Source organism: Ruegeria profundi (genome assembly GCF_001507545.1).
Classification (GTDB): domain Bacteria; phylum Pseudomonadota; class Alphaproteobacteria; order Rhodobacterales; family Rhodobacteraceae; genus Ruegeria; species Ruegeria profundi.
On the sequence record NZ_LQBP01000011.1, the window covers coordinates 1 to 57,671 of the forward strand.

Annotated in this window: 50 protein-coding genes, 1 tRNA gene, 1 pseudogene and 1 riboswitch (1 of these 53 running past the window's edge); of the genes and pseudogenes, 27 read left to right on the forward strand and 25 right to left on the reverse strand. The window is 55.8% G+C overall.

What is annotated here, in order from left to right; all coding sequences use genetic code 11:
* Positions 1 to 22: 22 nt before the first annotated feature.
* A tRNA-Met gene (locus AVO44_RS17725) sits at positions 23 to 99 on the forward strand.
* Here the strand turns inward: AVO44_RS17725 and AVO44_RS20780 are convergent.
* From AVO44_RS20780 to AVO44_RS17740, 3 genes are all read right to left on the reverse strand, one after another.
* The gene (locus AVO44_RS20780) at positions 56 to 1,684 is read right to left on the reverse strand and encodes a recombinase family protein (RefSeq protein ID WP_082677547.1); all 1,629 of its coding nucleotides are present in this window, start codon (positions 1,682 to 1,684) and stop codon (positions 56 to 58) included. The two genes, AVO44_RS17725 and AVO44_RS20780, sit on opposite strands and share 44 nt — an antisense overlap.
* Before the next feature lie 11 nt (positions 1,685 to 1,695).
* Positions 1,696 to 2,043, reverse strand: a complete 348-nt coding sequence (locus tag AVO44_RS21145; RefSeq protein WP_157770021.1) for a hypothetical protein — start codon at positions 2,041 to 2,043, stop codon at positions 1,696 to 1,698.
* 130 nt (positions 2,044 to 2,173) lie between these two features.
* A complete protein-coding gene (locus AVO44_RS17740; protein WP_157770022.1) occupies positions 2,174 to 2,788 on the reverse strand; it encodes a hypothetical protein in 615 nt (204 codons plus the stop codon).
* Between the two features lie 206 nt (positions 2,789 to 2,994).
* Between AVO44_RS17740 and AVO44_RS17745 the strand changes: the two genes are divergently transcribed.
* Positions 2,995 to 3,387: a hypothetical protein gene (locus AVO44_RS17745; RefSeq protein ID WP_068339985.1), complete on the forward strand. Its 393-nt coding sequence runs from the start codon at positions 2,995 to 2,997 to the stop codon at positions 3,385 to 3,387.
* Positions 3,388 to 3,515: 128 nt separating this feature from the next.
* On the opposite strand, the gene AVO44_RS17750 is transcribed toward AVO44_RS17745, so the two are convergent.
* The 4 genes from AVO44_RS17750 to AVO44_RS17765 form a co-directional block, all read right to left on the reverse strand.
* Positions 3,516 to 5,183, reverse strand: coding sequence for a type IV secretory system conjugative DNA transfer family protein (locus AVO44_RS17750; protein WP_157770023.1), 1,668 nt, complete (start codon positions 5,181 to 5,183; stop codon positions 3,516 to 3,518).
* A gap of 267 nt (positions 5,184 to 5,450) precedes the next feature.
* On the reverse strand, positions 5,451 to 6,629 hold the full coding sequence (locus AVO44_RS17755) for a vWA domain-containing protein (protein WP_082677536.1): 1,179 nt from the start codon (positions 6,627 to 6,629) through the stop codon (positions 5,451 to 5,453).
* Positions 6,630 to 6,632: 3 nt separating this feature from the next.
* A complete protein-coding gene (locus tag AVO44_RS17760) occupies positions 6,633 to 7,331 on the reverse strand; it encodes a hypothetical protein (protein WP_068339991.1) in 699 nt (232 codons plus the stop codon).
* 22 nt (positions 7,332 to 7,353) lie between these two features.
* Entirely contained in the window at positions 7,354 to 7,983 is a 630-nt protein-coding gene (locus AVO44_RS17765; RefSeq protein ID WP_068339996.1) for a hypothetical protein, read from the reverse strand.
* 370 nt (positions 7,984 to 8,353) lie between these two features.
* On the opposite strand from AVO44_RS17765, the gene AVO44_RS17770 reads away from it, so the two are divergent.
* The 9 genes from AVO44_RS17770 to AVO44_RS17815 all read left to right on the forward strand — a co-directional run bounded on the left by AVO44_RS17770 (position 8,354) and on the right by AVO44_RS17815 (position 24,860).
* Entirely contained in the window at positions 8,354 to 8,902 is a 549-nt protein-coding gene (locus AVO44_RS17770; protein ID WP_068339999.1) for a hypothetical protein, read from the forward strand.
* Positions 8,903 to 9,725: 823 nt separating this feature from the next.
* Entirely contained in the window at positions 9,726 to 10,466 is a 741-nt protein-coding gene (locus AVO44_RS17780) for a DUF1819 family protein (protein ID WP_205626554.1), read from the forward strand.
* The gene (locus AVO44_RS17785; RefSeq protein ID WP_068340005.1) at positions 10,463 to 11,035 is read left to right on the forward strand and encodes a DUF1788 domain-containing protein; all 573 of its coding nucleotides are present in this window, start codon (positions 10,463 to 10,465) and stop codon (positions 11,033 to 11,035) included. Before AVO44_RS17780 ends, AVO44_RS17785 begins: the two co-directional genes overlap by 4 nt.
* 12 nt (positions 11,036 to 11,047) lie before the next feature.
* Positions 11,048 to 14,659 carry a BREX system P-loop protein BrxC gene (gene brxC / locus AVO44_RS17790; RefSeq protein ID WP_068340009.1) on the forward strand — a complete coding sequence of 1,204 codons (3,612 nt, stop codon included), beginning with the start codon at positions 11,048 to 11,050 and terminating at the stop codon, positions 14,657 to 14,659.
* A 14-nt stretch (positions 14,660 to 14,673) separates the two neighbouring features.
* A complete protein-coding gene (gene pglX, locus AVO44_RS17795) occupies positions 14,674 to 18,240 on the forward strand; it encodes a BREX-1 system adenine-specific DNA-methyltransferase PglX (RefSeq protein WP_068340011.1) in 3,567 nt (1,188 codons plus the stop codon).
* Positions 18,240 to 20,840, forward strand: a complete 2,601-nt coding sequence (gene pglZ / locus AVO44_RS17800; protein ID WP_068340014.1) for a BREX-1 system phosphatase PglZ type A — start codon at positions 18,240 to 18,242, stop codon at positions 20,838 to 20,840. Before pglX ends, pglZ begins: the two co-directional genes overlap by 1 nt.
* Positions 20,830 to 22,878, forward strand: a complete 2,049-nt coding sequence (brxL, locus tag AVO44_RS17805; protein ID WP_205626555.1) for a protease Lon-related BREX system protein BrxL — start codon at positions 20,830 to 20,832, stop codon at positions 22,876 to 22,878. Before pglZ ends, brxL begins: the two co-directional genes overlap by 11 nt.
* A 99-nt stretch (positions 22,879 to 22,977) precedes the next feature.
* Positions 22,978 to 23,598: a hypothetical protein gene (locus AVO44_RS17810; protein ID WP_068340017.1), complete on the forward strand. Its 621-nt coding sequence runs from the start codon at positions 22,978 to 22,980 to the stop codon at positions 23,596 to 23,598.
* A 353-nt stretch (positions 23,599 to 23,951) separates the two neighbouring features.
* Positions 23,952 to 24,860, forward strand: coding sequence for an ArdC family protein (locus AVO44_RS17815; RefSeq protein ID WP_068340020.1), 909 nt, complete (start codon positions 23,952 to 23,954; stop codon positions 24,858 to 24,860).
* A gap of 995 nt (positions 24,861 to 25,855) precedes the next feature.
* Here AVO44_RS17815 and AVO44_RS17820 read toward each other — a convergent pair.
* A complete protein-coding gene (locus AVO44_RS17820) occupies positions 25,856 to 26,035 on the reverse strand; it encodes a hypothetical protein (protein ID WP_068340022.1) in 180 nt (59 codons plus the stop codon).
* 533 nt (positions 26,036 to 26,568) lie between these two features.
* Between AVO44_RS17820 and AVO44_RS17825 the strand changes: the two genes are divergently transcribed.
* Both AVO44_RS17825 and AVO44_RS17830 read left to right on the forward strand, forming a co-directional pair.
* Entirely contained in the window at positions 26,569 to 26,805 is a 237-nt protein-coding gene (locus AVO44_RS17825) for a hypothetical protein (protein WP_068340026.1), read from the forward strand.
* Positions 26,802 to 27,254: a hypothetical protein gene (locus AVO44_RS17830; protein WP_068340029.1), complete on the forward strand. Its 453-nt coding sequence runs from the start codon at positions 26,802 to 26,804 to the stop codon at positions 27,252 to 27,254. Before AVO44_RS17825 ends, AVO44_RS17830 begins: the two co-directional genes overlap by 4 nt.
* Before the next feature lie 38 nt (positions 27,255 to 27,292).
* On the opposite strand, the gene AVO44_RS17835 is transcribed toward AVO44_RS17830, so the two are convergent.
* The 5 genes from AVO44_RS17835 to AVO44_RS17855 all read right to left on the reverse strand — a co-directional run bounded on the left by AVO44_RS17835 (position 27,293) and on the right by AVO44_RS17855 (position 31,352).
* The gene (locus AVO44_RS17835; RefSeq protein ID WP_068340031.1) at positions 27,293 to 27,988 is read right to left on the reverse strand and encodes a hypothetical protein; all 696 of its coding nucleotides are present in this window, start codon (positions 27,986 to 27,988) and stop codon (positions 27,293 to 27,295) included.
* A gap of 153 nt (positions 27,989 to 28,141) precedes the next feature.
* Entirely contained in the window at positions 28,142 to 28,360 is a 219-nt protein-coding gene (locus AVO44_RS17840; protein WP_157770024.1) for a hypothetical protein, read from the reverse strand.
* 21 nt (positions 28,361 to 28,381) lie between these two features.
* A complete protein-coding gene (locus AVO44_RS17845; RefSeq protein WP_068340037.1) occupies positions 28,382 to 29,686 on the reverse strand; it encodes a relaxase/mobilization nuclease domain-containing protein in 1,305 nt (434 codons plus the stop codon).
* Entirely contained in the window at positions 29,683 to 30,087 is a 405-nt protein-coding gene (locus AVO44_RS17850) for a hypothetical protein (protein WP_068340040.1), read from the reverse strand. Before AVO44_RS17850 ends, AVO44_RS17845 begins: the two co-directional genes overlap by 4 nt.
* Positions 30,088 to 30,839: 752 nt before the next feature.
* The gene (locus AVO44_RS17855; protein ID WP_068340043.1) at positions 30,840 to 31,352 is read right to left on the reverse strand and encodes a hypothetical protein; all 513 of its coding nucleotides are present in this window, start codon (positions 31,350 to 31,352) and stop codon (positions 30,840 to 30,842) included.
* 75 nt (positions 31,353 to 31,427) lie between these two features.
* On the opposite strand from AVO44_RS17855, the gene AVO44_RS17860 reads away from it, so the two are divergent.
* A complete protein-coding gene (locus AVO44_RS17860; RefSeq protein WP_068340046.1) occupies positions 31,428 to 31,715 on the forward strand; it encodes a transposase in 288 nt (95 codons plus the stop codon).
* Between the two features lie 26 nt (positions 31,716 to 31,741).
* Positions 31,742 to 32,557: an IS3 family transposase gene (locus tag AVO44_RS17865; RefSeq protein WP_068340209.1), complete on the forward strand. Its 816-nt coding sequence runs from the start codon at positions 31,742 to 31,744 to the stop codon at positions 32,555 to 32,557.
* Between the two features lie 599 nt (positions 32,558 to 33,156).
* Here AVO44_RS17865 and AVO44_RS17870 read toward each other — a convergent pair.
* Positions 33,157 to 33,975, reverse strand: a complete 819-nt coding sequence (locus tag AVO44_RS17870) for a DUF2189 domain-containing protein (protein ID WP_068340049.1) — start codon at positions 33,973 to 33,975, stop codon at positions 33,157 to 33,159.
* 225 nt (positions 33,976 to 34,200) lie between these two features.
* Here AVO44_RS17870 and AVO44_RS21625 point away from each other — a divergent pair.
* Positions 34,201 to 34,433 (forward strand): annotated as a pseudogene (locus tag AVO44_RS21625) (IS5/IS1182 family transposase); the annotation flags it as partial.
* Between the two features lie 16 nt (positions 34,434 to 34,449).
* Here AVO44_RS21625 and AVO44_RS17875 read toward each other — a convergent pair.
* The 3 genes from AVO44_RS17875 to AVO44_RS17885 form a co-directional block, all read right to left on the reverse strand.
* Positions 34,450 to 35,310 (reverse strand): hypothetical protein, encoded by an 861-nt coding sequence (locus AVO44_RS17875; protein ID WP_157770027.1) that lies wholly within the window; start codon positions 35,308 to 35,310, stop codon positions 34,450 to 34,452.
* Positions 35,311 to 35,632: 322 nt separating this feature from the next.
* Positions 35,633 to 36,352 carry a glutathione S-transferase family protein gene (locus AVO44_RS17880; protein WP_068340056.1) on the reverse strand — a complete coding sequence of 240 codons (720 nt, stop codon included), beginning with the start codon at positions 36,350 to 36,352 and terminating at the stop codon, positions 35,633 to 35,635.
* Positions 36,339 to 36,947 (reverse strand): NAD(P)H-dependent oxidoreductase, encoded by a 609-nt coding sequence (locus AVO44_RS17885; RefSeq protein WP_068340058.1) that lies wholly within the window; start codon positions 36,945 to 36,947, stop codon positions 36,339 to 36,341. Before AVO44_RS17885 ends, AVO44_RS17880 begins: the two co-directional genes overlap by 14 nt.
* A gap of 132 nt (positions 36,948 to 37,079) precedes the next feature.
* Between AVO44_RS17885 and AVO44_RS17890 the strand changes: the two genes are divergently transcribed.
* The gene (locus AVO44_RS17890) at positions 37,080 to 37,451 is read left to right on the forward strand and encodes a winged helix-turn-helix transcriptional regulator (RefSeq protein ID WP_068340061.1); all 372 of its coding nucleotides are present in this window, start codon (positions 37,080 to 37,082) and stop codon (positions 37,449 to 37,451) included.
* A 165-nt stretch (positions 37,452 to 37,616) separates the two neighbouring features.
* On the opposite strand, the gene nrdF is transcribed toward AVO44_RS17890, so the two are convergent.
* The 8 genes from nrdF to pdxR form a co-directional block, all read right to left on the reverse strand.
* Positions 37,617 to 38,588: a class 1b ribonucleoside-diphosphate reductase subunit beta gene (gene nrdF / locus AVO44_RS17895; protein WP_068340063.1), complete on the reverse strand. Its 972-nt coding sequence runs from the start codon at positions 38,586 to 38,588 to the stop codon at positions 37,617 to 37,619.
* An 11-nt stretch (positions 38,589 to 38,599) separates the two neighbouring features.
* Positions 38,600 to 40,723 (reverse strand): class 1b ribonucleoside-diphosphate reductase subunit alpha, encoded by a 2,124-nt coding sequence (gene nrdE, locus AVO44_RS17900; RefSeq protein WP_068340066.1) that lies wholly within the window; start codon positions 40,721 to 40,723, stop codon positions 38,600 to 38,602.
* A complete protein-coding gene (nrdI, locus tag AVO44_RS17905; protein ID WP_068340213.1) occupies positions 40,705 to 41,109 on the reverse strand; it encodes a class Ib ribonucleoside-diphosphate reductase assembly flavoprotein NrdI in 405 nt (134 codons plus the stop codon). The genes nrdE and nrdI overlap by 19 nt, the downstream gene beginning before the upstream one ends.
* Positions 41,110 to 41,133: 24 nt before the next feature.
* Positions 41,134 to 41,355, reverse strand: coding sequence for a glutaredoxin-like protein NrdH (gene nrdH, locus AVO44_RS17910; protein WP_068340216.1), 222 nt, complete (start codon positions 41,353 to 41,355; stop codon positions 41,134 to 41,136).
* Positions 41,356 to 41,438: 83 nt separating this feature from the next.
* Positions 41,439 to 41,630: riboswitch (cobalamin riboswitch) on the reverse strand.
* A gap of 116 nt (positions 41,631 to 41,746) precedes the next feature.
* Positions 41,747 to 42,748 (reverse strand): HupE/UreJ family protein, encoded by a 1,002-nt coding sequence (locus tag AVO44_RS17915; protein WP_068340069.1) that lies wholly within the window; start codon positions 42,746 to 42,748, stop codon positions 41,747 to 41,749.
* A complete protein-coding gene (locus AVO44_RS17920) occupies positions 42,745 to 43,566 on the reverse strand; it encodes a peptidyl-prolyl cis-trans isomerase (protein WP_068340072.1) in 822 nt (273 codons plus the stop codon). Before AVO44_RS17920 ends, AVO44_RS17915 begins: the two co-directional genes overlap by 4 nt.
* A 161-nt stretch (positions 43,567 to 43,727) precedes the next feature.
* Positions 43,728 to 45,650 carry a DUF3604 domain-containing protein gene (locus AVO44_RS17925; RefSeq protein ID WP_068340075.1) on the reverse strand — a complete coding sequence of 641 codons (1,923 nt, stop codon included), beginning with the start codon at positions 45,648 to 45,650 and terminating at the stop codon, positions 43,728 to 43,730.
* 132 nt (positions 45,651 to 45,782) lie between these two features.
* Positions 45,783 to 47,159, reverse strand: a complete 1,377-nt coding sequence (pdxR, locus tag AVO44_RS17930; protein ID WP_233422018.1) for a MocR-like pyridoxine biosynthesis transcription factor PdxR — start codon at positions 47,157 to 47,159, stop codon at positions 45,783 to 45,785.
* Positions 47,160 to 47,279: 120 nt separating this feature from the next.
* Here pdxR and AVO44_RS17935 point away from each other — a divergent pair, with 120 nt between their 5' ends.
* The 10 genes from AVO44_RS17935 to AVO44_RS17980 form a co-directional block, all read left to right on the forward strand.
* Positions 47,280 to 47,930, forward strand: coding sequence for a pyridoxamine 5'-phosphate oxidase family protein (locus AVO44_RS17935; protein ID WP_068340080.1), 651 nt, complete (start codon positions 47,280 to 47,282; stop codon positions 47,928 to 47,930).
* Between the two features lie 98 nt (positions 47,931 to 48,028).
* Complete coding sequence (locus AVO44_RS17940; protein WP_068340083.1) at positions 48,029 to 49,030, forward strand: Gfo/Idh/MocA family protein; 1,002 nt, start codon at positions 48,029 to 48,031, stop codon at positions 49,028 to 49,030.
* On the forward strand, positions 49,030 to 50,601 hold the full coding sequence (locus AVO44_RS17945; protein WP_068340086.1) for an acyl CoA:acetate/3-ketoacid CoA transferase: 1,572 nt from the start codon (positions 49,030 to 49,032) through the stop codon (positions 50,599 to 50,601). The genes AVO44_RS17940 and AVO44_RS17945 overlap by 1 nt, the downstream gene beginning before the upstream one ends.
* Positions 50,598 to 51,365 carry an enoyl-CoA hydratase/isomerase family protein gene (locus AVO44_RS17950; RefSeq protein WP_068340089.1) on the forward strand — a complete coding sequence of 256 codons (768 nt, stop codon included), beginning with the start codon at positions 50,598 to 50,600 and terminating at the stop codon, positions 51,363 to 51,365. The genes AVO44_RS17945 and AVO44_RS17950 overlap by 4 nt, the downstream gene beginning before the upstream one ends.
* A 4-nt stretch (positions 51,366 to 51,369) precedes the next feature.
* A complete protein-coding gene (locus AVO44_RS17955; RefSeq protein ID WP_082677538.1) occupies positions 51,370 to 52,893 on the forward strand; it encodes an aldehyde dehydrogenase family protein in 1,524 nt (507 codons plus the stop codon).
* A 56-nt stretch (positions 52,894 to 52,949) separates the two neighbouring features.
* The gene (locus tag AVO44_RS17960; RefSeq protein WP_068340092.1) at positions 52,950 to 54,200 is read left to right on the forward strand and encodes an ABC transporter substrate-binding protein; all 1,251 of its coding nucleotides are present in this window, start codon (positions 52,950 to 52,952) and stop codon (positions 54,198 to 54,200) included.
* A 92-nt stretch (positions 54,201 to 54,292) separates the two neighbouring features.
* On the forward strand, positions 54,293 to 55,186 hold the full coding sequence (locus AVO44_RS17965) for a carbohydrate ABC transporter permease (protein ID WP_068340095.1): 894 nt from the start codon (positions 54,293 to 54,295) through the stop codon (positions 55,184 to 55,186).
* A complete protein-coding gene (locus tag AVO44_RS17970; protein ID WP_068340098.1) occupies positions 55,186 to 56,067 on the forward strand; it encodes a carbohydrate ABC transporter permease in 882 nt (293 codons plus the stop codon). Before AVO44_RS17965 ends, AVO44_RS17970 begins: the two co-directional genes overlap by 1 nt.
* A 6-nt stretch (positions 56,068 to 56,073) precedes the next feature.
* Complete coding sequence (locus AVO44_RS17975; RefSeq protein ID WP_068340101.1) at positions 56,074 to 57,186, forward strand: ABC transporter ATP-binding protein; 1,113 nt, start codon at positions 56,074 to 56,076, stop codon at positions 57,184 to 57,186.
* Positions 57,183 to 57,671, forward strand: partial view of a GMC oxidoreductase gene (locus AVO44_RS17980; RefSeq protein WP_068340104.1) — the 5' portion only. 1,002 nt of this gene lie beyond the right edge of the window; 489 of the gene's 1,491 nt are visible here — the first part of the coding sequence; it begins with the start codon at positions 57,183 to 57,185; its stop codon lies beyond the right edge, outside the window. Before AVO44_RS17975 ends, AVO44_RS17980 begins: the two co-directional genes overlap by 4 nt.

The following is a 57,671-nucleotide window of genomic DNA, read 5'->3' on the forward strand; positions in this document are numbered from 1 at the left end:
GCGGTAGACCAAACCAAAGTGTCGCGGGATGGAGCAGCCCGGTAGCTCGTCAGGCTCATAACCTGAAGGTCGCAGGTTCAAATCCTGCTCCCGCAACCAACGCCTCGCACTCGTCTGGGTTAAACTCAGACAAATCGCCCGAAAGGGTCGATTTGCCAACTCCAGCGGCAACAGACAGTATCCCTGCCAAGTCACCTTCGAGATCGATAATCGGCCTGTCCCTATCTTGGGAGGGCGTCAGAACGATTCGATCAACGAGCGATCTGATCAGCTCAGCAGCTTCTTCTCGATGCTCATTGCTGTTCAGTCTATCTATAAGCCTAGCAACCTCACGCTTGTACCGTGCGGCAATACCAGGCTCGAAAATTACCGGACGCTCAGTCTTGTCTTCGAGTAGCATCGTCAGCTGCTTCATACGCGAATCGATACGCTGAGCATCCTCCTTCAAAAACTCACCGGGCACGCCGTCGAATATCGATTGAACGATTTTCTTCTTCTCGCGCGTGAGCTTCTCTAGTTCTCTTTCGAATTGATGGAGCGAAGCGTTGTGGCGCTTCGTCAACTCGTTCATGTGCCGAGTGTACTCTTCGCAAAAAACCTTACAGAGCTCTTCGTCCATCAAATGCTCACGGAGGGAACCTAGTACAGCTTCTTCCACATATTCCCGCTTGACGGTCTGCCTGTTGTCGCACGTTCCTTTGTTTCGTGCGTTGGAGCAGCCGATCCTTCCAGTCGATACGGTCGAACAGCCGCCTCCGCACACTCCGCACTTGATAAGGTATGCGAAAAGGTTTCGCGGTCGGTTTGTCTGCCACAGTTCGTTCTTGCGGGTAAGACCCGCTTGCCGTTCCTTAACCTTCTCCCACAGCTGATCTTCAATGATCCGAAGTTCTGGAACCTCGTGTATGATCCAGTCCTCTTCCGGATTGAGCTTGGAGACACGTTTTCCGGTCTCGGGGTTCTTCATGTAGGTCAGGCGATTCCAGATCAGACGACCGATGTATAGCTCATTGTTCAAGATGCCGGTGCCGCGTTGGCGGTTGCCATTGATGGAACTCTGCCCCCACGCCTTTCCTGTCGGGCCGGCGATGCCTTCCTTGTTCAGCTGCGCAGCAATCGCCTTGGGAGATTTACCGGCTGCGTAGTCCTCGAATATGCGCCGGACGATGCTCGCTTGGTCCTCGTTAATTGTCCTATGTCCGCGTTCCTCGCCATGTACTACGTCGTAGCCAAAGCACTTGCCGCCGCCAGAGAGGCCTTTCTCGACTTTGCCGACAAGCCCGCGGTGCGTCTTCTTGCGAAGGTCGGAGAGGAAGAGCGCGTTCATCGTGCCCTTGAGACCGATGTGCAGTTCGTTGATCTCACCTTCTGCATGGGTAACAAGCTTTACGCCTGCAAAGGTAAGCCTCTTATAGACAGCGGCGATGTCTTCCTGATCACGGCTGATGCGATCAAGAGCCTCAGCGTAGACCTCATCAAAGCGACCTGCTGCAGCGTCTTGCATGAGCATCTGAATGCCTGGGCGCATGAGTGAAGCACCGGAGACTGCGTGGTCAGTGTAGCTTTGATAGACCTGCCCACCAGAAGCCTGCACGTGCTTCTCACAAACCCTGATCTGGTCCTCGATGGAGGCATCTCTCTGAAGGTCAGTAGAGTAACGTGCATATATGGCGGTTCTGGTCATGGTCGTCCTGTCTAGTTTTTGGTTGTGTCCTGTTGCAGCTCTCGAATCCTCTTTCGACGCTGCTTTGTAAGCAAGCTTTCCTTCTCCAATTCCTTCTTGAAGTCTTCTTCAGCCTTACGCCTCGCGGCAAACTTCGCGATCTTCTCTAAGGCCTGGCGTACGCGTTCCTCGCGCAGCACCGTTGGCCATCCGGCTGTTGGGCGCTTACGAGACATGATACAATTTCTTTCGACGTATTTCGAGGATAAATGGTCAGAGTGACCATTTTGATCCTCAACTTTAATAATACCATGATCGAAGCGATCCGCGCAAAAAACGCGGTTGCTCTTTTCCGATTGCCGTCCACCATTCTTGCCCATTTCGCACCCGCCTTCTCGTTTGGTGCGATTTAATTTATTCAATCAACCAGGTATTACCGGCGCCACTTCAGAGATTGCGAGGAAGCGAAGTCCGAAGTTTTTTGAAAGCAATCGGAAATTAAGTCGAAGCCTATCGCCAAAAACCTCCGCCAATGCTCATCGGTCTCTCCTCCAAGTCGATCAGAATCTGACCAAGCATGGCATGGACTATTTCGTCATCGCTGGCAGTACTCTCTAGAGCTTCGCGGGTACTCAGCCGGAAATGGGCGAGAGCCAGATCGCCCCGATATGGCGGCTTGATGCCGCGACGGAGCGTGCATATGCGCCTGATCTCGAAGGCGAGTTTTTCTTCCTTCTGGAGATAAGGAGCTGAGCCGCTCAGTTCTCGGTAGATGCGATACTCAAAACTGCTCAGTGCTTCCTCCAAGATAAACTGCGCCCTCGTTTCGATGGCGTAGAGGTATGACAGCGGATCACCGACTTTTTCGGTCCGGTAGCTAGGATTTTCGAACGCCCAATCCCTCTCGATGGTCATCTCCGAGAGCACAAAGCCGAAGCGCTGCATGTAGCGTGCGGCTACCTTTGGATCAGGAGCCCTGATGCCACCCTGTGCCTTCATCGAAGAGGATGCTTTGCGGGCGGACGTGCCCGCGAGCCAAAGCTGCAACAGACTTATAAAGCTCGCTTCATCGAGCCGCGCATTCCGACAGTATCGGTTCCTGAGTGTCCATTCTTTGCGCGGCAAGCCTTGCTCTTTCGAATCACTGGGTACGCCAAACGCCTACAGTACGAAGCTTACCCAAAATATCGTTCTTGAATAGCCGGGTGGCAGCACCGATCTCCAATCGGCGTCAACAACGGCGCTGGAGGAAAGGAGGCCAAGTGAGACAATGAAAACCTATGCAATCAAGGAGAACCCCTAATCTGAAATAGCAAAACAGAAAGTACTGAATGTTCGACTTCATCAATCAAAAGGACCCCAACCGGATCACCGTTCTGGCTGACCACCAAATCCAAAACCGCCGCATCTATCGAGAGCACATCTGGGCTCCTGCCCGCGCGATGCACGAAGACGTTGGATCGTATGCAGGCTGGCGACGTGTTCTGGTCGAGATCGAAGACTACGATGGGAGGCTCTATTTCCCTGACGGCCGTCCCTTCAAACATCTCGAAATCTACGAACTGTTCAAAGACGTCGGAAACCGGTGGATGGGTCTCTTTCTCGAAGATGACGGCACAGGCCTGGCTCCCAAGCGGTATGCAAGCACCAAAACCTTCGACCGCGTGCGCATCATCGGTGCCTATTGCGCCATTCATGCCATGAGACGGGAACTGGCCCACTAGCAACTGACAAACCGCGCTCCCCGATCACGGGGCGCAGAAAAGAGAGAAAGTGCAAACGCATGAGCTAAGCATCAGACACATAACACCATGAAGGCATCCGCTGATCGAGACGATGGGCGGGTGCCTTTTTATTTCTGCCAGATGATAAGCGGGCAGCTATCCCCCGACAGGGTCACAGGGTCGCTTAAGACTGGTATCCCCTGATACCTGCACCAGCTGTAGTTGCTGGTGTACTGAATTCGAAGCTGCGGCCATCCCTGGACAAGAACCAGTGCCACGAGCGCAGCCGGAAGAACGGCACTTCTGTCCGGCACAAAGGGTACCATAGCCGAAAGGATCGGGCGGATCAGAGGCCGCCGCTCTGCATCATTTTTCTTCCTGCCGCGGCGCGTGGCAATAGCGCGGCCACCCCGCAGGCGCATCTTCACTTTGCCAAGGAAGGGCTTGCCGCCATGCAAGGGGTTTCCCGCCACTTGGCCTCGCACCGGATCGATCTCATGGACGCCGATCTTGAGCATCTTTGCGGCCTTCCGGTTTTTGATGAAGGCAATCTGCTCGTCTGAGGGCATGCGCAGAAGCTGATCGATGCTCATCCGCGGCTTGCGACCCAGACCCAACCCCATGCTGATCGCCCCGAATGGATCATCAGCGAGGTTGTAGGACGGATTCACTTCGTCCACTTCACCCAGCATCTCGCTAACCATTCTGGCGGTCTGAAGCGAGGCAATCCCGAAGATTTGCTTCACATCGGTCTGGCTCAGGATCGTATTGAGAGCCTCACGCCCATACACGCGCGCAACTTCTTCGAGGTCTTGCACGATCATCGAGACCAGAACGCCATAACCTGCCAGCGCAGTGAGCGCATTGGGCAGACCCGGAAGCCTATAGTTCGTGAACTCATCGAGGATAAAACGCACCGGCACGTCATTGTCTTCACGGACCAGCTCGATCAAGGCCGCCCAGATCAGAACTGCCAGCCACTCTGCATACGCCTCCTGCCGGGTGTAGTCAGCGATCATGAAGAGCGTGATTTTTTCCTTCTTCAGGTCGGAAAAGCGAAAATCGCAGGCGACCATGGACGGAGCCAGATGCCCGCTTGGCTCAAAGGAAACCAATGCCTGCACCGCCGCCTCTCGAAACGACTCGAAGTGTTTGGGGTTCTCCCCGCGCGTGGACAGGATGTTGCGTGCACGTCTGGCCAAGTCTCCTGCAAGGATGTCGCTCTCCAGCGCATCGCGGATCAGCTTTTCGAACTCGTCATCATCAACCAGCACTTCATAGGCGTGGGGCAGATTGGCCTCGAACTCTTCTCGCAAGGCACACACACCGACAATTACAAAGACCAGGAGCTTTCTAGTTCCATTCGGCCAAAATTGATCGCTGACGTTCGGCTCCTTGGGATTCAAGCAGTACGCTAAGGACCGCGAGTCAGCCATTACATCCTGCGGCTTTTTTGAGATAGCTTCGCGGATGACCACCAGTGGATTTATCGAAGCATTGGGCAGCCCAAATTTATGTGCTGGATTGAGGATGATGACGCGATGGCCATGGAGCTTCGCGATCAGGACCGCGCACATCACGGCCAGCTCTCCCTTCAAATCTGCCACGATCCGGCTGCAACCAATGTCGTGCCAGAGCATGGCGAGCACGGCACAGATCGTTTTCCCAGTCCTTGCTGGTGCACATACGAGCGTATGCACGGCATCAGGTACGAAGATCGGCAGCCCATCCAAGATACCGATAAAGAGTCCCTTGGCTTTGCCCAGTCCGGCTTTGCGCGCCTCTTTTCGCGTCAACCAGCCGCCCGCGTTCCTTTTCCGCTTGGGTCGCAGTGCCCGAAACCGCCGTCCAGAGCTAATTGCCGCGGAGCTGAACGCAGTCATTGCGTCCAGCGCACCAATCACAAAAACAAGGGTGCCCGCACCAAAGGCATAGATTTTCCATTCTGGGGCGGGGAAATCTCCAATATGCGGCCAAGTCTTGAGAAGGGCATAGCCGAGCATGCCAGTAAAAATGGCGCGGGCTAACGCCCCTGATTTGGGTGAGCGCGGCTGCATGATCGCTCAATTTCCGTTCGCTTGGCATTGGCCGATACGCAGCACCGTCTGGCTTGTGTAGCTCTCACTCACGACTTCGAAGTACCGCGCGAGGCTGGCGTCGAGATCGCCTTCATGGGCGAGGTAGTGATCGGCAACCGTGTTCAGGAAGCGCACTTCCCGCCCGCCGATATGCATAACGAAGACCCTGATATCACCCTTAGCCGCAAGAACCTGGGCTTCGCGTTCCAGCTCCCGATTGGCCTGCCCATCGGTGAGCAGGATCACCAGCCGCTGATCATTGGCGCGCGCGCCGCTCGAAAGCCAGTCGAAGGTTTGCTCTAGCGGGCGGAAGAAGTTTGTACCGCCGCCTGCATCATCCAGGCCGCTTAAGGAGAACCAAGCTGACGAGCAGCGACGCTCCCGGCCAAAGCCCTCTGACCCAGAAAAGCTTGCACCGTTTTGCGAAAATGCGCCCACCGAGCAGGATGCATTTGCGGGAAGAGCATCGAGAAAGGCATGCGCGGCCTGGCGCACCTCATCCACATGGCTGGACATCGAACCAGAGCGATCCAGCAGGAGTACGAAGCTCATCGGCAAACTGGCTTGACCGGACGGGGCAATCACACTGGCGGCACCGGCACTCCGGGCGTTGATGATCTCTTCGGTGAAGCACAGCCGTTCGCCCCCCGTCCTATAAACAGCCAAGGAGCCTTCGGGCGGATCGATTACATTGCCCCGCGCGTCCCGCACGAGCGCCGTGATGACCAGCCCGTTCTCACCGTCATGGACATGGGTGATCTCAACACTGCCAACGGAACTGGCCACGACCAGATCATGCTCGACATTGATGTCGTAACCCGACCCAATCCGAATTCCGGCATTATCGACCATACCAATGGCTTCGACCATTTCGATGAGCCGTGCGGGCGGAATAAAGCGGGGGTCAGTACGAAGACCCAGCAGCACGGCTTCTTCCATCTCTGTGAAGCGCCGAAAATCAAGGGCGGCTTGTTCATCGCCGCTGATCCGCGGCTGAATGACGAGCTGAATACCATGCCCACTCGTTTGCTCGCGCAGTTCGGTCGAAACCGATTTGTCTTGCGTGCCGGGTTGCAAAGTAATGGTAGATTGTGCCTGGGCCGGTTCGGCCAGCGCCAAAGCGCTGACCGTTCCAAGCAGGCAAAGGATTGAGCGCATACACATGGATCAGTCCTCCCCCAGAATGTTACCCAGCGATGCACGCGTGCGCGCCGGATCGAGCAGATCAAAGCTCAATGCGCCGGCAGCCACGCGGTCCATCACGCCCGCGGCTTCCAAATGATCCAGAAGCACCTGGTCCTGATCGGGATGGACGTTCACCAGGCGCAACTGTCTTGCCTCCAGCGCAAGCACGCCAAGCTGGACATCGGGCGAGACCGCCTGCGGCAGCGTGATCAAGCCATCGCCTTGATCACATGGATACGGCGCGTTGATGAACGGCCCGATATTGATGATGGTCACGTCAGAAGGCCGTGTGATCCGCTGGGTGAGAGCGACTTGCTCATAGGCCAGTGTCAGATCGGAGCAGGTCGCCCGAAAATCTGTGACCAGCGCAAACACCTCATGACCTTGCTCTTCAAGCTGGGCGGGTGTGCCTGACCATGCAATCTCGGTCGGACTGGCGCTCAGGATCAGGTGGACTTGCGTTTCCCGTGTGGCCCGCCGCCGCCGAAGCTCGGTCAACTCACCAAGGGTGAAGCTGATCGCGGCACTGGCACTTTCCGTATCCTGCACCACGCCGCCGTTTTCGATGACGACGAAGATGGCAGGATCAGGCTTGAACGGGGCATTGGCCTCCGCGCCAATGGTGCTTGAGAACGCTAGGACTGCGGATAGCGCAGATGTTGTGAGTAAGCGGGTGAACATGTTTATATCCTTTTTTGCTTGGTCAGCTCTTCACGCCATGCGCGGCGCGCACGGTAATCAGAGCGAGGACGGTGTTGACGATGGCGACCAGCAGGGCGACGAAGATTCCCAAGGCCTGGTTCTCGGCCAGAAAAGCCGTGAGGGCGTCTGTAGGAGCCTGCGTGGCAAAGGGGCCGGACGAGGTCTCCCGCGCGATCAGCGTGTAGAGATTGACTACTTCCAGCAAGACGACCGCGGCATAAACAACGCCTGCCAAGATGGCCTTCACTCTGTTCATGGGATCGACGAGCCACTGACCAGGGTCCAGATGAACGCCTTCAGCCAGCACGACATTCCAAATCGCAAGTGGAACCGCTACAGAAAACACGGCCAGCAGGAATGCCAGAAGGTGGCTGACCGTTGCATCCTCATCGATGATCTCGAAGAGAGCACCGATGCCGGGCAACTCGCTCAGGAACTGGTTTGATGCCAGCCCCATCGTTTCGGTGAAAACACCGAAGAACAGAAGCAGCATCGCACCTTCAAGCAGGCCCGCAAATGCCAAGCCGAGCCAGCGCACGCGGGAAGCTCGGCTTTCATGGGCACTATAGATTTCGTCGCTCCGGAGCTGATCGCTCCCGTAATCGAGGTGGTTGGGGTTGCGTTTGAGCATTGGGTCTTTCCTTTCGCATTTGTTTGGCAGGCCTCTTTGGCCTGCTCGACACATGCGCATTGGGGGAAGGACGCTCAGGAAGCAGGGGGGCTACGAAGCCCGGCTCAATCGGAAATCGGTTGGAAATCATGGAAAGCAGACGTCAGACTCGCCCGCTCAAGGAACAGATATATAGATCGTGCGCGCGTTAGCGTGGTGCTGCCTTGAGGCTTGAAGAAAACTGGAAAGACCCTCGAAATCAGTCTTATCGCGGACGCTGAGACCGAGGACGACTACAGGCGGCTGACACTTGGTCGCCAAGTTTCAAGTGATGTCGGCTTAGTTTTGCCAATAGACTGTACGCGCATTCCGAGCAGCTAGGAGTCTCCTGATGACCAAATTCCGACCGATCCTGATTACCATGGCGGGTGTCACACTCGTGCTTGTGGTAATGGCCTATCTTGAAGGCCAGCGCGGTGCAGAGAACCTTGCGGCCTCAATCCCGCCTCCCCCAGAGGTTGAGGTGCCGGACTTTGTGCCACCGGAACTACCGCTCACCGGGATTGAAGTCACAGACCGCGCCGTTGAATTCGGACCGCGTAGTGATGCTGTGACCGCGCAGCTGCAACAGATATTCTATGAGGTGCTGGAAGGCAGCGATGGCGTTACGGATGCTGCCGTGTTCGCTGTCATCGATGCTGTACGGGCAGCTGAAGATGTCCGTGATGAATTCCGTATGGCTGAGATTGCGCAGCTACATGGCGCTGTCGAAAACATCCGAGATGACGTCGAGCGGTATCAAGACAGCGTGCAGGATCAAATTGCAGCAGCAGCGGGGCCGTCGCTGACAGAAATTCTTGCTCTAGCCTTTGCAGGATTGCAGTCGGTCGTAGCACTTGCAGCTCTAGGTCTCGACTGGCGAAGAAGACCTCTGGGCTAGGCTGGACGCTTGTAACAAAAACATGGCCTCCGGTGCCTGACGGCTGAGTTTGGAGCAAACGCAAGGTGTCCCTGGTAGTACCATGAAATTCAAAATTTCTGTTGGCACGACTCAGGGTGACCTTGGCAAGGTGGCCCGCTGCGCGCCCCCGTTGCATCCCCCCGGCCTTGGCTCTTTCATGGCATTAAGCCCATTCAAGAGCCACTAAACCGTATCGCCGGTTTCATCCACTCGCAGGGAGCCTTCGGCGCTCCCCCGCACCCCATCGATCCCTTCAGGAAGACCACAGGGCTATCGCGCCCCTTGGAACCCACTCACAACCGTTTGGCCGTTGCATCACCACTTGGGATGGAGCCTCCGAGCTCCCCCAAGACCCCCATGGCCATTTCATGGAGACCAGGAAGGAAGCACTTCGTAGCTGCCCTTGCCTTGGAACCATCCCATCGACCAAGGGGCGTTCCTGCCCCTGTGGAACCCTGACCAACCGTACGCCGTTTGGATGCCGCCATGTCATGGAGACGCTGTCCGCGAGACCAACCACACGCCGGTTGGATGGCGACGCCAAGAACAATGAATTGCGCCTTTGCTTACATAGCCGATGCGGATAGCACGTGTGGATAACTTCATGCTTTCGCTTCACCGATGTGTATCCATCGGCTACACTTCCCGCCAATGAAAGATGCAGGGCTTCGCATCCGGGTGCAGCGCGAGCTACGCCAGAGCTTCCTAGAGGCTTGTAAGGCAGAGGATAAGCCTGCCGCACAGGTCATTCGGGAATTTATGCGAGCCTATGTACGCCAGCACGAAGAGGCAGCAGGAGAGGATGCGGGCAGAACAGGCAATAGCGATAAATCATCAGAGCGGACTGAGTGAGGTGAGCGCGGGAGTGATGGTCGAGGATTTGGTTGCGCGGCGCTCTGATGCCGATGACTTGCCCCAAACTGTCCGAACAGGGAAGATCAATATGAGCAGGTCAAAATTCAAAGCGGACATCGCGGGCGGTTCTCTCAAGCTACCTGAGAGCCGCATCGTCGCCGGCCTGCTTCTTGACGATGTTTCCGCAGAGGACTGGCGCCGCGCCATAGAAGACGAGAACGTCCTGCAGAAGCGCTCGCCGGGCACGGCTGCGCGGCAGGCATCTTTGCTCCGGGCACGGCTGCAGACCATGACGCCCGAGCTCTGGCATCTTGTCCGCGACGGCTCCAAGGAAACGGCGACACACGCTTTGCTGGCTGCCGCGATCAAGCACAGTCCGCTCTTCGGCGAGTTTTTGAACCGTGTCGTGCGTGAACGCTTCCGTACTTTCCAGAGCGATCTGCCACGCAAGCTCTGGAACGAGTATGTCGAGCATCTTCAGAACGAAGACGCCGATATGCCGGTCTGGAATAACGCCACGACCAACAAGCTTGGCGATAGCGTCTTCCAGATACTGAAAGAATCCGGCTTCATTACCGACACGCGCACCTACAGGCTTCAGCCTGTGCAGATCGCACCTGCGGTCCTCTCCTATCTTCGCGATACTGCTCAACATGATGTCATCGAGCGCCTGCAGGTGACGCTATGACCGATCTCGACGAGCGCTTGAACAAAATCCTGGACCGGATCACCTCTGACGATTTCCTGTCAGGCCGAAAGCTTTCGGGCGAGATACCCTTCTACGCCTTCGACTACGATCCCAAAGCTGAGCCAGCCGTTCGCGCTCACATCGCTTTCGTCCTCTCTCAGCTGAAGAAGCGCAAGCCTGAGCTGCGGATTGCACACATTAACCTGTGGGAGCTTCTTGTCGGATACCTCAAGGATCGCGGCATCTTTGACAAAGCCGTCGCTATGCAACGCGACAAGGGAGATGATGCGGCGCTCAAGGCCCTGAGGGCGCCGTTGGACTCCGGTAAGATTGCCAAGGCGCTGATCGAGACGGCACCGCCATCAGAACATGATCTCATTCTCGTCTCAGGTGTTGGCGCTGCTTTCCCGCTGCTTCGGACCCATAATCTATTGAACAACCTGCACTCCGTGATGGGGAGCACGCCGCTCGTGCTGTTCTATCCGGGCAGGTACGACGGACAAACACTGCAACTCTTCGGAATGCTGAAGGACAACCCTTATTACAGGGCCTTCAGGCTGGTCGATTAACGGGAGTAAGGAATGAAGATCAAAGAGTTATTTGAGCGCCCCATAGACCGTTCCATCAACGGCGTCATCAAGGCTGAGCAGTTTGATGCCGAATCCGTATGGCAGGAGCTCGAAGAATACGTTGTTACCAAAGAGCTGGACGTTCACCTTCGGAAATTCTTCGAAGCCTATCTGAATGCCATTGATAATGCGCGTGATCCCGATGTCGCGAGCAAGGTCGGTGTTTGGGTCTCCGGCTTCTTCGGCTCGGGTAAATCGCACTTCATCAAGATTCTCTCCTACCTACTCGAAGACCGTGAAGTCATGAAGGGCGGCCAGACCAAGCGCGCCACCGAATTCTTTAAGGACAAGATTCAAGACCCAATGCTGGCCGCCGATATCAAGCGCGCCGTCGGAAGCAACGTCGATGTCATTTTGTTCAACATCGACAGCAAGGCGAGCAACGCAGACGGCCGTGATGTCATTCTTCGTGTCTTTTTGAAGGTCTTCAACGAACGGCTCGGCTATTGCGGCGACCATCCGCATATCGCGCACATGGAGCGTCATCTCGAAAAGCGCGGGAAGCTCGATACCTTCAAGGATGCGCTCAAGGCTGACCATGGCATCACGTGGGAAGATGAGCGCGATGCCTACCAGTTCCACAGCGAAGCACTGGCGGATGCGCTTTCAAAAGCGCTCGGCGAGGATATCAAGGATGCTGACGCTTGGATTTCGCGCTTCGAGAAAGACTTCTCCCTCTCGGTCGAGAGTTTCTCCAAGTGGGTGAAGGAGTATCTCGACATGAAGGGTTCCGACCACCGGATCATCTTCCTGGTCGATGAGATCGGTCAGTTCATCGGGCAGGACACGCACTTGATGCTGAACCTGCAGACCATCACCGAGAATCTCGGCACTGCCTGCAATGGTCGCGCCTGGGTGGTGGTCACGTCTCAAGAAGACATGGACACAGTGCTCGGCGACCTACGCAGCAACAGGTCCAACGATTTCTCAAAGATTCAGGGGCGCTTCAGAACGCGCCTGTCACTATCGAGTGCCAACTCGGATGAAGTGATCCAAAAGCGTCTTCTGGCCAAGGTCGACAAGGCTAAGCATGAGCTTGAGGCCGTCTATGACGACAAGGCCGATATCTTAAAGAACCAGCTCAGCTTCAAAAACGTCGGCATGACCTTCAAGCCATATGCTGACCGCGACGACTTTGTGGATGTCTATCCTTTTGCGCCCTACCAGTTTCAACTGGTTCAAAAGGTCTTCGAGAGCAGTCGGAAATACGGCGCTACGGGTTTGCACCTGGCGAAGGGCGAGCGCTCGATGCTCGATGCCTTCCAAACCGGCGCGATTGACATAGGCGGCGAAGAGATCGGCGCCCTTGTTCCGCTCTATAGGTTCTATCCGGCCATCGAGAGCTTCCTCGAAGGCGTTGTGCGCCGCGCCATCGAGGGTGTTGCCAGCAACCCGAGCCTTGAGGCGTTCGATCAGCAGGTTCTGAAGACGCTCTTTCTCATCCGCTATGTCGATGAAATCACCGGCAACATTGACAATCTCGTGACCTTGTTCATCGACCGGATCGATGCTGACCGGCTTGAGCTGCGCAAGAAGATCGAGGCGAGCCTTCAGCGTCTTGAGGGGCAGACCCTCGTAAACCGAAATGGCGAAGACTATTTCTTCCTGACTAACGAAGAGCGCGACATCAGCCGCGAGATCAAGACCGTCGATCTTGCCTCGGGTGAAGAGACCAAGCTCTTGGGCGAGCTCATCTTTGATGAGGTGCTCGGCAGCCTTCGCAAATACCGATATCCGGAAAACAACAAGGACTTTGGTATCTCGCGCCTTTGTGATTTTCACCCCTACGGAAACCGCAGCGAGGGCGATCTCGTCATCTCTGTCGTGACGCCGCTTTCCGATGAGTATGACGCTTTCGGTGAAGCCCGCTGCATAACGCAGAGCACGTCCGACGACGGTCAGGTTCTGATCCGTCTCGACGATGACAAGGCGCTTGCGCGTGAGCTCCGCACCTATCTGCAAACCGACAAGTACATCAAACGCAAGAATGATGGCACTGCGGCACACACAACGCAGAAGATTCTGAGAGAGCGCAGCGATGAAAACCGCGAGCGCAAAGAGCGCCTGAAGGCGATCATCGAGCGCCTTATGAAAGAAGCCAAATATTTCGCTGCTGGCCAGCCGCGTCCAGCGCCCTCAGGCTCTGTGGGGGCAGCAGCCGAAGAAGCGCTCGGCTATCTGGTCAAGAACAGCTTCCCCAAGCTTGGCTACCTCAAGAACCCCGTCACGAACCCGCAGGCTGAAATCAGGTCCGTCCTGGCCGCGCCGACCCAAGAAGGACTGGGTCTTGATGGCGGCTCGGTGCCCAATGAAGAGGCTCTCAAGGAGGTTCTGAACTTCGTTACGCTGAAGAACTCCCAGAACCATCGCGTCGTTCTCTACGATCTCGTCGAGGATCGCTTCGGCCGCCGGCCTTATGGCTGGAACGATTGGGAGACCGTGCTCCTCGTCGTGCGCCTCGTCATGATGGGTGAGCTCAGCCTTGTCAGCGACGGCGACAACACGCTGACCCCCGATGCGATCTACAGCGCCATCGATGGCCCGAACAAATGGCGCCGGATCACTGTCGTGAAGCGCCAAACCGTTGATCGCGGAAGCCTGCAAAAGGCACGCGGCATCTCCAAGGATGTGTTCGAAGCCATTGCGCCTGACGGCGAAGATGCGCTGACAGGCCACATTCGCGGCCAACTCGGTGGCTGGCAGTCTGACCTCAGCGGCTGGAAGCCTCTCGCGGAAACCGGAAACTATCCCGGCTCAGCAGCGATTGCCGACGCGCTGGGCGTGATCGCCAAGGCGCTCAATATCCAAGACAGTTACAAGTTCCTGAACCACTTCATCGAGCTCGAAGACGATTTCATCGACCTTGCGGATTCGGTCAACGAGCTCCGGAACTTCTATGAATCCCAAAGGCCGACTTGGGAGAAGCTTCGGAAGGCAAAGCAGCGCTTCGATCTCAACCGCTACGAGCTCTTGAAGGATGATGATGCGGCGAAGGCGCTGAAGACCATCGATGATATCCTTGAGGCTGAAAAACCTTACGGACGGATCAAGGATGCCGGGACGCTCATCGGCCGCGTAGAAGAGGTCAATAAGGCGCGCCTCAAGCAGCGCCGCGACCACGCCATCGAAAAGATCGATGAGCATATCGGCAAGGTGAAGGCAGAGCTCGACGAGGTTGGCGCAGCGCCCGAGCTTCGGAACAAGTGCCTGCATCCCATTCAGGCCCTAAAGTCCGGCATCGAAACCGAAGAGAGTATCGCTCACATTTACCAGCTGCAGGGCGCAGCGCGTGATGCCGCCGACGATGCTTTCGTGGCCATCGAGGAAGCAGCCAAGGTGCCACCGGTCCCGTCAGGAGGCGATGGGAAGGCTCCGTCGCCTGATCATGGCAACGAGCCCGCCGTGAAGAAGCCGCCGACCAAGACGCGCCGTGTCGTTGAGCCAAGCCATCTCGCAGGCACCACGTATCTTGAGACCAAAGAAGACGTAGAGGCCTTCCTGATCAAGCTTCGAAAAGAGCTCGAAGAGGCCATCGAAAACAATGAACGCGTGGAAATACGTTAAGGACAACGAGCAGAATGACAATCAATACCAACGCGCTCAAAACCTATGCCCCCAAGGCCCGCAAGGATTTCATTGCGGCGATGATCACGCGCGCCGCGAAATTCGGGATCACCGAGAAGGAGATCACCGAGCAGCGCGAGCAGGGCGACGTCGTCATTGTCGGTGCGGACGCGCTCCCGAAAAAAGTGGGGGAGCAACGCAAGAAACTCGTAGGCCGCATCAAGAAACACGGCTTCGAGCAGGCGATGGAGGCCGTAGCTTACACGTGGTTCAACCGTCTTGTGGCCATTCGCTACATGGAGCTCCACGGACTTCTCGACCACGGCTACCGCGTCCTGAGCCATCCGTCCGGCAAGGAGCTCCCCGAAATCCTGGAGCACGCCGAGCACCTTGATTTTCCGGGGCTCGACAAGAGCAAGGTCATCGATCTGAAGCTCGACGGCACCAAGGATGCCGAGCTCTACCGGATGCTGCTGATCGCGCAGTGCAACGCGCTGCACCGCGCGATGCCGTTCCTTTTCGAGCGCATCGATGACGAGACCGAGCTGCTCTTACCCGACAACCTCCTGCATTCGGATTCCCTGATCCGAAAGCTTGTCGCCGCCATCGATGAGGCCGACTGGCAGGACATCGAGGTCATCGGCTGGCTCTATCAGTTCTACATCTCTGAGAAGAAAGACGAGGTCTTCGCGGGGCTGAAGAAGAACCAGAAGATCACGGCTGAAAAGATTCCGGCTGCAACACAGCTGTTCACACCGCATTGGATCGTTCGCTACCTGGTCGAGAACTCACTCGGGCGTCTTTGGCTTCTGAACCGGCCGGATTCACGGCTCGCAGAGCAGATGGACTACTACATCGCGCCCGAGGAGCCTGAGATCGACTTCCTGAAGATCAGCAAGCCCGAAAACATCAAGGTCTGTGACCCGGCCTGCGGCTCGGGGCATATGCTGACCTATGCCTTCGATCTGCTCCACGCGATCTATGAGGAGGAGGGATACGACCCGAAGGAAATCCCGGCGCTCATTCTGAAGCATAATCTGACGGGCATCGAGATCGACGACCGTGCAGGCGCACTGGCAGCCTTCGCACTTTCAATGAAGGCCGCTGAGAAGTTGGGAAGGCGCCGGTTCCTGCGGATGGACGTGAAGCCGGACATCGTTGTACTGCAGGATGTCGCCTTCACGTCCGAAGAGATGACAGATGTGCAGGCTGTCGTTGGGCGCGACCTCTTCACAGACGAGTTGCGTGAAACTCTGTCGCAGTTTGAGCAAGCGAAGAACTTCGGCTCGCTGATCGTGCCGAAGCTGCGCGATCCGCTAGAAACACTTAGAGTCGTCGAGGCACGGGACTTCAGTTCTGATCTGTTGCTCAAGGAAGTGCAGGACCGCATAGTAGCGGTGCTGCGGATGGCTGAGGCTCTGTCGCCCAAGTACCATTCGGTAGTTGCCAACCCTCCCTATATGGGCGGGAAAGGGATGAACGGAGCCTTGGCAGCCTTCCTTGGTGATCAATTTTCTGACGGCAAGTCTGATTTGATGACCGCATTCATTTTACGTGGCTTGTCTCTAACGAAAGCCGACGGCGTCTTGTCCGCCGTAACGCTCGATAGTTGGATGTTTTTATCATCTTACTCCTCATTGCGGAGCAAGTTGCTTCTTAAGCATTCGATCTCGTCAATGGCACATATTGGATGGAACTGTTTTCCCGATGGCCACACCTACAATCGTGGTGTGGCATGCGTATTTCGAGTTGATCGAAAGAATCTGTCCGGCGTCTTTATGAATTTGGCGGATTATCCCGCTGTTAAAGACAAGCGGGAAGCTTTCTTGGAATCCTTATCAGCAAAAATAAACATCTATTCTCGCGGGGCGACTGCGTTTCGAAAACTTCCTGGTGCGCCGATTGCATATTGGCTTTCTGACGAAGTTCTCGAAAACTTTTCTAGTGGATATCCACTCAAGAAAATTGGTGATACTCGACAGGGGATGGCCACCAGTGACAACAACCGGTTTTTGAGGTTTTGGTATGAGGTCAGCCAGACAAGGACTAAGCGAGATGCAAAGAACCATGATGCCGCCAAGGCTTCAGATGCCATGTGGTTTCCGTACAACAAGGGTGGCGCATACCGAAAGTGGTACGGCAACTCAGAAAATGTCGTAAATTGGGAGAATGATGGTTCAGAGGTTCTTAGTTTTGCCGCAGAAAAGTACGGAAGCCCCACCCGAACGATCAAGAGCATATCAGAGTATTTCAAGCCTTCAATCAGCTGGTCTAAGGTAACAAGTAGTGGATTTTCGGTCCGATATTACGATGCTGGCCATATCTTCGACGTAGCAGGCTGTTCTATCTTTGCCACGAGTGTGGACGAGCTTACTGGGCTAATTGGCTTCACGAACTCGAAGGTTACGCATCACCTCCTCAAGAGCATTTCGCCAACTATCAATTACGAGGCTGGACAGATTGCTTCATTACCTATCTGCGCCGACATGTCTGATACGTCTTTGGTCACATTGCCGAGTAAATTGATTGCCGTGGCACGCTCCGACTGGGACGCCTATGAAACCTCCTGGGATTTCTGCACGCTTCCGCTGCTCTCGCCTGATCATCGCGGTGAGACGCTGGAGGAAAGCTATGCCACACTCCGCGCCCACTGGCAGGGCATGACGAACGAGATGCTGCGGTTGGAAATAGAGAACAATCGCATCTTCATAGACGCCTATGGTCTTAAGGACGAACTGACCCCCGAGGTGCCGATTGAAGAGATCACGCTGACCTGCAACCCAGCCTATCGCTATGGCGTGAAAGGTACGGAAGAGGAGCGGGAAGAGCGCCTACGCTCCGACACGATGAAGGAGCTGATCTCCTATGCCATCGGCTGCATGATGGGGCGCTACAGCCTCACCGAGTCTGGCCTGATCTATGCGAATGCTGGGAATGAAGGCTTTGATCCGTCGCGCTATCGCGACTTCCCGGCAGACGATGATGGCATCGTACCGATCACTGAAGTTGAGTGGTTTGACGATGATGCAGCGCTGCGGTTCGAAGAGTTCCTGAAGGTCGCCTGGTCGCCCGATACCTTACGCGACAATCTTCGTTTCGTGGCTGAGAGCCTGGCCGCTAATGGCGGCAATGATCCGCAGAAGACGATCCGAAATTACATCTCCAAGAGCTTCTTCAAGGATCATATGCAAACCTACAAGAAGCGCCCGATCTACTGGCTCTTCTCCAGCGGCAAGCTCAGAGCCTTTGAGTGCCTCGTCTATCTCCATCGCTACAATGAAAGCACGCTCTCGCGGATGCGTATGGAGTACGTGACGCCGCTCACGAGCCGTATGGCCGCACGCATTGATCAGCTGGAGGACGACATCACAAGCGCTTCCTCGTCTGCCGCCCGGAACAAGGCGCAGAAGGAAAAGGACCTCATGGTTAAGCAGCTCGACGAGCTGCGTGCCTTCGATGAGGAGCTCCGGCACTACGCCGACCAACGCATCGCGCTCGATCTCGATGACGGGGTGAAGGCCAACTACGGCAAGTTCGGCAACCTCCTAGCTGAGCGCAAAGCCATCACAGGGGAGAAGTGATGGATAGCGCGCAGATTAAATCGAACCTGGATCGTATCTTCGGCAACGGTGCGCGCATCGTCTTTTGGCGCGACGAAGATGGCGAGTTCGAGGAGATGCTGCCTGCTCTCGATCTGGACGGCGTTGCGCTTCGGAATCTCACCGAGGTCCCGGCGCTTGCGCTGAAGACGGAGATCGAGCTTGAGAAGCCAGATGGCACTTATCTTCTCTATGAGAAAGGGCCTGTTCCGGAAGCCGAGAGGGACTGGCTGCTCGATATCCGGCTCTATGCCGAGCCCTTCGCGGCTGACCGCTCGACAATGATCCTGCGCGAGCTTGGCCTCATGGAGCAAAGCCTGCGCGACCACATCGCGGCACGCGGAAAGTTCTTCGCCAGCAAGGAGCGGCTCTCACGCGCCAATCGGTTTATCGAGGTCGGAGATGGCGCAGAGGCCATCGACCGGGCGCTGATGGCAACCGTCCTGCGTGCCGAGCAGACAGACATCTTCACTATCGTTCGCTGTCTCCTTCACACGCTAGAGCCGCACGATCTCGAAGCATCACCGGCAGCCTGGCAGGAGTTCGAGAAGTACGATCTCACGGACAGCTTTTGGGCGCAGATGCGCGATGTTTTCGGCTTCGAGGACGAGGCGCCAAGCCTGAAGGGGCTTCTCATGCGCCTGCTTGTCACGGACTTCGCGCGCGGCATCGACGGCGCGTGCCCCAAAGCGCTTGCTCATCTCGTCTTGCCGAAGAAGGGTGCTTCGAACGCCGTCGTTTGTATCGGCCAATGGCGCGATAGCGCCCGCCTGCATACGAGCTACGATGTCCTCTCTGCCGCCATTGCCGACTTGGTCAAGCTCAGTGATCACTTGGGCGGCCTGGATATCGAAGAGCTACGCGATGCACGCACCTTTCTGGAAACTGAGAAGTATATTGCCAGCTCCCTGCGAGACCGGATTGTGGAGACCGCGGATACGCTGAATCTAGAAGCAGTGAGAGACATCGTTGTCCGCCGACAGAACGGGTATTGGGCCAACGTCAAGCTGTCCTCATCTGCCGAAGCGCCGCGCTCTGCTCTCTCTGAGGTCTATGATGCATTGATGGCAGCGGCGAGCTTCTTCGACCTGCGTAGCCATCATGGCAAGGGATTTGCCGCGGACAATCCGAAGGCGCTTTACGAGGCTTACACGTCCGATCTCTTCCGTTTCGATCAGCTCTACAGGCAGTTCTGCGAAGCCGCTGACACGGCTGAAGCCGAAGGCTGGGATGTCCTAAAAGACCTTCGTGCGAAGATCGAAGACGTGTACGGCAACTGGTATCTGGCCGGACTGGCCAAGCATTGGGGCGCTCAGCTCGAAGGCGGCGGCCTCATCAGTGGCTGGAAGATCGACGGCATTCGTCCTCAATACGAGTTCTTCAAACGCAACGTAAAGCCGCGCCTTGATGAAGGCGAAGACCGCCGCGCCTTTGTCATCATCAGTGACGCCTTCCGCTTCGAAGCCGCTCAGGAACTTACTGCCGAGCTCAATGGCAAATATCGTTTTACGGCCGAGCTCAAATCACAGCTTGGCGTTCTGCCGTCCTATACGGCGCTCGGCATGGCGAGCCTTCTGCCGCATGACGAGCTCGCATACAAAGATGACGGCTCGGTTCTGGTTGATGGCAAATCCTCAAGCGGTATCGCCAACCGGCAAAAGCTTCTTGAGAAGGTGGATGGCGCGGCGATCCCGGCCGACAAGTTCATGGCCATGAGCAAGCTCGAAGGTCGCGAGTTCATCAAGCCCTTCCGTGTGATCTACATCTACCACGACCAGATCGATCAGACCGCTGATAGGGGGAATGAAGAGAAGACTTTCCAGGCTGTCCGCACGTCTATCGAAGAGCTCGGAAATCTCGTCTCCCGCATCATCAACAATCTGAACGGCAACTATATCGTTCTGACCGCAGACCACGGTTTCCTTTATCAGGAGGGAGCGCCGAAGGAGACGGACAAGAATCCGATTGCGGATAAGCCCGCAGGGACTGTCATCTCGAAAAAGCGTTACTTGCTCGGAAAGAGCCTGCCGGACCATGCCGGTGCCTATCACGGCAAGACAGCGACGACGGCGGCCGCTACCAGCGATATGGAATTTTGGGTGCCGCGCGGCACCAACCGCTTCCACTTCATCGGCGGCTCCCGCTTCGTGCATGGCGGGGCCATGCCGCAAGAGATCGTGGTGCCTGTCATCCAAGTAACGCAGCTCAAGGGGAAGAGCGCTGTGAAGACCCGCACGCGCAACGTTGGGGTCAGCGTGCTGGGCAGCAGTCTCAAAATCACGACAAGCCGCTATCGCTTCCGCCTCATACAGACAGAGGCGGTCTCTGAACGGATTAAGCCTCTACAAGCAAAGATCGCCATTTACGATGGCGACGAGCCCGTGACCAATGTCGAGACGCTATCCTTCGAGAGCGAGTCCTCGGATATGAATGAATGGCGACAGGAGGTCTGGTTGACCTTAGCGAGCCGAACCTTCGACAAAAAGAAACCTTACAACCTTATCGTCCGCAATGCTGAGACCGGTGTCGAGGAAGCGCGGATGGAGATAACTATAGACCTGGCCTTTGATAATGACTTCTGAAACAACAAATATAACTGAAAATCTTGATGAGTCTCTCAACCGGCACTTTGCAGGAAAGGTCGTTCGAAAGGACCTAACTAAGCTCCTGAAAGAGGGTGCGAACGTCCCTGTCTATGTCCTTGAATATCTGCTCGGCCAGTATTGTGCATCTGATGATGAAGAGATCATTCAAGAAGGACTGAAGACGGTCAAAAAGGTTCTCGCAGAAAATTACGTCCGGCCAGATGAGGCCGAAAAGGTCAAGTCAAAGATTAAGGAGCGCGGAAGCTTCAAAGTCATAGACAAAGTCACCGTCCGGCTCAACGAACGGCGCGATACCTACGAGGCCCTGCTTTCGAACCTTGGCATTAAGGATGCCGAGGTTTCCGCAAACGATGTGAAACGCTATGAGAAGCTTCTTGTTGGCGGCATCTGGTCGATCATCACCGTTCATTACTATCACGAAGAAGGCCAAAAGGGCTCGCCCTTCACGATTGGTGATTTGAAGCCGATCCAGATGCCGAACATGGACATGGATGAGTTCTTCGAGGCAAGAAAAGCCTTTTCGGAAGATGAGTGGATTAATGTCCTCCTGCGCTCAACCGGGATGGAACCAACCGTTCTCGATGAGCGTGTCCGCTGGCATCTCTTGGCTAGGATGATCCCCTTCGTCGAAAACAACTACAATGTCTGTGAGCTTGGCCCGCGCGGCACAGGGAAGAGCCACATCTACAAGGAATGCAGCCCCAACAGCATCCTGATCTCAGGTGGTCAAACTACCGTTGCCAATCTTTTCTACAACATGAGCAGGCGGCAGGTCGGTTTGGTCGGCATGTGGGACATCGTCGCCTTCGACGAAGTTGCCGGTATATCCTTCAAGGACAAAGATGGCGTGCAGATCATGAAGGATTACATGGCGTCCGGATCGTTTGCGCGCGGCCGCGACTCTATCCAAGCATCAGCCAGCATGGTCTTCGTCGGCAATATCAATCAGCCTGTCGATACACTTGTTAAAACCAGCCATCTTCTTGCGCCTTTTCCGGAAGCCATGATCGACTCGGCATTCTTTGACCGCTTCCATGCATACATCCCTGGCTGGGAAGTACCGAAGATGCGGCCCGAGTTCTTCACCAACCGCTACGGACTCATCACCGACTATCTCGCTGAGTTTATGCGTGAGATGCGCAAGCGCACCTTCGCCGACGCCATCGACAAACACTTCAAGCTCGGCAACAACCTCAACCAGCGGGACACCATCGCTGTTCGGCGCACGGTGTCAGGGTTCCTGAAGTTGCTCTATCCGCATGGTGATTATGATAAGGAGGCTGTTCAGCGTTGCCTCGAATACGCCCTGGAGCTTCGCCGCCGGGTGAAGGAGCAGCTCAAAAAGATCGGCGGTATGGAATTCTATGACGTCCACTTCTCGTACATCGATATTGATAGTCGTGAAGAGCATTTTGTGGCCGTCCCGGAGCAAGGCGGCGGAAGCCTAATACCTGAAGGTCCGCTTAAGCCGGGCGTATTGCACACCATCGCCACCGGCAGCTCGGGACATCTCGGCCTGTATCGACTTGAGACGCAAACAACTGCTGGAAACGGCAAGCTCACGACTTCAGGTCTTGGCTCAAACGCTGCAGCCAAGGAGGCACTTCGCGTCGCATTCGACTATTTCAAGGCCAACATTTCGCGCGTCAGCGGGAGTACGAAGGCCGGTGAACATGACTTCCATGTTCACTCGGTCGAGCTTCAAAATACGGGGCCTACCAAAACGATGACGCTCAGCGGCTTCATCGCATTCTGCTCGGGCGTAATGCAAAAGCCACTTCAAGGACAGCTCGTTGTTCTTGGCGACATGAGCTTGGGAGGGAGCATCGTTCCTGTTGAAAATCTCGCTGAATGTCTGCAAGTCGCGTTCGATAGCGGTGCCAAGCGTATTTTGCTGCCCATGGCCAGTGTCGGAGACATCCCGACGATACCGGGGGAACTCTTCGCGAAGTTTCAGACGTCGTTCTACAGCGATCCAGTCGATGCAGCTTTCAAGGCCCTTGGAGTGGAATAAATGATCGCCACCTTGAGCAAAGTGCAAAGATTAGAACTACGCAGCCGAATTCACAGCCAGTGGCGTAGGCCAAACCCGCAAAGGAAGAGGTGAGAATAAGTGCAAGCCTTCAGCATCATTGTCTCGTTCTTGGGGATATTGCTTGCATTTATAAGCATAGCTCTGACCTACATAACTTTTTTTGCACCTGGAATAACTGCTCAAATTGCGCTCAAAGATCGGAAGAGGTGGTCCGAGGTTACTCGGCCTCAATCTGGTCGCAAACTCTTTCGACATCAAATTTTTTCAGGTTTCACTATTGAAATTGATATCGAAAATTCTGTGGTGGAAGATTTTTTTGAACCTTGGATGGGCGCTCTTTACAGACCGGACCCGTCGGCGACTTCATATTATGTAACTATGAATTTCAATGGATTGCCTATCATGAATGAGTTATTTGTTGCATACGATGGTGGGCGAAATTTCATCCCTGCGCCGAAATTTGCTACGCGCTCAAACAGGACTTACTTGCATTTTGACCACATTCAGAGGCTGTTGGCGCAAGTTGTAGGTTACGTCCATATTGAAGACTCCGTCGAACAAGTGATCGAAAAGATCCTGAAATCAAAATATAATCCGGTACTTAGTGATTTGGATATAACTGATGAATCTCTCAGCATAGAAGAGCTTGATAGAAAAATTGACGAATTCAAGAGCCGCTCCGAATTATTGAAACGGTAGTCTCTCTTGACAAGATGTTGTACGCGCTCCCTTGCGGGCCGGGCTGTCGTGAACCGAGCCTGTAGTCTCGGCCAGAGGCGTCCATCCCTTGCGCGATTATCGCCAGCCGTGACGGGCTGATACTTCTTTCTTTTGTTGGGGCCTTGCAGGCCCGTCCTCCGTCAAGACCAAGCCCTTCCGCATGTGCTCTCGGGCGAAAGCCATGGCCGTGGCTCGCACCCTTCGCTGCGCTTCAGAGGTTCTGCGCCCGCACCATCCCCATTGCTTTCGGTCTGGACGGCCGTCCCCCCGCTCATTGGCGCGGGCCTAGTCCGGTTGCATGCGCAACCGACTATCCAAGAAAGGAAAAGCCAATGAAAAAAGACATTTATAAGAACGTAACCGACAAGATCATTGCCGATCTGGAGCAAGGCGAGCTGACATGGCTAAAGCCGTGGAGTGCTGGCAACCTCGAAGGCAAGATCACCAAGCCGCTACGGCATAACGGCATGCCCTATAACGGCATCAATATTCTGATGCTGTGGGGTGCGAGTGTCGAAGCTGGCTATCTATCCCCGTACTGGATGACCTATCGCCAAGCAAAAGAACTTGGGGCGCACGTCAAAAAGGGCGAGCGCGGCAATCTGGTTGTCTATGCCAACACCATCACAAAAACCGAAGAGCAGGACGATGGATCAGAGGAAGAGCGGAAAATCCCTTTCATGAAGGGGTACAGCGTCTTCAATGTCGAGCAGATCGAAGGGCTGCCCGAGCACTACTATTCAAAACCGGAAGCCGTGATCGATCCCGCCCTGCGGATCGACCATGCAGAAGAGTTCTTCGGGAACACAAAAGCCGATATCCGCCATGGCGGAAACTCTGCCCACTACAGCGGTGGCAGCGATCATGTGCAGATGCCAGCCTTTGAAACCTTCCGAAGCCCCGAAAGCTACTATGCGACCTTGGCGCATGAACTCACCCACTGGACGAAGCACAAGAGCCGCCTTGATCGTGATTTTGGCCGCAAGAGATGGGGCGATGAAGGTTATGCCAAGGAAGAACTTGTTGCCGAACTTGGCGCGGCTTTCCTTTGCGCCGATCTGGAACTGACGCCCGAGGCCGGAACCGATCACGCCGCCTATATTCAAAGCTGGCTCAAAGTCTTGAAAGAAGACAAGCGGGCGATCTTCTCAGCTGCTGCTCATGCGCAGCGCGCCGCAGATTTTCTGCACGGACTTCAGCCGATGATCGAAGAAGACAACAAAGAAGGAGTCGCCGCGTAAGGCGGCTCCACCCCATTGAGAAATTTTGGCTGGCCTAGCGGCCAGCCGATAGACGCTTACGGGGCATTAGTTGGCTGGAATATATTCTTATTGAAAAACAATTGCTTAAATGATCTCTTAAGTCATGCGAAATAGTAAACAGAAGACAGTGTCACCTGACTTTCAGGATAATATAAGGGGTTTAGTCGCGGGCGCCCCGGCAGCTTCAGTTGTGTGCTATGGCTTTAACGCAGTTGCAAACAGTGTAATGTCTAACGACACTCTATCTATTTGTTTTGGCATTGCTGCGGGTGCAATATCAGGTCTCTGGGTTTTCCAGAACCACAGATTTGGCTCTGCCTACCTCAGACATGAAGAGCAGCAAACGTCCAATCCTAATCCACAATAAGAAGAAAGTGCTTAGATTTCTCTCTGGGCCGACCAAAGATAGGTATAGGGAGAAGCTTCTTGTTTGTTAAAGGCCAAAGCAAAGCATCCGGGCAGCGGAAAGACTTGGGATCGCATTAAGGATACAGCCGAGTGCTTATCCAAGAAAACTGGTATGAGCGTTGCTCAGATCAAAAAGGCTCTGAAAGAATGCCTTACCTTTGGCTTGATCCTTGGTGGTGGCTCGGGTCCATAGAATCCGGTTAGCCTTATGGCGCGTTTGGCGAATCCAATCGGTCTGCCAACCACTTCTGTCCGACGCCGACAGTTGCATATATGGCGGGTGCACTTAAGCACGCCACGGCAAGGGGTGCACTAAACGGCAGTGTGACAGCCGCTCCAACAAATGCTGTGGCAAGAAAGCTTTTCGATCCAGCCATCTCAAGGCAATGGTCTCCGGCTCTATTAAATCGTTCTGAAATACTCATTAAAAACTCCTTGTTCAAAAGCAAATTAGCAAGCGAAGGCATTTAGGTCAATAATGCTGACTTATATCTGTTTCCGCTTGGTTTGGGTTCTCTGACCTGCTTTGAAAACTGCGGCCAGCCTGATGGCTGACCGCTGCTCGGTTAGAGACTTGGCGACCGAGTTGCCAGTTCATCTTCGATATTGCGCATCGATTGGAATGCGTTGCGGCGTTGTTCAGAGCCGCGCGGGGCGGCTGCAAAGGCGTTGAATGCTGCCTTAAGTAGGCCGTGCAATTCTGCCGTGCTGCGGGATGCCGCTTCAAAACGTGAGACGAGTTTCATCTCATCCTCCTTTTTCTTCAAGGAGGCCCCGAACCGTTCAGGGCCTTTCGGCCCTCGCACACACCATCATTGGCCCAGTGAAGGCGCTGATGGTTCGGCGGTCGCTCTCGCTAAGAAATCGGGGATCAGAGGCGAAACGTTTCGTAGCGGTTTGATGTGTCTCTTTCGCTGATCGGCAGGATTAGGTGGCCTGGATCAGGCAGTTTGAAATCAGCCATTGCGTACCCGCCTGGCCTTAACAGTGCGGCGACGTGTTCTATCCAAAAGATGTCTCGAAGTTGGCTGGGGATGCGGTGTCCAGAAACATAACAATGTCGGTTGGCCTTGGCTGGCACAGTTTTCTAATCCGTGTCCATCGATCTTCTTTGCTTGGGATGGCTTGCAACCAGAGCCCATGAATCCCTGGCCGAAGGCGGCTCATCCATCAACATCCTGCCCGCTCCAAGTATCCGTGTTGGATATGACAGCTGTGCCTTTGCCTCCGGCGCGTCGGGAGGGCGTTAGCAAGCCAACCCAAACAAAGGAGAAAAGACATGGCACGCGAAAACACACACAACCAACCAAGCCTGAATGCGCCCGACTATCTGGCTTGGCACGTCACCCAGAAAGGCGAGAAATCGTTCTGGAACAAAGTCGGCGCGGCATGGACGCACAAAGACGGGCGGGGCTACACCCTTCAGCTGGAAACCTGCCCGATCAATGGCCGCATCGTCCTACGCCTTCCGCTGGAAGATGCCCCTGAAGTTGCAAACGAAGCGGGGCGCTCATGAGCGCCCCCAATTGCTCCAAGACCTTTCTCGTCGATCCGGCTCGACTTAGCTCTGGCCGGTGGTGTCATGAGCGGGATCGTCAGATTGGAGAAGGCGATATCGCCGCCTCCTACAGCGCAGACAAGATCGCTCTGGAAGGCCGTGTCCGATCACCCTTCAAGTGGCAGAAAGTCCTTTGGGTATCTGTTGGATCAGCATGGCCGCATGACAAGCAAGGTGTTCAGGCCTATCGCCTTCTGCCCACGCGCTTCTTCGATGGTACGCCCATTAGCTACCACGAGAATACGATGCTCGGCGACGAAGCTAGAACCAGACCCGAGGGATTCTACCACGGCATGTCCGTACACTACGGCAAGCAGCCTCACGTTCTGGTCGGTCCGAAGGCAATCTTTCTGCCATCCAAAGAAGCCGAAGAGCCGAAGCAAATCGATCTTCTGGACCTTCTTTAAAGATCAACGCCGCCCTTTCGGGGCGGCGCAAATCTCACTTAGAACTCAAACTCGATGCGAATGGGGATTGATGTCTCGGTCGGTTTTTCATTCTCGCCCTCCTGACAAAACATTTGACCGATGTCGCGAGCGGCCATGTCAAACTGTTTGCCTCGGAACGAACGGTAGGCCGATGCAAGCAGCTCGTAGCTTTCCGTCTCACCATCCACTTCGAAGTCGAAATAGTCAGTGATGGTGCATGTGCCAGAAGAGCAAGTCAGAGTGAATGTGCCAACGGAGCGTGCGAAATCGGTGGCGATTGCTTCTGTGGTCAGAGAGCGTCCCTTAAAATCTGGTCTGTCATCGTCAAGAGGTTCGTTGCCTGAGTTAAAGTTCAGGTAAATGTCGCGATCCAAAGTGTTCAGGATCAGCCTGCCGTTCTCTGCGTTTGCAATGCTTCGCGCTTCAGATGCTCTGGGTTCCAGCTCGCGGCGAATTTGATCGATCTTGTCTCTAAAGAACATGCGCGCTCTTCTCATCTCATCGTGTTGTTCGATGTCCGTTAGCCGCGTGACATCCGAACGTATCAACTCCGAGACGACTTCAAGATGTTGATCGGAAATCAGATCGAGATCGGTTTCATCAAAGACGCTGGTATCCTGAGTAATGCATCTCCGCATCAACTCCGTACTAAGGCGCGGGCCGTGGGCGTAATCCATCACGCCCAGATACGCCTGCAACGCCAGTCCTGTCATTGCCCGAACCGGGTCTTCATGCAGAACTGAGAAAGCGGCTACACCAAAACAACCAGACAAAACTACGTTCTTTACTCTCAAATTTCCTCATCAAAAAGGAAATGAGAATACATGAAAACGCGATATTATGCAAAGTTTTCATATTGTTAGATATTATTCCGGCTGATGGTCATCTTCATCGTACCAATCATCGCGTTTGGCTGATGGTTTGAACTCCGGCACCAAGATGTCCGGCTTTTGACGAAAGCGTGCGTGGGTGAGCCGGATGGCGAGGCGCACCGTATCCTCGGCCTTCAGCCGAAAATGCTGGCGCAAATCATCCAGTTGGCTGGCATGCACCTCGTCTAGGTTGAGCATTAACGTATGTCGCATGAGTTTACTCCTTTCACTGGGTTATCGATTGAAATCAGGGCCGCGATCACGGGATTTCTCGCGGTCTTTCTGACGCTTTTCGTCTCGCGCCTTGGATTTGAGGTCTTCTGGAACGCGTCCTAGGGCGATTGCTTTGGCGATATCGGCCGCCAGTCCGAACAAGGTTTTCCTCTGATGCTGGCGCACCAAAGCGACCCTTTTCTGTAGATTTTGACGCTCGACAATCTGCTGGCGGATCAGCGCTTGCTTCTCAGCCAGATCACGGGATCGAGCCTTCTTTATCTCGGCTTCGTTGATCTGACGAAGCTTGCGGTTCTTACCTGTAATCCAGCCCCATAGGCCGCGCATACCTTTGGGCATGCGTGCGGCTCGCGCTTTTTCTTCCGACAGCCAGCGTTTCTCTTGGCGACGACGCAGACTTTCACGTTCACTACGTTGCCGCTGGACAGCTTGTTCGCTTTGGAACGTGATCGACAGCCGCATCTTCCTGGCTTGTGATTCAGCTTCCTTCGCCCATTCCATGATTTTCGGTGTGAGCTGCGCACTGATGAGCGTCTTTGTTTCCTGGACGGTGAAAAGCTCCTGCCTATCGCCCAGACGTGCGGCCAGCTCTTTCTTCTTTTCACCGATGGCTCGAGACAGCGAATAGACTTCGCCGCGCCAATCCACTGCGACGTAGCCTCGCTTGTCTCCTTGCGCGAGCCAGAAACCCTTCTCTTGTAGAGCGGCTTCGAAACCTGAGCGTGAGTCGGATACGTTCCAACACTCTCTGAGCAGTGCCTTCGTCTCCTTTGGATCAAGGCCGGTGCGCTTAGCTTGTTGCCATTCCATGAATGAGAATTTCAGCGGATCGCGCTTGCGGCGATCCTGAAGGCCTTCTGGCAGAGGCCATCCATTTTCGAGGAAGAGCTGTTTGGAGATGTCGGTCAGGTGGCGTTTGTAGAAGGGAAACTTGATCGCCTTCATCTCGTCCGCGTCGATCCTCGACCAGACGGCATGCGCATGGCGACGGCCTTCCTTCTCATGGAAGACAATTGCTCTTGGTTGGCCTTCAAGACCTAAAGCGGCTTCAAGGCGGGCTATCGCTTTTTCGAAGGTTTGGACGGGCACGTCCGCGTAGTCGGGCGGATTCAAGCTCACTGAGAACAGATGATTGATGCACTTCGTTCCCATCGAGATCGCTTCTGCTTCTAGAAGTGCGCCGCGCAGATCATCTGCGACGAACCCCCGCAAATCGTGCAGTTCGACATGATCATTGTCCCTAGTGTTTAGCAGGTGACGGGCGAGTTCCTGTGCGCTGCCGCGTTGATTTGCGTTCAATATCATGGCGGGCCTCCGTCTTTTCCGAAGGCTTCAAGGAGAACCTGGCGCATGTCCTGAACGGCGGCGCAGGCTTTCCGAAGATCGCCTTCTGTTTCCGGATGTACTGGAAGGGTGCCCGTGTTTACGGCACGCGCCATCTGATTGAGGTTTGACGAAAGCCGTGACTGCCCGAGAGCTGCCAGGACTTGCGCTATCGCCCGATGGTCTTTGACAGGAGCTGCATGCCTGCGTCTGACCTTCGGCAGTTCGCGGTCGAATAGGACGCACTTGATGTACGTGCCGAGAGGCACGCCATTCGCGGCTGTTTCCAGCTTGGCGCGCTCGTCAAACGTAAGCCGAAGCGAGAAGGGCGCTTCGCGCTTGCTCTGCTTGCTTTTGGTGTTGAATTCGGTTCTCGCAGGCATATCGGGAACACTCCCCGACTTGCGCGGAAACGGCTGAAGTTTTATTTATTTCAGTCGGTTGATCCGTATCGCAGGTCGTATTCTGCGACGAGTGAGACGCGTCGGTTGCGAGCCCCCGCAACCAACGCTTCGCAGTCACTTTCGGTGACTGTTGAGAGGCGTTCAGATCGCTTCCCCGCAACCAACGCTTCGCAGTCATCGGCTGCACCGGATGAGGAGCGTTTAGATCGCCCTCCCGCAACCAAGAAAACAAGGCCTCTGAGCGCTACACGATCGAGGCCTTTTTCTTTGTGTCCGACACGTGTCGGTATTGCAATCCATCTTGAGAACTCCACTCATCAGGTGAATTTAGGGTATTCAGAACCCACACCACCCTTTTTGATGTAAGCGTTGCATCTGACCCCCAAATTGGCGTCTTCCGGCATAGGCATCTAAAGCCTATATTGGCGCCACGCGCCAATACGGAAACTCATATTTGTGTCCTTACGGCCCACAGCCGACACTGTTCGCTTGAGCGTGCCGCTCTGCAGCATTCCGCAAAGCGGCCCCACCCTCAATCACAGTTTCGTTGCTTTCAACTCTTCGGCCCGACAATAGGCCAATCTATTTTTGCTAAGCTGGAGCTCGCCGCGCTCTCAAATACGGCTAAGCAAGCACTGAAAGTATCACTACAACCTTGTAGGGTAGCAAAGATTTGATGCTCTTCTTAATCTGGACAGCCCTCCGATTGGGGTCTTCTGAATGTGTCGAGTTCACTTGCCGCGTTTCTTCTGCCACTCAATCAATTCGAGTATTGGTGCATTCTCCTGACCTTCTGGGATGATTGGATCTATGCTTGGGGAAACTGCCATGCCATCAGGATCATTGAGTCCGATGGTCCAAGCTTCCCTTATCACAACCTCGCGTTTCAGAATCGACAGATCAAAGTGGAAGTCAGGTGGCCTTCCTTCGTCGGATAGGGTCACTGGCACTAAGGCATACCTCTGAGATGCAGCAAATGCTTTGCCAAAATTCTCTAGGTTTCGTGGGTCAGGGTTCTCCATGGTCTTCATTTTTGAAGTCACGAAGATGCGATCAAGCACTTTGAATTGCGCTTTGTCGATATTTGAACTCACTGCCAACGTGTAGGCGTTGGGGTTCGACTTTTCGACTCTGGTTAATATCACAATGCGAATTTTCTCAGTTGCATCTTCTCGCCCGATATCGGAAATCCAGTTCTCAAAGATGCGCCGTCCGGCTTCGCCGTTCCTAAATAGCAGGCCCAAGAAGGGTGGTGCGTTCGGTATGTCTTTGCCCCCTAAAATTGGGCCACTACTTTGGCCGAGAAGGGGGAACAAGGGATGGCTCGGAAGCGATACTCGGACGAAGACATTCTAAAGCTGCTGCGTGAGATTGAACTGAAGCTGGCAGAGGGCGACGATGTTCGGACAGCCTGTCGTGGTGTCGGTGTCAGCGATGCGACCTACTACAATTGGCGGCGTCGGTTCGGTGGCATGGGCAAGTCGCAACTGTCGGAGTTGCGCAGCCTGGAGAAAGAAAATACCCGGCTGAAGAAGATCGTGGCCGAACTGGAACTGGACAAGCTGATCCTCAAAGAAAGTCTGAACTACCTAAAACCGAGGGCCTGACGACGAGCCAACTTCGTCAGGCCGTCATTCATGCTCGCCAGAAGCTCGGCACATCAGAGCGTCGCACCTGCAAGGTGGTCGACCTTGCACGCAGTTCCATGCAATACCAGGCCGTAGAGAAGAACGATGATGCTCTTCGACTGGCCATGATCCGTCTGGCCAAGAGCTATGGCCGGTATGGCTACCGTAAGGTGGCGCAGCTACTTCGGGTCGAGGGCTGGTGTGTCAATCACAAGAAGGTAGAACGGCTGTGGCGGGAGGAAGGTTTGCAACTCCCGCAGCGGCACAAGAAGAAGCGTCGCCTGTACCACAAGGACAGCTCGATCATTCGACTCCGACCGACGCATCCTAACCATGTCTGGAGCGTCGATTTCGTTCACGACAAGCTGAGCAATGGGCGGAGCTACAAGATGCTCACGGTTTTGGATGAATACACCCGCCAGGCGCTCGCAGTGGAAGTTCGGACCCGCATGGGTTCTGAAGATGTGCTGGAGGTTCTCTACGGGCTGTTCCTGCGCCACGGAAAGCCTGATTTCGTTCGAAGCGATAACGGCCCAGAGTTCTCTTCACGGGCAACCCAGAGTTGGCTCGAGAAGGTCGGTGTGAACCCGATCCGGATCTACCCGGGCTCTCCCTGGGAGAACGGATACAACGAGAGGTTCAATGGAACGCTCCGCCGCGAGGTTCTCAATTCCGAATGGTTCACAACGACCAAGCAGGCACAGATCGTGATCAATTGCTGGCTCAGGCAATACAACCACACCCGACCGCATCAGGCCCTCAACATGCGCCCACCAGTCCCCGAAACTCTAGTCCGAGATGGCCCAGAACACGGGGGCTAGACAGTTTCTCATCGGTGTATTTGACCGTCAACTCGCGGGGCGTCAGGCCCTCATGATCCAGCGCAAATTCAACGCAGTCTCTGCGGATGCCATTCTGGATACGTTTCCACACCGACCTCGGACGGGGAGAGTGATCAGCAAGCGCGTCGATACCACCGTCAGCCCAATGTGCATACCGATCGTAAGGTGCTTTCGGGAACTTCGATCATTGCCTGTCGGGCGGTGCCACCAGCCAGCCGGCTCTTTCCAGCCTCAAGGAATTCCTTCGACCAGGAATAATACAGGCTCTTGGCAATGACCTCCCGGCAGCAAAGTGCAGCGATGCTCTCCTCGCCAGAACAAGCCGCTATGGGTGATAAAAACTTATCTACTCCAAGCGTTTGCCGCTTACTGGTAGTTTATCGTGGGATTTCGGGAAGAAACGGCCAAGCTTATCTATCTTATCGTCGGTCAACGGATGTAAGTCACCCTTGCGGTCGCTCTACGTCACGCTGCGATGCCGCATGACGGGTCAGAGCTGCCTATTCAACCGATCGACGCGACTCGCTCATCGAAGTTTTCAGCGGGTGAGAAACAAGTCACGATCATGACTGGATCGATCACTCTTCCGCTTGTGACACGGCCTTCTGGTAGAGATGCCATGTGGTGTGGCCAAGGATCGGCAGGGTGAAGATCAGGCCCAGGAACGCAGGAACCAGCGACAACAGCATGGTGACCGAGATAATTGCTGCCCAAGTCAGCATCACGCCTGGGTTCTCCGTGACGGTGCGAATGGATGTAATCATAGCCGAAATGAAATCGATGTCCCGGTCAAGAAGCAGGGGCATCGCGATTACAGTCACCGTGAACAGGACAGCCGATAAAAACGCGCCTGAGCAGGTGCCAATTGCAAGAAAGGTCCAACCTTCTGGGGTGAAGAATACGGTGTTCAAAAACCCGCTGAAATCCGAGAAGGATGCATCCTGCAGTATGATCGCCAACCACAGCCGGATCTGGTACATCCACACCCAGAAAACGAACAGGGTGACAAAGGCCATCCAGCCCATTTCGCGCTTGCGTTGATTAATCATGACAGTCAGGATTTCGGACCATCCGAAGTTTTCATTCTTTTGCAATCGACGGGACATTTCATAAAGCCCGGCTGCAGCGAAAGGCGCGACCAGTGGAAAGCCTATTATGGCGGGAATGATCATCCAGATCTTGCCAAGCCATACCAAGCTCCAAACAAACAGGATCCCGAAAACGGCATAGAACAGGCCGAAGAAACCGCTCATAAACGGACGAGCCAAAAAGTCGGAGAACCCGGCCTTCAGCGACGCGGTGATATCACCCCTAGTCACCTTGTTGACCTTGGGAATGGCCTGTCGTTGCGGCATCGGATCGTCCGGTGGTGTGGAACCTGCGGTCTTGGATGTCATGGCATACTCCTCCCGAGGCAGGGCGCTCTGCTGGTCCGTTTGCGAGAAAGCCCGGCGGTGAAACAGACATCCCTCCTCTGAACTCAAGTTTGCCTCAGCTGAGGCATTTCGGCAACGAGGGAGTATCGCAGCCAAGCCCGCAACGCCGAAAGGGAACCCTGATTAGGCTTCGGCGCTCTACAATCGCTGAAAGCGATGAGGTGAGTAAGGTGCTTTTGCGGATGATGGCTGTTCCGAGGCCGTGGTCATGACGCGGATAGGTTTCGGGGCGCATGGAAAGACAAAAGGATGAAAGCCCGAACTGTCGGTCGAACGCAGCGCAAGCTGCCTGATAAACGTGGTAAGACCGAGATCATGTTAGGCACGCTCAATGATTGGAGACACGTCGCAACCCGCTTTGATAGATGTCCAAGGTCTTTCACTCAGCCGGCGCACTCGCTGCGACCGTCATCCAGTAGTTATAAGTCACTAGCTTTAAAAGCGAATTCCCCGCCGCTGAGATGGAACCAAGCTGTCCGGGCGCGCCGCAACGCTATTTCGAGCGATTTCTGCAAAACCCGGATCGTTCACAATCCAGTGGCGCAAAGTCTTTGCGATGGCTTCCCGTGTTTGGCGTGGCCCGTGCAAATAGTGAATCATCATTGCCTGGAAGATTGCGTCTTGGCTTTCGGCGCTTAGGTGGGACGCGGCCGAGACTGCTGCGCTTACTTTATTCACGCCGTCCAGTCCGTCCCTTTCAATGATTGCGGTTGCATAGGCGCCAAGCAATCTATCCTGCGCGTGGGTCAGAGAACGTTCAAACCCTTGAAGCAGAAACTGTCCAGCGGCCTCAGAGTCGCTAAAGCCAAGGGTGAGTATCTTAGCAGGTTTAAGGTACATCTCACGAGGATTGGAAAAGCTGCCCAACAGTGTTTGTGTGTCTGAACTGGTGTCCAGAGTTTGCAGAATACTATACGGAGCCTGGTCAAGCTCGGTCAGGGCCATGTTTCGTATTGAAGGCTCTTTGTGGCTGAGAAGCGATCCGAAGAACTGGTAGCGGCTGACGCGCTGAGTTGACCACGCCTCAAGATTCGAAAGGATATGCTGGAAAACCTGCCTGTTCGATGTGTCGATATAGGCCAAGCGCGCCCAATTTCCGGTCTCGGCGTTTTTTGCGAACAAGACCCTGCCGTCCAAATTGCTGCCAAGTTTTCTGCGTGTTGTACTGTCCACAAGAAACGGTATCTCTGCCTCGGTCAAATCTCCCTTGATCGCCTCGGAGGCTTTGTACTGAAAGGGCATGTCAGGGTCAGTTGTGGCCAGTACCACCACTGCTCCATCCATCAGAGAGCTCACCACGCTTTCACGTGCCGACACTGCATGAAAACCGCATGGCATCGCCGCCATAGGCAGGAATGTCAGGGTGCAGCTTAACAGCACGGTTGAAACACAAGGTCTTATCATCTGATCAAGCCTGAAAAACATGCGGAATATTCTAACATGCTTTCGTGGCCTAGCGTGATCAATTTGTTCGGCCGCCGTGCACCAGACAAGTGGTGCACGGGCGTGGTCGATCGCCAGACAGACGTGCATTGACGTTAGCCGCAGTCGGCCCACCAATGTAGTAAGGTCTGTCCGGCTATTCGTTTAAGTCGATGATTGAATTTGTGACTATCGGTCAATCCTTTCTGACATCACCGGCAAACCGCGCCGCGTTTTCCTTGGCAAAGGCGCTGGCATCGGCATTTGCGTCCCAAAAATGCGGGTTTGCCTTGGGAATGGTCAGTGCCTTTTGTATAGATGGGCGCGTGTCAATGCGTTCGAACCAGGCCTGAAGGTGAGGTAAGCCATCAACACTTGTGCGTGCCCAGACATAGGCGCGTGCCCACGGATAAACCATCATATCCGCGATCGTGTATTCCCCGGCGGCCAGCCATTCGCGACCTTCCAGATGCGTGTTCAGAACCTCAAGCAGGCGTCGCGATTCGTCGACATAGCGTTTGATTGAGAACGGTTCCTCATGTCCGTTGGGGGCCGCGATGTGCTGAAAATACATGGCCTGACCCATCATCGGACCGACATGGCCAACCTGAAAAAACATCCACTGCATCACCTCGGACCTTTTGACCGGGTCCGCGGGAAGGAACGCCCCGTATTTCTTAGCCAGGTGCCAAAGGATTGCGCCGCTTTCAAAAATTGCACGCCCCTCGGCCCGGTCCTCAATCACCGGGATTTTGCCGTTTGGGTTGAGTTTCAGATAGTCCGGCGTTTTCTGTTCCTGTTTCGAGAAATCGATAGAGGTCAGATCGTAGGGAATGCCAGCCTCTTCAAGGAAGATAACCGGCTTGTATCCGTTCATGGTGGCCGCGGTATATAGGTGGATATCAGGCCGGGACATAAGCGACCTCCGGGAAAACAGAGTTCAGGTGGGCATCGAACCGTTTGAAATCCGCTTCGATCTCGGGGTTTTTCATGACATCAAACGCGGCGAAGGTTGGTAACTGCTCCATGGCAAAGAATTTAGCGTTCAGATGAGCCGGGCGCAGCAGGTCATCGACGCTGCCGCCTTGAAAGAAGGGTTCTGACGGGTCATTGAACGCTTCTTTTGGTGCGTTGAATGTCACGGACAACATGTACTTGGTGCCCTTGAGTGTTCCGCCCATCCCATAATTCGCTTTTGGCGCCTCGGTCGTGCGGCCATCGCCAGCACATAAACGCCCATCCATTCCGGCGGTATAGACATCGTCCATGTACTTTTTGAACACCCACGGTGTTCCCATCCAATTCACCGGAAACTGCATGATGATCACATCGGCCCAAACATGCGACGCAACCTCGGCTTCGACGTCATAGCCATCTGAAATGGTTGTCAGTCGCACTTCGTTTCCTTTTGCGGCCATGGCCTCTTGCGCCCTTTGCGCAAAGCTTGCGTTTAGCCTGCCAGGGGCAAATTCATAGGGCTGCGTACCGTTGATGATCAGAATGTTGCTCATGTCTGAAACCTCGTTCAATTGACTGATTGACGCTTGACTTGAAGCGGCTTGAAGGGAAAGTTGTGTTTCCTGAGATGGAAAAGCAACCAGTATACTTTTTGTAACCTGCCTTTATACCTACGGAGGTGCGCAATGCGGGCGCGGGTCGAAGATGATACCAAGGGACGAAGACAGGTTTATGAAGCCTGTACAGAGCCTTGTGCGATTGAGCGTGGTATGCGGATCATCGGCGGAAAATGGACGGGATCAATCTTGTGGCACCTAAAGGACGGTCCTGTACGATTTAACGATTTGTCCCGAATGGTGGGCGGTGCCAGTAAAAAGATGATAGCCGAACGTCTGCGCCAGCTTGAGGCGCAAGGTTTGGTGCGGCGTGAGGTGATGGATACTGCGCCAATCTCAGTCCACTACGAGATAACCAAGAGGGGACGCACCGCGCTTGGATTTTTGGACGCATTGCGTGAGTGGAGTGAGAGTCTGCCGCAGCATAACTCCGATGCCTGACCCACGTGTCTGTCCAAGGTGCGATTGGGGCAGAAGACCGTAAGGCGCATTGCCTTTTATTCAGGATTTGATCACCCGGACGCGTCGTACGCCAAACATGTGATCACAGGACAAAAGCCGCAAAGCGAGAAGCGCCAGCCCGCGCTTCTCGTTTGCCGCCGGGGTTTAGAAATCCCAGTCTTCGTCTTCGGTCGCGACAGCCTTGCCGATGACATAGGATGATCCCGAACCCGAGAAAAAGTCGTGGTTCTCGCTGTCAGGGCTGAGCGCGGCCAGGATAGCCGGGTTCACTTCGGCAACCTCTGGTGGAAACAGCGCCTCGAAGCCAAGGTTTTGCAGCGCCTTGTTGGCATTGTAGTGCAGGAACACCTTTACGTCTTCGGTCAGTCCGATCTCGTCATACAGTTCCTCAGTGTACTGATTTTCGATGCCGTAAAGCTCGAACATCAGCGAGAACGCGTAGTCCTTAAGTTCCTGTTGCTCATCATCCGAAAGCTTTTCATAGCCACGCTGGAATTTGTAGCCGATGTAATAGCCATGCACGGCTTCATCGCGGATGATCAGGCGGATCAGGTCGGCGGTGTTGGTCAGCTTGGCGCGGCTGGACCAGTACATCGGCAGGTAGAAGCCGGAATAGAACAGGAAGCTTTCCAGAAACACCGACGCGATCTTACGTTTCAGCGGATCGTTGCCCGGAGCGTATGTGTTCAGGATCGCCTCGGCCTTGGCCTGCAGATGCGGGTTTTCTTCGGACCAGCGGAAGGCTTCGTCGATCTCTTTGGTCGAACAGAGCGTCGAGAAGATCGAGGAATAGCTGCGGGCGTGCACCGCCTCCATAAAGGCGATGTTGGTCAGCACGGCCTCTTCATGCGGGGTCACAGCGTCGGGCATCAGGGCCGGGGCACCGACCGTGTTTTGGATCGTGTCCAGCAGGGTCAGGCCGGTAAAGACGCGGATGGTCAGCTGTTTTTCGTGATCCGTCAGCGTGGCCCAGCTTTGAATGTCATTAGACAGCGGTACCTTTTCAGGCAGCCAGAAATTGACCGTCAGGCGGTTCCAGACCTCAAGGTCCTTGTCATCCTCCAGCCGGTTCCAGTTGATGGCGCGGGGGATCTTGGTTTGGATCATATCTTTCATTTCACTTCCCCTTACAACGAGCAGGATACGCAGCCCTGCACTTCGGTCCCTTCAAGGGCCTCTTGGCGCAGACGCACGTAATAGATGGTTTTGATGCCTTTCTTCCACGCATAGATCTGCGCGCGGTTGATATCGCGGGTCGTGGCCTCGGCCGGGAAGAACAGGGTCAGCGAAAGGCCCTGATCGACGTGTTCGGTGGCTGCGGCATAGGTGTCGATCAGCGCCTCGGGGCCGATCTCATAGGCATCGCGGTAGTACTCAAGGTTATCATTGTTCATGAAAGCCGCCGGATAGTAGACACGGCCGATCTTGCCCTCTTTGCGGATTTCGATCTTTGAGACGATGGGGTGGATCGAAGAGGTCGAGTTGTTGATGTAGCTGATCGAGCCGGTCGGCGGCACGGCCTGAAGGTTGCGGTTATAGAGGCCGTGTTTCATCACATCTGCCTTCAACGCTGCCCAGTCGTCGCGGGTGGGCAGGGTCATGCCGTCGAACAGAGCCTTAACCCGCTCGCTTTCGGGCAGCCAGTCACGGGTGGTGTATTTGTCGAAGAACGTGCCCGAGGCGTAGTCTGACTTCTCGAACCCCTTGAACGACGCCTTACGCTCCTGCGCCAGATCGCAAGAGCTGCGGATCGCATGATAGGCCACGGTTGCGAAGTACACGGATGTGAACTCGACCCCCTCAGGCGAGCCATAGTGGATGTGCTCGCGGGCGAGGAAGCCGTGCAGGTTCATCTGTCCCAGACCAATTGCGTGGCTCTCATCATTGCCCCGACGCACCGATGGGACCGAGTCGATTGCCGACATCTCGGACACCGCCGTCAGCGCCCGGATCGCAGCGCCGACAGTGCGGCCCAGATCGCCGCCATCCATCGTCTTGGCAATGTTCAGCGAGCCGAGGTTGCAGGAGATATCCGTGCCCAGATACGAATAGCTGAGGTCATCGTTGAACTCAGACGCTTCATTGACCTGCAAAATCTCGGAACACAGGTTCGACATGTTGATCCGGCCCGCAATGGGGTTCATCCGGTTCACCGTGTCTTCGAACATCACGTAGGGGTAACCGGATTCGAACTGAATCTCTGCAATGGTCTGGAAGAACTCACGCGCATTGACTTTGGATTTGCGGATTCGCTTGTCATCGACCATCTCGTGATACTTCTCCGTCACCGAGATTTCCGAGAACGGCACGCCGTAGACCTTTTCCACATCATGCGGTGAGAACAGATACATATCGGCGTTTTTCTTCGCCAGTTCGAAGGTGATATCGGGGATCACTACGCCCAGAGAAAGCGTTTTGATACGGATTTTCTCATCCGCGTTTTCGCGCTTGGTGTCGAGGAACCGCATGATGTCGGGGTGGTGAGCGTTCAGATAGACCGCACCGGCGCCTTGCCGCGCGCCCAACTGGTTGGCGTAAGAGAAGCTGTCCTCCAGCAATTTCATCACCGGGATCACGCCCGAGGATTGGTTTTCGATCCCTTTGATCGGCGCACCATGTTCACGGACATTGGTCAGCAACAGGGCCACGCCGCCACCGCGTTTTGACAGTTGCAGGGCCGAGTTGATGCCGCGCCCGATGCTCTCCATGTTGTCTTCCAGCCGCAACAGGAAGCACGAGATCAGTTCGCCGCGTGAGGCCTTGCCTGCATTCAGAAAGGTTGGGGTCGCGGGTTGGAATCGACCATCCAGAATCTCTTCCATGAAGGACATGGCCAGCGCCTCATCCCCGCGGGCCAGTGCCAGTGCGGTCATCACAACACGGTCTTCGTAACGCTCTAAAAAGCGCTGCCCGTCACGGGTCTTCAGCGTGTATGACGTGTAATATTTGAACGCGCCCAGAAAGGTCGGAAAGCGGAATTTCTTGGCATAGGCCGCATCCCAAATCTTGCGCATGAAGTTCTTGGAATACTGGTCCAGAACGGCCTCTTCATAATAGCCCTCGGACACCAGATACCCCAGCTTTTCATCCAGCGAGTGGAAGAACACGGTGTTCTGATTCACATGCTGCAGAAAATACTGCCGCGCGGCCATGCGGTCCGCATCGAACCGGATTTTACCCTCGCCGTCATAGAGGTTCAGCATCGCGTTCAGCGCGTGATAATCCTGCTCGTTTAGGCTGCTGTCGAGCATAGGTGTCTCCCTAGTTTCTCAAGCCCTGCGCGCACGCGGGCGATGTCGGTTTCGGTGCCGGCCAGCTCAAAGGAATAAAGCAGTGGCACGTTGCATTTCTGGGCGATGATGCGACCGGCGAGGGCATAGGTCGCACCGAAATTTCGGTTCCCGGCGCCGATAACCCCAGCGATCCCGGCGCGCCTGTCCGGATCGTTCAGGAACCCAATGACCTGTTTCGGCACCGCGCCGCGCCCTTGGCCATCTGCGTAGGTCGGGCAGATCAGAACATACGGGTGCGAGGGGCGTGGCATCTGGTTCATCTGCATCGGAATGCGCAAAGCAGGAAGGCCCAGTCGCGTGACAAAGCGATGGGTATTTCCCGATTTCGATGAAAAATAGACCAGCGCCGGGCTCGGCGCCGCCACGGATCAGGCCAGCTGAGCGATCATGTCAGGCCGAAACCCGGACCAGTGATCGTTTCCGGCGACAACAACAGGAGCTTGACGATATCCCAGCTCGGTCACGTGGGTCATGGCGCTGTCATCCTGCGTCAGGTCAACCACGTCATATGTAATACCTTTTGCATCCAGCGCGCGGGTGGTGGCGGTACATTGCACGCATGCGGGTTTTGAATACACGGTAATGCTCATCTGTCCTCTGTCCTTTTCGTCAAAAGCCGAGGACGCCATCGCGCAGACCTTCTCTGCGCACGCCCCCGAACCCTCCGTTCGTGGTTATCGTTCTTGCTTGCGGCAGGTCTCCTGGCTCGCGGATCAACGTTCAGGCTGGCCTTCCCAAAACACCGTTTCAGTGGCGTGTTCAGCCGAACTTTCCGCTTACAGTTGCGGGGGCAGCGCCGGAATTTCACCGGTTTCCCTCTTAGTTTTCGACCGGAATCGAAATCACCGAAGCAACTTCATATTGGGTGTGGAAGTAAGGTGTTGTCAATATGTAGTATGCGCTTCGTGTTAATTTCTTCGTTGGAGTCGGAGTATCAGACACGCCGCAGCCCCGCATTTCCCACAGTCCAGAGCGCCATCTTTAAAAACCATTCACACGCTGGACAAGCCAGAAAAGCGACACACACCCGATGGCGTAGCCAGTGATCGACCTTGCAATGGAATCCGGACCTGATGGAACAGGGCGTATCACATGGCGCCATAGGAATAGCCCAAGTGAAAGGCTCGTGACAAAAACAAGCTGGCCCGCTTCGACCCCCACATTAAAGGCCACAAGAGCGGTCGGAATATCCCCGGGAGGCAGGCCAATCTCGGTCAGGGCGCCGGCAAAGCCAAGCCCGTGCAAAAGGCCGAAACAAAAGCAGACAATCCAGGGAAATTGCTCGGACAACCTGACTTCGCCGTCTTTGTGTTTGAGGATTTCCAGCGCCATAAACACGATTGAAAGGGCGATCACGGCCTCGACCGGGGCGGACGGAACGTGCAACACACCAAGCGTGGCCAGCGCCAGCGTTATCGAATGCGCCACGGTAAAAGCTGTCACAGCCCCGATCAAGCGCCATGGATCACGCACCAGAGCAAACAGGGCGAAAACGAACAGAAGGTGGTCCAAACCTTCCAGGATATGCTCGAAGCCGAGCCAAAAGTAACTTACGAAAACGGATGAGGTGGATGCACCTTCTGGCAGGTTCAGAACAGTCGTCTCAGGCGTAAATCGCAATGTTGCAGTCGTGGCGTCCAGGGGTTGATACCGCAACAAAACGTCGTTGCGCTGCCGTTCCAGGCCCTGAATAGTCACAGCCTGACCGGCGATTTGGGTGTTGCACGCGGCGATCCACGAAGAAACCCAAGCGGCTGTGTCGAAAAAGGGCTGCGGGCCCTGCGCCGGAGTGCAGGACGAAGGCAGAATGGCGTCGATCTGCATCGGTTGCCCATTTACATCTGGTATGCGCCAAAACACCTGCCATGAACCGGGCGCAAGCTGTTTCAGGTCCAGATATCCGGGGTCAAGGGCATGCGCATGGCCGATTCTTGGCAGGCAGACCAGCCATATCGTCAGCATCAAACCAAGCAGCCCCTTCATTCCTGAGGGTCCGGTGTTTGAATGCGGTATTGCGCGGCAAGGCTTTCATACTGCGCCTCAGCCAGTTCCTGCGCTGTGTCGCGGCGCCATGCAGCCAAAACTTCTTCTCGAATCTCATTCAAAGGCGGCAGGACTTCTGGCCGTGTTTCGGTAATCCTGACAAGGTGCTGCCCATAACCAGATTGGATCGGACCAACCCACTCGCGCGGCTCCAACACAAACAGCGTGTTTGAAAACCCCTGACCGAACGTGCTATCGATGGCACTTGAAGCTGACAGTGGTAAAGAGCTTGGCATCAAAGATCCCAGGCCAATCTCAGACCAATCCTCACCAGCTTGCAGTTCGGAAAATGCCCTGTCGATTTCATCCGATACTGGTTGAGCGCCAAGAAAAATCTGATCGAATGCAATCTGCGCCGGCACCGTAAACCGCGCGGCATTTTCCGCAAGATATGTGTTAAGCGCATCGTCCTCGGGGACCACGGATGACGCAATCCCATCGAACAGGAAATTCATCTTTTGCGCCAGTCGCGCCCGAACAATCTGATCTCCGCGATCCAGCCCCAGCTTGCGCGCCTCGCGCACGAGAACCTCTTCACGTATCCTTGCGTCAATCAGGGCCTGTAATTCATCATTGCGTGGCGCGCGTTTCCAGGTGGTTTCAAAACGGGCCGCCAAAAGATCAACTTCGCCGGTGTCGATTACAATCGTCTCGGACCGCTCAGGTGTTCCGCCCGTTTGGCCGACCAGAGAAAACCAGCCAAATACGGCTGCTCCAATCAGAATGAAGTGAAGCAAGGGCTCTTTCAAAATGCGCATGAACAGTCCTGAAACCAAGTCGTTGCTTGCGTCAATCGTAGGGTCGGGCTGTGGCGTAAGTCAAATGGCTGACGGGCGGGTTCTTCATGAAAACCAATGCTGTGACCCAGTGTCGAGACGTTTCATGGAACGCCTCGACGCGGGTGTGCGTCCTGGCTGTTTCATTCACCGGGCGTGTACCAGATCGGCGAGGAATAGGCGCGTTCCTGATGGATCAGCTGCGCCTCTGCCGGCAGGTCAACGTCAAAGCGCAGCTTGTCATACAGAACCCAGCGCGGGGTTGGAATTTCAAGAACCCGCGCATAGTAAAAGGCGCGCTCATCCGGGTTGAAATCGGGGTCGGTCCAGACCGTGATCAATTCGGACGTGCCGATCGTGTTCGTCCAGCTTGCGGTATCCAAATCCACGGTGTTGCCGACCTCGGGCAGGTTGCCATCCGCATCTATGACACGATCATCAGACCAGGCCACGTTGTACACCTTTTCTTGCAGCGTACCGTCAGTATCAAGCCAGCCTTTGACGACCTGAACCCGATCCAGATTGGCTCCGATCGGGTCACGCAACGCTCCGATCAGAAAAGTCGGGGCACCATCCCCTTCGCGGGGGCGCAGATCACTGCCCATGGGCACGCCCTTGGTATAGCCGACTTTGGCAATGAATCGGGTTTCAAGATCGCTGTCATCGAACTCCCAGCCGCCAAAGAACCGCAGGCCTATCCGAGGGCCGGTCGTTGCATAGGTCTCGCGCCGCTTGAACGCATCGAAGATTGCGGCGCGCGTGTTGTCGGTGGCCCACACGGCGGTATATCCGGATGCAACCAGCGTGTGGCCTTCGATAACGCCTTTATCGCTTTCGACAAACGGGTGCAGTACCCGCGTGGCCGAAGGTTCGGCGCTGACGGATTTGCCGAAATAGTTCTCTTCTTCCGCCGTGGCAAGGGATGTGTGGCTGTCAGTGGCGCCGCCCATTCCGAACTTATAGGGGTTCACGCCGAATTTCTCTTCCAGCGCCAAGCCCCGTTTCAGGGCTTCGCGGGCATATTCGCCGGCCAGCATGTCGTCGGTTTTCAACTCGCTTATGTCGAGGTTGCCGACATCCCAGTTTTCATAATCGGCGAAGGGATCATCCGGGCTGAGGAAAGGGTGTGCCTCACCATCGCCCTTGATTTGCGTGACCTCGTAATGCGGTTCCCACTTGGCGCGGTTGCTTACGTATTCCTCATCAACCTTCCCGCCGTGATACGTGTCTTCGGTTGGAAACATCCAACCGTTTGACAGGTTGCCGTTATGCGCAAACGCGATGGCACGACCGCCGGTTTCTGACTGATATTCCTCAAGCCAGGCATAGAGCGCCTTCGGATCGGTATCGCCATATGGGGGTTGTGTCACGGGCGGCACCATCTGTAGTGCCCGGATCGGACCATCGCGTAACATGACATTGCGGTGCAAGTTGAACCCTTTCGGGACCGAGGTCCATTCAAACCCTATAAATGCGGTGAAATTGCCGGGATCATTATGGCGTTCAGCTGCCAGCACAATTTGTTCCCACGTGAAAGCAAACGCATCGGCACCCGGGCTGTAGGATTCCAAAAGAAGCTCTGGCAAGGTCATCTGCGAAAAGTTAGTGATGATATCGAACGCCGCTTTCGCTGCATCTTCGCCACCGGCCGTGTAGCCCTCAAACCATTCCAACCCTTTAGGTTCGGCCAGCACTCCGGGCTTGCCTGCCTGCAAGTCAGGGGCAAAGCCCATCAGGTCGGTGTGATCGGTCAGCACCATCCAGTCCAGCGGCCTGGCCAGCCGCACCGGTTGACCGGTTGATGAAATGACTTGTTCACCTTTTGCGAAACGCCATGCCTCGTCCGGCAGCAGCGTATTGCCAAAAGCCCCGGCATCCAGCGAAAGGCCGGTGTGCAAATGGGTATCCCCCCACAATGGCCGTTCGGGGAAAGCCCGGTTGGCATAGGGCGAATACGGGGTTTCGGTAAACAGGCCCTCGGCGGCTTCTTCGCTGGGCACAGCATCCGTATTTGCATAGGCAGGAACCAAGGAAAGCGTGAGAAAACAGACGGTCAACCGAAGCATGTGAAACCCCTTTTGCAGTTTTTGCGTGTTCAACTCAAAAATGCTGTGTGTATAAATCTAAACATAACAATAACATTGTATTTTGATGTGTGGTAGAAAAACTTTGGCGGTCTTCGCACCGCCTGAACAATGTCAGCAGGCCGACCGAAGCACGGAAACAAGCCGGTTTGCAGCGTCCGAAAGTGTCTTTTCCTCAAAGGCTGCATACCCAAGCACAAGCCCCTGCATTTTGTTTGGCAGGACGCAGTGTTTAGACACTGCGCCGAGCTGCAATCCGTGTTTGTGGGCCAGTTTACAGACGTCCAAATCAGAAACCTGATCTGGCAAACGTTCCCGAAGGCCGATGCACAGATGCATTCCGGAGGAGTCGGCCTTAACATCCAAAAGGTCGGACAACGGGGTAAGTGCACCCAGCAAATGAGTCTGCCGTCGCGCGTATACGCGCCGCATGCGCCGCAGATGCATTGCGAACTCACCACTATTCATAAAGGTTCCGAGTGCAGGTTGCGGGATCAGCGACGCGCGCGGTCCGGTCCGTTCAAGATAGCCCAGGGTTTTTTGAAGCAAGCGTTTTGGCACAACCATATATCCGATCCTAAGCGCCGGGCTGACCAGTTTTGAGAAGCTGCCAAGGTAGATCGTGTTGTTCAGGCCATCCAACCCGGACAGGGAGGGCAAAGGTTGCCCCCGATAGCGGAACTCGCTGTCATAATCGTCTTCGATCACTGTGGCGCCGGTCTGCCTGGCCCAATCCAGCAAGGCAATCCGACGGGGCAAAGGCAGGCTGACCCCTGTCGGATAATGCCGGGACGGAGTGACAATTGCGGCGTGGGCTTCGTTTGGAAGCCGGTCCACGGCAAACCCCTCTTTGTCGATGCGAACTGGCAGGGCGCGATTTCCGGTATCAGTTAGGATAGTGTGCAACTTGGGCCAGCACGGGTCTTCGATTGCGACGGTTTTTTCTGTGCCAAGCAAGCCGTGGAAAATCACCTCGAAGGCTTCGCGCGCGCCTGAGGTGATTACAACCTGACCCGGATCGCATTTCAGGTGACGCCACGCGGCAAGGTGATCCGAGATCGCCTCGCGCAGGGGATACCAGCCCTGAGGATCAGGGCGTCCCAAAAGCTCGGGCGCGGGCGCGCGCCATGCACGTTCAAGATGGCGGGCCCATTGCCTGCCCGGCAGCAACGACTGATCCGGCAGTCCAGCTTGAAACGGCAGCCACGGTTCAGTCCTGGGAGCGGCCGGTCGAAAGATGGGTTGTGGTTGAGACAGGTGGGTGATGTCACTGGCCACATAGGTGCCACTGCCTTGGCGGGTGACCAGATACCCCTCGCTGATCATCTGATCATAGACGGCTTGAACGGTTGTTCTGGAAATCGACAATTCGGACGCAAGTGTGCGACTGGAAGGCAGTCGCGCACCCACCAAATCCGGAGACGCGGATATAATGTCGTGCAACGCCCCACGCAACTGCGTCTGCAATGACGTCTTTAACGACGTATCCATGGAAATCGCAAACAGGTCACGATTCAAATTGGACTTAGAAAAAGTTTTAACATTGGACATTTATAAATATCCAATATCCGGGCATGACAGCGGTAGCAAGAACAATCACGAGTCCCGAAGATGACCGAGACATTGCCAGTCACAGACCGAAGCCGCCTGCGCCGCTTGCATGAGCGGGGGCATTTTGACCGCGCGACGATCAACAGTATTCTGGATGCCCAGCCTATGTGCAGCGTGGGATACATCATTGATGGCAAGCCTTTTGTGACGCCAACGCTGCAATGGCGCGAGGGAAACCATGTCTATTGGCATGGCTCCTCGGCCAGCCGCGCCTTACGCAATTCCCGTGACGCACAGGTTTGTCTGTCGGTCGCTATCCTTGACGGATTTGTCCTGGCCCGTTCCGGCATGCATCATTCGGTCAACTCGCGCTCGGTCACGCTGTTCGGCACCGCAAGCAAGGTCGAAGACCCGGCGGAAAAGCTGGATAAGCTGGGTCGTTTCGTCAACGGCCTTTTTCCGGGGCGCTATGAAGGGTTGCGGCCTGATCACGCGCAGGACCTGAAGGCGACCATGGTGCTGGGCATGGAAATCTCAGAAGGCAGCGCCAAAATGCGGACAGGTGGCCCCGTCGACGAAGAAGAGGATTATGACCTGCCCATCTGGGCCGGTGTCATCCCTGTTCATACATCGGTCGGCAAGCCGATCCCTGACCCGCGAAACATCAAGGATGTGCCGATGCCTGACCATGTCCGATCCTTTCGGCTGTAGGGTCGGGGGCTGAGCCAACACTCTTTCAAACTTCCTCTTGCCCTATTTGGAACGTTCCACTAAACGTTTGGAACGTTCCAGAATCGGGGAGGGGATTAATGCACTGGGCATTTGTTGGGGCAAGCACAATCGCGGCGCAGCACATGCTGAATGCAGTGCGTCGACAGCCCGGTCACAGCGTGACTTGGATTGTCAGCAATTCACCCGACCGGGTTCAAACCTGGGCCGCTGAACACGACATTCCAAACGCCACAACGGACTTGCAGCAAGCTCTGACCGATGCTTCCGTGGGCGCTGTCTACATCTCTTCGACGAATGAAAAGCACCACGCGCAGGCGATGGCGGCCATTGCGGCTGGTAAACACGTCTTGTGTGAAAAGCCTTTGGGTATGACACAGGACGAGGCAGTTGAAATGGTGCGTGCCGCGCAGGATACGGGCGTGACCTTTGGCACCAATCATCATTTGCGTTGCTCCGGCAGTCATCGCGCCGTGCGCGAGTTGATCGCGTCTGGCCGGATCGGCAAGGTTCTGTCGCTGCGTATTCATCATGCGGTGCATCTGCCGGATAACTTGCAGGGCTGGCGGATCAATTCTGCCGATGCCGGTGGCGGAGTGATTCCGGATATCGTTGTACATGACGCCGATGTCACGCGGTTCCTGCTGCAAGAAGATCCTGCATCGGTGGTCGCCCAGATGACCAGTTCGGGTATGGGGCAGGGGGTTGAAGATTCCTGCATGTCGGTCTGGACCATGCCCTCGGGCGCGATGGTCATGACCCATGAAAGCTTTACTCATCCCTTTGCCGGATCAGGGCTGGAAGTGCACGGAACCGAAGGGTCGATTTTTGCAAAAGGCGTCATGACGCAGCGCCCGGTTGGCGAAATTGCCCTTGTGACAGAGGCCGGGTCAGAAGATGTCCCGTTCTCGGACCAAGATTTGTACGTTCAGGGGGTTTCGGACTTTGTCGCTGCTGCGTCGGGACAGGGGCGACCGGCCGCAGATGGGCCGGACGGTGTGAAATCTCTGTCTGTTGCCCTGAGCGTGCGTGAAGCTGCGGCCACGGGTCAGCGCGTCAACATCAACTACGGTGGTTTCTAATGACCAAACTGGTTTCAGCCGCTGCGGCGGTCTCGCGCATTCCTGACGAAGCCGTTGTGACAGTGTCTTCTTCATCGGCGCTGGGCTGCCCTGATCTGGTGCTGCGCGCGTTGAGTGAGCGGTACAAGGCCGAAGGGCATCCGCGCAACATCACCACTCTGCACCCCATCGCCGCCGGGGACATGTACGGCGTGAAGGGGATGGAGTATCTGGCGCAAGATGGGCTGTTGGCTCGGGTCTTGGCCGGGTCCTACCCCTCGGGTCCGTCCAGCCTTGAGATGCCCGAAATCTGGAAGATGATCGTTGAAGATCGGGTCGCCGCCTATAACGTCCCATCAGGCATCATGTTTGACATGCATCGTGAGGCCGCCGCACATCGACCGGGCGTGTTGACGCAAGTTGGGCTGGATACTTTTGTCGACCCGGTGCGCGAAGGCTGCGCCATGAACGCCCGTGGGGCGGCGGACCCTATTGTCGCGCGGGCTGAGTTTGCAGGCCAAACCTGGCTGCATTTCCCGAATATCGTTCCGAATGTCTGCATTTTGCGGGCCACCACGGCGGACGAGTTCGGCAACCTGACCTATGAGCACGAAGGTGCCTATCTGGGCGGGCTGGAACAAGCGATCTGCGTGCGCAATCACGGTGGGCTGGTGATCGCGCAAGTTCAACGTGTCACTGCCGAAGGCAGCCTGCGTCCGCATGATGTGCGGGTGCCCGGCCATCTGATCGATCTGGTGGTTGAAGATCCTGATCAGAAACAAACGACTGAGACGCTCTATGACCCGGCGATTTCCGGCCAGATCATGCGCCCGTGGGAAAGCTTCGCGCTGGCCGAGCATGGTGTTGAAAAGGTCATCGCCCGCCGGGCCGCGATGGAACTGCGCGCAGGTATGAGCGCCAATCTGGGCTTTGGCATCAGTGCCATGGTCCCGCGTATTCTGCTTGAGGAAGGGCATCCCAACGCCGTCACATGGGCTATCGAACAAGGTGCCGTGGGTGGTGTTCCGCTGACGGGGTTTGCCTTTGGCTGTGCCTCGAACGCGCATGCCTACGTGCCGTCACCCCAGCAATTTATCTATTTTCAGGGGGGCGGATTCGACATGTCGTTCCTTTCGTTCCTCGAAGTGGATGTCGAAGGCAATGTGAACGTCTCAAAGCTGGGTAAGAAACCCTATCTGACGGCAGGTTGCGGCGGCTTTGTCGATATCACCGCGCGGGCCAAAAAGATCGTGTTCTCTGGCTGGTTCGAAGCCGGGGCCAAGATTGAGCTGACGGATGACGGGATTCGCGTTAACGCCCCCGGAAAATTCACCAAGATGGTGGATCAGGTTGAGCATGTCACCTTCTCGGGACGTCGTGCGCGTGAAACTGGGCAGGACGTGATCTACGTAACCGAACGCTGCGTGATCCGGCTGATGGACGAAGGTCTGGTCGCCACTGAGATCATGCCCGGCATCGATGCACAACGCGATATCGTGGCCGCGTCTGGCGGGCGCGTCAAAATCGCCGAGAATGCAAGCCTGATCTCAAAATCATTGTTCAGCGCCGGGCCAATGGGGCTGCAGCCATGACCGGGATCGGCTTTCATATCGAGGGTGCGGTGGCGGTTCTGACCTTGGAAAATGAGGCTAAGCTGAACGCACTGACCACCGACATGCTCGACGCGCTGGAGGCAAGAGTGCAGGAGGTCGAGCGCAGACCGGAAATCCGCGCGATAATCGTGACCGGGGCAGGGGAAAAGGTCTTTTGCTGCGGGGCAGATATTGGCGCGTGGGGTAATCTTAGCCCTGCCGAATTCGCACGCCATTGGGTGCGCGATGGGCATCGCATTTTCGACCGGTTGGCTCGTTTGGGCAAACCCACCATTGCTGCCATGAACGGTCACGCATTTGGTGGAGGGCTGGAATTGGCCAGCTGCTGCGATCTGCGTGTGATGGCCCCGCGCGCGACGCTGGCCCTGCCCGAAGCGCGAATTGGCATCGTGCCGGGGTGGTCGGGCACGCAGCGTCTGACCCGGCTGATCGCAGAAGGCGCGGTGAAAGAGATGGCGTTGTTCGGTCGCCGCATCGGTGCGGACCGAGCCGTTGCGCTGGGCTATGCCGCTGAGGTGGCAGACGACGTTCTGGCCCGTGCGCTTGAGATCGCTGCCGAATTGCAGTCCCTATCCCCACGCGCGACCGAGATATCCAAGAACATGATCCATGCAGCCGTGGGTGAAGATGCCCACGCGATTGTCGAAGCGCTGGGCAGTGCGGCGGCAGCGGCCTCAGCGGATCGGGACGAAGGCGTTGCAGCCTTCATGGAAAAACGAAACCCCTTGTTTTCTGGCCTTTGACCACATGAATGACATGACCATAAACCCCGCCATCCCGTTTGAACTGCCCGCGCTGTTCGAAGGTCGGCACCTGATCAATGGCGCATGGATGGATAGCGCTTCGGGAGAGACGTTCGAACGTCGCTCGCCCTCTCATGGGCATATCGTCAGCCGCTCTGCTCTGGGGCAAGAGGCCGAGGCTGAAGCCGCGATTGCCGCCGCCCGCACCGCATTCGACAGCGGTGTCTGGAGCCGTGCATCAGGCAAGGAGCGCGCGACCGTGTTGCTGAAAGTGGCGGACTTGATTGAGCAGAATGTCGATCGCATCGCCCTGATCGAAACGCTGGAAAGCGGCAAGCCGATCAGCCAGTCCAAAGGTGAGGTTGGCGGTGCCGCGGATTTGTGGCGCTATGCGGCTTCGCTTGCTCGCAGCACCCATGGCGACAGCCACAATACACTGGGCGCGGATATGATGGGCGTTGTGCTGAAAGAACCCATTGGTGTGGTTTCGATCATCACGCCGTGGAATTTCCCGTTCTGGATTCTCAGCCAGAAACTGCCTTTTGCCTTGGCTGCGGGCTGTACGGTGGTCGTCAAACCGTCGGAAATGACGCCCTCGACCACGCTGATGTTGGGTGAGCTGCTGGTCGAGGCGGGCCTGCCCGCAGGTGTGTGCAATATCGTGCTGGGTTACGGCGTTCCGGTGGGTGCCGTGATGTCCAGCCACAAGGCCGTGGATATGGTCAGCTTCACGGGGTCGACGGCCGTGGGCAAGACGATCAGCGCGGCTGCATCAGGCACACTGAAGAAAGTCGCGCTGGAGCTTGGCGGTAAGAACCCGCAGGTGATCTTTCCTGACGCCGATCTGGATGCGGCGGCGGATGCCGTTGTGTTTGGCGTCTATTTCAATGTGGGCCAGTGCTGTAATTCCAGCAGCCGGATCATCGTGCATGAGGATATTGCCCAAGAGTTTTGCGACCGCGTTATCGCCCTGTCCCGCAAAGTAAAATTCGGTGATCCGCTGGACCCGTCCACGCAGGTGGGCGCCATCGTCACGGCCGAGCACAACGCTAAGATTGATACCTATGTTAAACAGGCCCGGGCCTCGGGCGCGACCGTCGCGCTGGGCGGAGATCGGTTGACGGTCGAAGGGCTGGGCGATCAGTTCTACCAACCTACCGTGATCACTGATGTTGATCCGGACATGCCCATTGCAAGGGACGAGGTTTTTGGCCCGGTTTTGTCAGTCATGACGTTCAAAACACTGGACGAGGCTGTCGCCCTGACCAATGATAGCGACTACGGTTTGTCGGCGGGTGTCTGGAGTACGGATGTCCACACATGCCTTGAATTCGCACGGCGTGCAGAAACGGGAACGGTTTGGACCAACACCTGGATGGACGGCTTCCCAGAAGTGGCCTTTGGAGGGTTCAAACAATCCGGACAGGGAAGGGAAATCGGGCGCTATGGATTCGAGGAGTTTTTGGAAGTGAAATCGGTGGTCATGCGTATCGGGAACACCCGTTCCCCATGGGTGCCTAAGGACTGATAAAAAAACGCCGACAGACAAAAAACAAGAAAATCGCATTTAGGGAGGAAATTAAAATGCGCAAACTGCTGAAAACAAAATCGGTTATTGTGGCCGGGCTGCTATGTACATCCAGCCTCGTACACGCGGAAGAGGTCGAGGTTCTGCACTGGTGGACCTCGGGCGGCGAGGCCGCGGCACTGAACGTTCTGAAAGATGACCTGTCCGGCCAGGGCATCGGCTGGACAGACATGCCGGTTGCCGGTGGCGGTGGCGAGCAGGCAATGACCGTTCTGCGCGCGCGCGTTACCGCCGGCAACGCGCCGACTGCCGTGCAGGCGCTTGGTTTCGACATTCAGGACTGGGCCGCGCAGGGTGCGTTGGCTGACTTGAACGATGTTGCTGCCCAAGAAGGCTGGGACGAGGTTGTTCCGGATGCGCTAAAGGCTTTTGCCAAGCATGATGGGAAGTGGGTCTCCGCACCCGTTAACGTGCATTCGACCAATTGGGTCTGGGCCAACAAGGCGGTGCTGGACGCAAACGGAATTGCCCCGCCAACCTCGTGGGATGAGTTTGTCGCCGCTGTCGAGACGTTGAAAGGTGCCGGAGTTACTCCGATCGCGCATGGCGGTCAGGCCTGGCAGGATGCCACGATATTTGACGCGGTGGTTATGTCCACGTTGGGGCCCGACGGCTACAAGGCCGCGTTCATTGATCTGGACGAAGAAGTTCTGGGCGGCGAGGCCATGAAAGAAGCCTTCGACCGCATGGCCTTTATCCGCGACAATGTTGACGAGAATTTCTCGGGCCGCGACTGGAACCTTGCCACCGCGATGGTGATCAATGGCGAGGCCGGTTTCCAGATGATGGGCGATTGGGCAAAGGGTGAGTTTCTGAACGCGGGCAAGGTTCCGGGTCAGGACTTCCTGTGCTTCCGTTTCCCGGGTACGGCGGAACAGGTGACGTTCAATGCCGACCAGTTCATGATGTTCGATCAGGGCGGTTCGGTGTCCGAAGAACAGGCGGCGCTGGCCAGTGCGATCCTATCGCCTTCGTTCCAGTCCGCGTTCAACGTGGTCAAGGGCTCGGTCCCGGCACGCACCGACGTCAGCGACGCTGACTTCGATGATTGCGGCAAGCAAGGCATGAAAGATCTGGCGGCGGCTGCGGCTTCGGGCAACCTGTTCGGGTCCATGGCCCATGGCCACGCGGCGCCAGCCTCGGTCAAGAATGCGGTCTATGACGTCGTCACGGCGCATTTCAACGGCGAGTATGACAGTGAAACTGCCGTGACCGAACTGGTCGACGCGGTGTCCATCGCCAAGTGACCAGGTGATCCTCCCGATGGGGCGGCTTTCGGGCCGCCCTGTCCCAAGAGGGCGCTCAACGCCTTAAAACACTACTTGCAGGAGGGCGCGCCATGGCTGTTTCAGCCGACGCGGATTTCAAGACTCGCCTTCAGAACTGGATTCCCAAACTGGTCCTGTCCCCATCCATCGCGATGATGACGGTGTTCGTTTACGGGTTTATTCTGTTCTCGGTCTACCTTTCCTTCACCGACAGCCGCATCCTGCCGACCTTTGGATGGGTCGGTTGGGAAAACTATGACAAGCTATGGCGGCTCAGTCATTGGGAAACCTCGCTGATCAACATGGGCATCTTCGCAAGCCTATACATCGTGATCTGCACGTGTATCGGGCTTGGGTTGGCGATCTTTCTCGATCAGAAAATCCGTGGTGAGGGGCTGCTGCGCCCGATCTACCTGTACCCAATGGCGCTAAGCTTCATTGTGACCGGCACCGCGTGGAAATGGTTTCTTGATCCCGGCATCGGGTTGGAAAACGTGATGCAGACCTGGGGTTGGGAAAGCTTTGAGTTCGACTGGATCAAAGACCGCAATTTCGCGATTTACACGGTCGTTCTGGCGGCGGTCTGGCAAACCAGCGGGTTTGTCATGGCCATGTTCCTGGCTGGGTTGCGCGGGATCGACAACGAAATCCTGCGCGCGGCGCAGATGGATGGTGCGTCTAACTGGAACCTCTATCGCCGGATCATCATCCCTCAATTGCGCCCTGCCTTCCTGTCGGCCTTCGTGATCCTAAGCCACCTTGCGATCAAGACTTTCGACCTTGTGATCGCGCTGACCGGCGGTGGTCCGGGCCGTGCAACCGAATTGCCTGCGACCTTCATGTACTCCTACACCTTCACGCGGAACCAGATGGGGATTGGTGCAGCCTCGGCCACGATCATGCTGATGACCATCGCAGCGATCATGATCCCCTATCTCTACGCCGAACTGCGGGAGAAACGCTGATGTCCCAGGCAACTCAGGATACCGCAATTCGCACCGGGCGTGTCACGCGGACGCTGATCTATCTGGTGCTGCTGTTGTTCGGTCTGTTCTACCTGCTGCCGCTTTACGTGATGCTGGTGAACTCGGTCAAACCGCTGGAAGAGATCACCGGCGGAGGCATGATGAACCTGCCGCAGGTCTTTACGATTGAGCCGTGGCTGAAGGCATGGTCATCGGCCCAGATCGGTGTCGATCCGACGGGTCTGAAGCCCTATTTCTGGAATTCCATCAAGATGGTCGTTCCGGCGGTGATCGTCTCGACGATTCTCGGCGCACTGAACGGCTATGTGCTGACCAAGTGGCGGTTCAAATACGACACCATCCTGTTCGGGCTTATGCTGTTTGCCTGTTTTATCCCGTTCCAGATCGTCCTGATCCCGATGGCGCGGATGCTGGGTATCATCGGCCTGGCGGGCACAACCTGGGGTCTGGCGCTTGTTCACGTGGTCTATGGGATCGGCTTTACGACGCTTTATTTCCGCAACTACTACGCCGTGTTCCCGACCGAACTGATCCGGGCGGCGCAAATTGATGGGGCCGGGTTCTTCCAGATTTTCTGGCGTATCCTGCTGCCCAGTTCAGGGCCAATCGCCGTGGTGTCGATCATCTGGCAGTTCACCAATATCTGGAATGACTTCTTGTTTGGCGCGTCTTTTGCCGATGCGAATAGCCAGCCAATGACGGTGGCGCTGAACAACCTGGTGCAATCATCCACCGGGGTTAAGGAATACAACGTTCACTTCGCAGGCGCCATTCTGGCCGCCATGCCAACTCTGCTCGTCTACATCGTGGCCGGTCGATACTTCGTCCGCGGCCTGATGGCGGGTTCCGTGAAAGGATAAGACCTGATGGGTTTTCTGGACATAGACAACGCGACCAAATCCTACGGGGCTGTCGAAGTTCTGCACAAGGTCGATATATCCGTGCAAGAGGGTGAATTCCTTGTGCTTGTTGGCCCGTCGGGCTGTGGCAAGTCCACCTTGCTGAACATGATCGCGGGGCTGGAGGAGATTACCAGCGGGGAAATCCGCATCAAGGATCAGGTGATGAACGGGGTTCACCCGTCAAACCGGAACATCGCCATGGTTTTCCAAAGCTATGCGCTCTACCCCAATATGACCGTGGGGCAGAACATCACCTTTGGGCTTGAGATGCACGGTGTACCAAAGCCCGAGCGTGAAAAGGCCATGAATGAGGTCGCCAAGCTGTTGCAGATCGAACAACTGCTGGATCGCAAACCCGGCCAGCTTTCGGGGGGGCAGCGCCAGCGAGTGGCGATGGGGCGGGCGCTGGTGCGAAACCCTGATGTGTTCCTGTTTGATGAGCCTCTGTCCAACCTAGATGCCAAGCTGCGCGTGGACATGCGGACCGAGATCAAGAAGCTGCATCAAAACCTCGGCACCACCATCGTCTACGTCACCCACGACCAGATTGAGGCGATGACGCTCTCCAGCCGCATTGCAGTCATGAATGGCGGCTATGTGCAGCAGCTTGGTACGCCGCAGGAAATCTATGACACGCCTGCGAATATCTTCGTTGCGACGTTCATGGGATCACCCGCGATGAACGTGGTGCCCGCAAAGGTTACCGTCCTGAATGGCCGCCCTCATGCTGAGGTCGCCTTGCATGACGGGTCGATGGCGCAGCTTCCCTTTAGTCAGGACAACCTGTCTGCTTGGGACGGGCGCGACATCCTGTTGGGAATCCGGCCGGAAACCATCACCGACATGGATGGTGCGGATCGGAAGTCTTCAAACATCGCGCAGATGACCAACCGCATCGTGGTGACTGAACCCGCCGGCTCGGACACATTTGTTTCCATGATCCTCGGAGGACAGGATGTGATTGCCCGAATGCGTTCGGACGCCGAGGTCGCGCCGGGGCAGGATTTCATGTTCGCGGTGAACATGGAAAAGGCCGTGGCCTTTGACCCCGAAAGCGAGATGCGGATCACACCGTGACGCGTGCAGACGTCATAATCATCGGCTCTGGCATTGGCGGGGCGACTCTGGCCGCAGCGCTGGCCCCGTCCGGACGCCGTATTCTGATCGTTGAGCGAGGGGAGCGCCTGACCCCCTCGCCACAGGATCGGGATCCGAAGGCGATCTTTGGCGACGGGTGCTTTCGGCCAGACGAAACGTGGCTGGACGGCAAAGGCCAGCCTTTTAACCCCGGTAACTATTATTGTGTGGGCGGGAACTCCAAATTCTACGGTGCGGCGCTGATCCGGTATCGACGTGAGGATTTCCAGCCGCGCGCGCATCTGGGCGGCAGTTCCCCCGGCTGGCCGATCTCTTATGAGGAACTAGAGCGCGACTATACCGCAGCCGAGCAGCTTTATGACGTGCATGGCGTCGTGAATGAGGACCCGACCGAGCCGCCCCACAGCGCAAACTATCCGCACCTGCCCGTGGCGGATGAGCCGGACATCGCGGATTTGCGAACG

Coding starts and splice junctions, on each gene's coding strand:
- AVO44_RS20780 (WP_082677547.1), bottom strand. CDS start 1,684: ATGACCAGAACCGCCATATATGCACGTTACTCTACTGACCTTCAGAGA.
- AVO44_RS21145 (WP_157770021.1), bottom strand. CDS start 2,043: ATGGGCAAGAATGGTGGACGGCAATCGGAAAAGAGCAACCGCGTTTTT.
- AVO44_RS17745 (WP_068339985.1), top strand. CDS start 2,995: ATGTTCGACTTCATCAATCAAAAGGACCCCAACCGGATCACCGTTCTG.
- AVO44_RS17755 (WP_082677536.1), bottom strand. CDS start 6,629: ATGTGTATGCGCTCAATCCTTTGCCTGCTTGGAACGGTCAGCGCTTTG.
- AVO44_RS17760 (WP_068339991.1), bottom strand. CDS start 7,331: ATGTTCACCCGCTTACTCACAACATCTGCGCTATCCGCAGTCCTAGCG.
- AVO44_RS17765 (WP_068339996.1), bottom strand. CDS start 7,983: ATGCTCAAACGCAACCCCAACCACCTCGATTACGGGAGCGATCAGCTC.
- AVO44_RS17770 (WP_068339999.1), top strand. CDS start 8,354: ATGACCAAATTCCGACCGATCCTGATTACCATGGCGGGTGTCACACTC.
- AVO44_RS17780 (WP_205626554.1), top strand. CDS start 9,726: ATGCGGGCAGAACAGGCAATAGCGATAAATCATCAGAGCGGACTGAGT.
- AVO44_RS17785 (WP_068340005.1), top strand. CDS start 10,463: ATGACCGATCTCGACGAGCGCTTGAACAAAATCCTGGACCGGATCACC.
- brxC (WP_068340009.1), top strand. CDS start 11,048: ATGAAGATCAAAGAGTTATTTGAGCGCCCCATAGACCGTTCCATCAAC.
- pglX (WP_068340011.1), top strand. CDS start 14,674: ATGACAATCAATACCAACGCGCTCAAAACCTATGCCCCCAAGGCCCGC.
- pglZ (WP_068340014.1), top strand. CDS start 18,240: ATGGATAGCGCGCAGATTAAATCGAACCTGGATCGTATCTTCGGCAAC.
- brxL (WP_205626555.1), top strand. CDS start 20,830: ATGACTTCTGAAACAACAAATATAACTGAAAATCTTGATGAGTCTCTC.
- AVO44_RS17815 (WP_068340020.1), top strand. CDS start 23,952: ATGAAAAAAGACATTTATAAGAACGTAACCGACAAGATCATTGCCGAT.
- AVO44_RS17820 (WP_068340022.1), bottom strand. CDS start 26,035: ATGAAACTCGTCTCACGTTTTGAAGCGGCATCCCGCAGCACGGCAGAA.
- AVO44_RS17825 (WP_068340026.1), top strand. CDS start 26,569: ATGGCACGCGAAAACACACACAACCAACCAAGCCTGAATGCGCCCGAC.
- AVO44_RS17830 (WP_068340029.1), top strand. CDS start 26,802: ATGAGCGCCCCCAATTGCTCCAAGACCTTTCTCGTCGATCCGGCTCGA.
- AVO44_RS17835 (WP_068340031.1), bottom strand. CDS start 27,988: ATGACAGGACTGGCGTTGCAGGCGTATCTGGGCGTGATGGATTACGCC.
- AVO44_RS17840 (WP_157770024.1), bottom strand. CDS start 28,360: ATGCGACATACGTTAATGCTCAACCTAGACGAGGTGCATGCCAGCCAA.
- AVO44_RS17845 (WP_068340037.1), bottom strand. CDS start 29,686: ATGATATTGAACGCAAATCAACGCGGCAGCGCACAGGAACTCGCCCGT.
- AVO44_RS17850 (WP_068340040.1), bottom strand. CDS start 30,087: ATGCCTGCGAGAACCGAATTCAACACCAAAAGCAAGCAGAGCAAGCGC.
- AVO44_RS17860 (WP_068340046.1), top strand. CDS start 31,428: ATGGCTCGGAAGCGATACTCGGACGAAGACATTCTAAAGCTGCTGCGT.
- AVO44_RS17870 (WP_068340049.1), bottom strand. CDS start 33,975: ATGACATCCAAGACCGCAGGTTCCACACCACCGGACGATCCGATGCCG.
- AVO44_RS17880 (WP_068340056.1), bottom strand. CDS start 36,352: ATGTCCCGGCCTGATATCCACCTATATACCGCGGCCACCATGAACGGA.
- AVO44_RS17885 (WP_068340058.1), bottom strand. CDS start 36,947: ATGAGCAACATTCTGATCATCAACGGTACGCAGCCCTATGAATTTGCC.
- AVO44_RS17890 (WP_068340061.1), top strand. CDS start 37,080: ATGCGGGCGCGGGTCGAAGATGATACCAAGGGACGAAGACAGGTTTAT.
- nrdF (WP_068340063.1), bottom strand. CDS start 38,588: ATGAAAGATATGATCCAAACCAAGATCCCCCGCGCCATCAACTGGAAC.
- nrdE (WP_068340066.1), bottom strand. CDS start 40,723: ATGCTCGACAGCAGCCTAAACGAGCAGGATTATCACGCGCTGAACGCG.
- nrdH (WP_068340216.1), bottom strand. CDS start 41,355: ATGAGCATTACCGTGTATTCAAAACCCGCATGCGTGCAATGTACCGCC.
- AVO44_RS17915 (WP_068340069.1), bottom strand. CDS start 42,748: ATGAAGGGGCTGCTTGGTTTGATGCTGACGATATGGCTGGTCTGCCTG.
- AVO44_RS17920 (WP_068340072.1), bottom strand. CDS start 43,566: ATGCGCATTTTGAAAGAGCCCTTGCTTCACTTCATTCTGATTGGAGCA.
- AVO44_RS17925 (WP_068340075.1), bottom strand. CDS start 45,650: ATGCTTCGGTTGACCGTCTGTTTTCTCACGCTTTCCTTGGTTCCTGCC.
- pdxR (WP_233422018.1), bottom strand. CDS start 47,159: ATGGATACGTCGTTAAAGACGTCATTGCAGACGCAGTTGCGTGGGGCG.
- AVO44_RS17935 (WP_068340080.1), top strand. CDS start 47,280: ATGACCGAGACATTGCCAGTCACAGACCGAAGCCGCCTGCGCCGCTTG.
- AVO44_RS17940 (WP_068340083.1), top strand. CDS start 48,029: ATGCACTGGGCATTTGTTGGGGCAAGCACAATCGCGGCGCAGCACATG.
- AVO44_RS17945 (WP_068340086.1), top strand. CDS start 49,030: ATGACCAAACTGGTTTCAGCCGCTGCGGCGGTCTCGCGCATTCCTGAC.
- AVO44_RS17950 (WP_068340089.1), top strand. CDS start 50,598: ATGACCGGGATCGGCTTTCATATCGAGGGTGCGGTGGCGGTTCTGACC.
- AVO44_RS17955 (WP_082677538.1), top strand. CDS start 51,370: ATGAATGACATGACCATAAACCCCGCCATCCCGTTTGAACTGCCCGCG.
- AVO44_RS17960 (WP_068340092.1), top strand. CDS start 52,950: ATGCGCAAACTGCTGAAAACAAAATCGGTTATTGTGGCCGGGCTGCTA.
- AVO44_RS17965 (WP_068340095.1), top strand. CDS start 54,293: ATGGCTGTTTCAGCCGACGCGGATTTCAAGACTCGCCTTCAGAACTGG.
- AVO44_RS17970 (WP_068340098.1), top strand. CDS start 55,186: ATGTCCCAGGCAACTCAGGATACCGCAATTCGCACCGGGCGTGTCACG.
- AVO44_RS17975 (WP_068340101.1), top strand. CDS start 56,074: ATGGGTTTTCTGGACATAGACAACGCGACCAAATCCTACGGGGCTGTC.